We start from the raw sequence: 56,723 nt of genomic DNA, 5'->3' as shown, positions 1-56,723 counted from the left end.
CTTATATTTCTTTCTCCCATCCCATGTAGTAATATGACAACTCTGTCGAAGAAGCTACTCATGGGAAGAAAAAGATATGCAATGTTTGTATCGTTTTCTTTAAAGTTTGAGGCGAGAATACTATTGGATATGATCCTTATAATTTTGTAGTTATTAAATGTTTTGTAATTTTCCTCTTTAAATTCAACTTTTGCTTGAGGGATATCGTAAATCACAAAATATTATACCAGAGATTTGATAAAAAGATCACTTCTTATATAATATCTTCTGGAGAGGTGGCTGAGTGGTTGAAAGCGCCTGACTCGAAATCAGGTAGAAGGGCAACCTTCTCGTGGGTTCAAATCCCACCCTCTCCGCCAGGGAAATATGGAAAAGCATGATGTAATAATAATTGGTGGTGGTCCTGCTGGTGCAACACTTGCCCATTTTCTGGGTAATTATAATATTGAAACGCTTGTTATTGAGAGAGGCGAACATTTTAGGGACAAAACCTGTGCAGGAGGACTTCCAAAGGGAATTTTTGACATTTTGCCAGAAGGTGTTAAAAGTAATTTCCCATATACCTCTTATAACTTATTCAATGTCTTTTATAAAAGAAAACTTGTTGCATCAGCAAAATTTGATGAGCCTTTTGCGTACGGAGTTATGCGTAGCCAGTTTGATGAAAGCCTGCGTAGAGGTATTAATATCCATTACAACGAAAGATTTATTTCGTTTGAGGAAAGCAAGAATAACATTATTGTAAAAACTGACAAAAATATTTATGAAACTAAACTCCTTGTAGGTGCAGATGGTATTGGAAGTATTGTTTCAGTTCTTTCAGGTCTTAACAAAAAATCAAAAATAGTAATTGCAGAAGAAAAAGAGATTCCGAAAATCGATTATGGGGAAAGTTTAAACGTGTTTTTAGGAGATTTTTCCCTTGGTTATGGATGGAGATTTGATAAAAATAATGTTACATCTGTTGGTGCAGGATCCTTAAAGAAGTATTATAAAAGAGGCTTGTCAAATCTTGTAGATAAAACAGTCGTGCCGATAAAAGTATATCCCATTTCTCTGTGGGATAAGGATTTAAATATCTTCAAAGGAAGAGTTGTCCTTGTTGGCGAGGCTGGTTCCATTGTTGATCCATTCAACGCAGCGGGTATTTATCATTCCATTTATTCTTCAAAACTACTTGCAGAGTCAATTAAGGAAAATTTCGATAAAGGAAGCTTTTCTTTCGCAAATTATGTTGAAAAATTAAATGCAACTATCTTTGAGGAATTTAAATATGCGTTAATCCTTTCAAGCGTATTCTATCCAATGCTTTCGCTATTAAAAAGTATTATTTTTAAACCGCATATTCTCGAATTTGTTGTAAATTCTCAAAATGAAACAGGATATTTATCTTATAAATCTGTGTTTGAAAGATTCTCAAAATCGAAGCATATTGAGGTAAAAATTGCAATGTTAATTTTGAAATTACTTAAAATAATTTAGGAGGTATCATGAAAAGGAATTTAAAATTGGCAGTGTTTATTTTTTTTGCATTAGTTTCCGTGTTCTACAGACTTATTCCATTTAAGCTTCCAAATGTTGAGTTTTTATCAAGTTTGATTGCTTTTACTTTACTTAGTTACGATAAAAAGGTTGCATTATCAATAATTCCACTTCTTGTGGTTATTTCTGATGTATTGTTAAATGTTGTATTACATATTCCATTTGATTTTAGATGGGAAGTAATCGTAATTTTTGGCTGGTTGTTAGTTATACTAACTCAATACATGCTTCGAGGTAAGAAAGTCCTCAATGTTGTTATAATGGAGATTGTTGGTACGCTTGTCTTTTATTTCATTACGAACAGCCTTGTTTTCTTTGTTTTTAATTTTTATCCTAAAACTATTGCGGGTTATATTAGCTGTATGCTTGCAGGTTTACCATTTCTTAGAAATCAAGCATTATTTAACTTTGCATTTTCTTTTATAGTATTTGTAACTGTTAATGAATTAGGCTTTGGAAAAGAGGTTTCAAAAGAATTTTTAAGTAATGAAAACGCTTAAAGAGTATTTCAAAAAAGAATTTTTAAGATACATTGCAATTGTTTCTCTTTTAATAATTGTTGATTTTGCACAGGTTTATCTTCCACAATTTACAAGATTTGCTATTGACAGTATCTCTCAAAAGAATATAAATAATCTTATTAAGTTTTCCATCTATATTATTATTCTTGCTTTTGGAATAGTTAGTCTCAGGTTTGTTTACCAAAGCTTACTTCGTAAGGCTGTCTTGAGTTTTGATTACGAGCTCAAAAACAAAATTTTCGAAAATTTTGTTTTTTTTAAACGCAAAGTTCTTGAAAAATTCGAAATAGGAGACTTGATGTCGAGAGTAACAAACGATACTCAGGCTGTTAGAATGTTTTTAATTATGGGATTCCTTGCAATTATTGATGTATTTGTTTTGGGAATAACTACATTTGTGTTTATGGCTCGAATGAATCTTAAACTTACAATTGCTGTAAGCCTTCCTCTTCTATTTCTCTTTCCACTTGCTTTGAATTTTGGGACAAAGATTCACAAAATTTATAAAAGGATCAATATGATATTTGCAGATATGAGCGTACGCGTAAGAGAACTTGTTAATGGAATTAGAGTTATCAAGGCATTTGTTAAAGAGCAATATTTTACGCGAATTTTTCATAACGTCAATCAGGAGTACTTGAAGGAAAACATGCGACTTGTAAAACTCGACGGCTTCTTTGATCCAATCGTAAACTTCATGATAAATACAGCAAATCTTATACTCATCTTTTATGGTGGGATTCTATATATTAAGGGCATTGTAGGGATGGGTACTATAGCTGCTTTCTTTCAATATATAGAAACTTTAACATGGCCGATGATGGCAGTAGGATTTTCTATCGCTCTTTACCAAAGGGCAACTGCATCTCTTTCAAGAATTGAAGAGGTGCTAAATCAGCCAAAAGAGAAATTAGGGAAATTAATTAGCAACATAGATAGAATACATATAAAAGATTTGAGCTTCTCCTTTGATGGAAATATTGAAGTTCTCAAAGGCATTAGCCTCAACATAAATAAAGGTGAGGTAATAGGCATTACTGGTGCACCCGGATCTGGTAAGACGACCTTGATAAATTTACTTCTTAAAATAGTTGACGCAAAAAGAGGTTCAATTTATTACGATGGCGTAGACATTAACGATATTTCATTTGAGAGCATAAAGAAAATATTTGCTTATGTTCCTCAGGAAGGATTCTTGTTTTCTGATACTATACACAATAACATAAAAGTTGGCAATCCTGATGCAACAAGAGATGAAATTGAAAATGTTGCAAAAGTTGCATGTATTTATGATGATATAATGACTTTTAAAGATGGTTTCGACACTATAGTTGGAGAACAAGGAATAACTTTATCTGGTGGAGAAAGACAGAGGATTGCAATAGCACGTGCATTGTTGACTAAACGTCCGTATCTTATCCTTGATGATGCCCTTGCAAGCGTTGACTTCAAGACTGAAAATAACATTATCAGAAATCTTGAAGAATATTTCATAAAAAATGGACTTACAGTCATTATGACTTCTGAGAGGCTGAGCTCCCTTCTTATCGCAGATCGCATTTTTGTGCTTGTTGATGGAAGAATTATTGAAGAAGGTACATTCAACGAACTAATCGCAAAAGAAGGGTATTTCTATCATCTTTACAGAAAACAACTTCTTGAGGCTAATTTATGAGAAGAGAATCTATAAAAAGATTTATTCCATATTTTTTAAAATACAAAGTTCTACTTCTTATTACCTTTATTGGAATGGTTGTTTCTTCGATTACCTCTGCTATTATTCCATATCTTATTAAGAATGTTATAGACACCCTTATTGCTACAAAGGATTTCGGAAACATTAAAAACTTTCTTGCTTTTGTTCTTATTGCTGTTATTGCGAATATAATCTTTAAGTTAACACAAATATATGTGGGAAATTATGCAGGACAAAGAATAATGCAAGATATAAGACATGATTTGTTTTATACGGTAGCAAGATTCAAAATTGCTTCTTTTTCAAAGGAACCTTCCGGGAAAATAATAACTCGCATTACAAATGATGTTGAAAATATGAATGATCTTCTAAATGCAGGGCTTGTCTCATTGTTTGCTGATCTTTTATTTATTACACTTGCCGTTGGTTTTCTTATATTTATAAACCCAGGGCTCGGTCTTATTGTCCTTTCACCCTTGCCGATTGCTGTAATCTTTGCCCTTTATTTGGGTAATATTGTTGAAAGAATATATGAAAAGGTGCGTGATGCCTTAACAAAGATGAATATCCATATGCAGGAAGTATTAACTGGGATCCATGTAGTGCAGATTTTTAATATGGAAAAAGGTGTAATTGAGAAGTTCAAAGGATATGCAAAAGATTTTAGAGATAACTTTTATAAATCTCAAGTTACAAATGTTATATTAAGACAATCAGTTAATATTTCTTCTTATATTTCGATTTTCTTGCTTGTGCTTGTTGGAGGGATCTTTACAATAAAAGGACATGGGACAATAGGCACAATAATTTCGTTTTCCAGTTATCTTTCATATCTCTACGGGCCATTAGGTGATCTTTCTGATAAGTTTTCGATTTTGCAAAATGCAATCTCCTCGATGGTAAAAATTGATGAGTTTATAAAAGGAAATGAAATTGAAGAAAATTTTGAAAGTGGCGAAAGATTTGAGGTAAAAGGAAAGGTAACTCTAGATAATATTTTCTTTTCTTATGATAATTCTAACGATGTTCTTAAAGGTGTGAATATTGAGGTAGAAAAAGGGGAAAGTGTTGCAATAGTTGGTTTTACAGGGGCAGGCAAAACAACCATAGCTAATTTAATTTTTGGTTTTTATGATCCAACTTATGGTACTGTTGCGATTGATGATCACGATCTTAAATTTGCTTGTAAAAGTAATTTTAGAAGATATCTTGGTATGGTGTTACAGAATGTGTTTATCTTCAGAGGAACTGTGCTTGATAATATAACACTTGGTGATAACTATTCAGTAGAAGATGTTGAGAAGGTCTGCAATATGCTTGGAATTTATGATTACATTCAACGATTACCAAACGGCTTATATACAGAATTATCTACTGAAGGAAAGAATATTTCGATGGGTGAGCGCCAACTCATTTCTTTTGCAAGAGCTCTTATTCATAATCCAAGAATCTTAATTTTAGATGAGGCAACATCTTCTATTGATTCACATACAGAAGAACTCATTGAAAAGGGTACAAAGATTCTTATGGAGGGCAGGACTTCTATAATTATTGCGCATAGACTTTCGACTATAAGGCACGTTAATAGAATTTATGTACTAAACAAAGGACGAATTGTTGAAGAAGGAACCCATGAGCAGCTACTTGAGAAAAAGGGTCTTTACTATGAATTCTATAAATCGCAATACAAATAAAAAATGGGAAGGTGATGGGGGCACCTTCCCTGGCATGAATAAGAAAGGAGGTAGGTATCAGGTATTCGGTGGCGAATATCTGTACTTACTTGGATGATAGTATACATTTTTTGAATTGTTTGTCAAGAGGTAAGAGTGTATGTTAAGAAAATTTTAAAATTGAAGGAGGAAAAATGGAGAATAAGAAAAGTGTATTGATTTTTGTGCTTTTTGGTTTCATTACTATGCTCATTGGCTTTAACTGGTTTATGTGGGCTCCGCTTTTAAAGCCTGTAATTGAACAAACTATGGATGTTAAACCAGTTTTTTCTGAGCTTTTGCTTTCGGCTGTTCCTTTTTCGCTTGTAATTTTTTCTTATTTTGCAGGGAGTTTTGGAGATTCAAGTCCTAAAAGATCAACCACGGTTGCGTCAATTCTTTTAGGTGTTTTTACAGTTTTAAGGTCAATCTTCTCGTACAATTTTACTTTAATGCTTGTTGCGCATTTTGGTTTTGCCTTAAGCGCAACCTTTGCTTTTACTTCCTGGTCTCCTTTATCTTATAGGCTTTTCTCAAAAGATAAAGCTTCGAAAACTACTGCTTATTTTACAGCTTTTCTTACTTTAGGGCAAATTTTAGCCTTTTTCATCTCCTATCCTCTTGTTGAAAAGATTGGCTTCTATAAATTCCTTTTTGTTACTTCAATTGTGTCCTTTTTAATTGCTACTTTATATATCGTTGTTATCAGAAATTGGGATGATAGACTTATGAATGGCAAATTAAACAAAAAGTTACCTTTAAGCGAGGGCTTTAAGCTTGTATTTTCAAATAAATCGCTTATTGTTCTATCTTTTATTTCTCTCTTTGATATTGGAGTGTTTAAGTGGCTTGCTGGGTGGTATCCTAAACTTAATGTTGCTTTTAAGGCCCTTGACCCAACAAAAGCATCATTCATAAATGCATTTATCCTTATTGGTTGTTTAATTGGTGCTATGACAATTCCCGATTTTAGTCATAGGGTAAAAAGAGTTAAAATATTTTTCATTGTGCTTCCTACTGTTGTGATTTCAATGCTTATTTTAAGTGTTTATATAAATGGTTTTTCAACTCTATTACTTATTTCAACAATTCTTGGTATAGCGCTCTTTCCTATATATCCTTTGGGACTTCATTTGCCAAGCGCTTTTAGTAAAGTTGGAGCGGAAAATGCTGGTATTGGGAGTGGAATCATTCTTATTTTTGCAAATATAGGTGGAACTATTTTTCCATTGATTGGCTCCTTAGCTCACAGTTATTTAAGTTCTGTTATATCTTTTGGTGTGATTCCAATGTCTATAATAATTTTATTAGGTTTTATCTTTGAAGATCCTGATACATATCAATTGGCAAGAGATTAGGATTTTTTATGGGCCTGGATTACCTCAGGCCCATTCCTCTTTCGCTAAAAGCATCAACAGTATAAACTTCAACTTCTAAATTTTTATCTTTAAAGCAATCGCCGTTTAATCCAGCTTTTAAGCAAAGATGGGTAAAAAAGTCTTTGTGATTTGGCAGCTCTTCCCAAACTTGTGGCAAAAATGTAGCCTGATAAAATCCTTTTCTTATAATAACACCATGTTTAAAAGGAATTACTTTAGCAAATAGCTCTTCTGTATCTTTGAAATATATTTTTTCCGGAACTGTTAGTATTGATATTTCGATATCGACATAGGGAAGTTCTGTCTCGTCAAGTGGGTAAAAGCGAGGATCTTTAAAAGCAGCATTTATTGAATTTTCGATGACATCCAATATGAGTGGCCTTATAGGGTATATCGTTCCAATGCAACCTCTAAGTGATCCATTTTCTGTTAAGGTAACAAAAGTACCTCTATCTTTCCAAAATTCTTCATTTGGATATTCCTCTCTTGTAATCTTTAGTTTTTTATGCTCCTTCAAATAGGTTTCGATTGTTTTTCTTGATAGTTTTAGAAGGAGGATTTTATCGTTTGTATTCATGAGATTCCTCCATAAAATACTGCTGATAAATAACCTACTACTTGTGATTTTGGACCTGCTGTATCCCCACTTGTTGCATATTTAAGTATTTTGCTTTTCAGATTGTTTATCTTTGCGAAGTGAATAACAGTTGCAATACCTGTCTTTCCGCATGCCTCACAATTCGCTAAATATTTGTTGTTAAGTTCTTGAACTGCCTTAATGCAGTGTGAATCCTTTTTTATTGCGATTTCATAGGGATAATAATGGCTTAAATCGGTACTAACAACAAGTATTGTATTTTCATCAAAAATGGTCATTATACCTTTTAAAAGCGACTCTACTGAAATTTCGCTATAGAGAATAGGAATAATTTCAAAGCGCGGCAAGGTATATTGCAAGAAAGGAAGTTGAACTTCGATGCTGTGTTCTTCAAGATGTGCGTCAAGTATAAAATGGAATTCTTCAAGTTGAAGTAATTTTTGTGCATCTTTTGAAACATTCACAAAACCCAAAGGAGTTTTGTATGCATCAAAAAGACCTACAGAAGCCCCATGGAAATAAGCATAGTGTGAAGGAGCAATTATTATAACTTTGATATTCTTAAGATAATCCAAATTCATTAGTTGTTTGTAGCTATAGCCTGCGATTGGTCCTGAATAGATATACCCTGCATGTGGTGCGATTAGTGCCTTTATATTATCAAGATCTTCGAGTGGAGAGCTTTCTACGAACCTTCTAATCATGCTTTTTAACTCTTCTCTATCTTCCGGGTAAAAGGCTCCCGCTACTGCTTGCTCCCTTATTTTCATGTGGTCCTCCTTAGTTAATTATACCACAGATTTATTCACTTTAGCAAAGATTTTTTAAGAAAAATTAAAAAAATTTGTATAAACTTGAGTATGTATGTATAATAATTTAGAAATTAAATAAATTTAGGGAGGTCCTTATGGATGAAGAAGAAAAAAGGAAAGAAGAGATAAATGAGGCAAATGAAACACCCGAAAAAAGTGAAGAAAAGGAAGAGTCCAAAGCCACAGAAGAAACAAAAGAGAATTTGCCACTTCATACACCTATTCCTCCCACTGGAGAAAAACCCCAAAAAGAAACAAGATATATTCTTTTTCTTGTCTATAACGAGCGAGCGCCAATTGATAGAGATGATGTTTTCGATCTTATTGATCAACTTAATAAAATTACAACTCCTCCAGAAGAAACTCGAATTGACATGGTGATTTTGTCAAATGGTGGATATCCTCACCCTGCGTATCAAATGATGAATATAGTTCGCTCTAAATGCAAGAAGTTAAAAGCTGTTGTCCCTCTTTTTGCTAAATCTGCTGCAACACTTATGACTCTTGCTTCTGATGAAATTATCATGGGACCTCAATCTGAAATTGGTCCTCTCGATATGCAAATGGAACATCCCTTGATTGAAAATCTTCATATATCAGCGCTTGAGGGATACTATCCATTTATGCAACTTTATGGAAAATTCGTAACAGACTTCTTTCCGCTTGCATTAAAAATGGCTCAAGATATTGCACAGACCGTCCCTATTAAACGTGAAGATGCTGTAGATATTGCTATGAATACAGCAATGAGTTATCTTGTTCCGATTGTGCAACAAATCAATCCTACCGTTGTAAATATGTGTTATAGGGCGCTTACAACTGGGGAACAGTATGCTTACAATTTTTTATTTAGATACATGTTTAAAGATAAGCCCGAAAGAGAACGTGTAATTCTCGCTTCTCAAACGGCGCATGCACTTGTATGGAATTTCCAAAACCATGGTCAGGTAATCTCAAGAGATGATGCAAAACTTTTAAACCTCTATATTGGATTTGGAGAAAGCTATGATTTGTTTGAAATGATGTATGTTATCACTAAAGAAATGCTAAGAATACTTGGTCAAAGTGGAATTGAAAGAGCTATAAGAGTTGTATCTATGGAACAAATCAAACGATTGCTGAATGTTGATAGCTATCTTGGCTACATAACATTCATTGTTTATAAGGCATATTCTCTTGTTGAACCGTTGAGACAAACCTTACAAAATGTCACTGACGTCCAAAAGATCTCACTTGCAATAAGACAGTTCCTAAGTCAATCTCTTGCAAGTCTTCCGCCAATGCCTGAACAGGAAAAAAACGATATTGCACAAGTTTCTCTCGAATTACTTGAGGATATATTCCTTAAAAACTTTAAAGATGAGAATGCAATTTACTCAGTTGCCTTTAATAGAATAAGAAAAGAGAAGGCATTTTCAAAGCCTGTTTCAGAGGTTATAGCTGGAAGGATTGTTGAAGCCGTTAGAGAACTTACTCAGACTATAGAAATTGAAATAGATACAACTCCACCTGAAGTTGTAAGTAAATACATTTTGCAAATTCTTGCATTTTTGCTTGTTTACAACATAAAGTTCTGAGGTATAAAATGTGGAACATCGAAAAGCATACTAAAGGAGAAAACAGAGCTTACATAGATGGAAGAAGCGGTGAATGGGCAAATCTTCCGATTTATGCAACAGAAATACTTATACCTCCATTAATGTATTTCGTTAAATGGCACATTCTAATTACTACAGTTTATATTTTGAATGTACTTTGGGGTTTTGTAAGTCTAAGATTTATTAATTTGAAAATTTCATATATCTTGTGGCAAATAAACAAGTTCCGCTGGATCATATTTATCTTCTTTGGATATTATTACATTTCAAAGAGTATGTATATAGAAGGCATTCTTAGTTTATTTTGGCCTTTCATATCCCTGATACTTGCTTTCCTAAATTTTAACAATAGGCAAGAAGAAATTAAAGCAAAAATTGAAGAAATCTTGTATAATAAGGAGCAAAAATGAAATTTTTAAGAGAAATTTAAGAAAGGGGTGTTTTATGGAAAAGGTTAGAGTAATTATCATGGGTGCAGCAGGTAGAGACTTCCACAACTTCAATGTATTTTTTAGAAACAGACCTGAGTATGAAGTAGTTGCATTTACCGCAACACAGATTCCTAATATCGAAGGGAGAGTTTACCCAAAGGAACTTGCAGGTGAACTTTATCCAAATGGTATTCCTATTTATCCTGAATCAGATCTTCCTAAGCTAATTAAGGAGTTAAATGTTCATAGAGTAGTATTTGCTTATAGCGATGTGCCACACGAATATGTTATGCATAAGGCTTCAATTGTACTAGCGAACGGAGCAGACTTCTGGCTAATGGGACCTGATGCAACAATGGTGAAGTCAACTAAGCCAGTTGTTTCTGTTTGTGCGGTTCGTACTGGTTCAGGAAAGAGCCAAACAACAAGAAAAGTAGTTAGAATCCTCCGTGAGATGGGCAAAAAGGTTGTCTCGATTAGGCATCCGATGCCCTATGGAAATCTTGTAGAACAGGCAGTTCAACGTTTTGCAACATATGAGGATCTTGATAGATATAAATGTACTATTGAAGAGCGTGAAGAATATGAGCCTCATATCGATTTAGGTGCAGTAATATATTCAGGTGTTGACTACGAAAAGATATTAAGAGAAGCAGAAAAAGAAGCAGATATAATTGTTTGGGATGGTGGAAATAATGATTTCCCATTCTATAAATCAGATCTTAGAATTGTTGTTGCAGATCCATTACGTGCGGGACACGAGCTCACATACCATCCAGGTGAAACTAACTTTAGAAGTGCAGATGTTATTGTAATTAACAAAGAAGATACTGCAGATTTTGAATCGATTGAGCTTGTAAGAAACCATGCAAGGGAGGTAAATCCTAATGCAGTTATCATTGATGCAGCATCACCTATATTTGTTGATAATGGCGAAATTGTGAGAGGGAAGAAGGTTGTTGTGGTTGAAGATGGCCCAACATTAACACATGGTGAAATGAGCTATGGGGCAGGTTATATTGCTGCAAGAAAGCTTGGTGCAAGCGAAATAATCTCGCCAGTTCCTTATGCTGTGGGTTCAATAAAGTCGACTTATGAGAAATACAGCCAAACAAAAGATGTATTACCTGCTATGGGTTATAGTGATGTTCAGATTAGAGAACTTGAGCAGACTATTAACTCAATTCCTGCTGATGTAGTTGTAATTGGCACTCCAATTGATCTGAGAAGGGTAATTAAAATAAACAAACCAGCAGTAAGGGTTAGATATGAATTGCAAGAGATTGGGAAGCCTGACTTAAAAGATATTTTGACTGAAAAGTTTGGAGGTTAATATGTCAAAGAATCTTAAAGGAAGATCTTTGCTTTGTTTAAAGGATTTTACAAAAGAAGAGCTTGAGGAGTTTATATTTCAAGGAGAAAAATTAAAGGTTGATTACTACGCAGGGAAAAAAGAAAAACTCCTTGACGGAAAAACAGTCGCAGTGTTATTTGAAAAACCTTCAACACGTACAAGAATTTCCTTTGCGGTTGCAATTCACGAACTAGGAGCTTTTCCATTGATTCTTGAAACCTCAAATTTACAACTTGTAAGAGGCGAAACAGTCCCTGATACAGCAAGAGTTATGGGAAGGATGGTACAAGGGATAGTGGCTAGAGTTTTTGCTCAGAAAACTCTTGAAGAATTGGCAGAATATTCTAAAGTTCCAGTTATAAATGCACTCTCAGATTTTTCTCATCCATGTCAAGCTCTTGGAGATTTTCTTACAATAAAGGAGAAAAAAGGCAAATTAGAGGGAATAAAACTTGCTTATCTAGGTGATGGGAACAATGTTGCAAATTCGCTTTTGATAGGTGGAAGCATTCTTGGTGTTAATGTTTCAGTTGCAAGCCCAAAGGGTTTTGAACCAGCTAAAGAGGTTGTTGATATTGCACTTAACTTTTCAAAGAAGTCCGGAGCTAAAGTCGAGATAACAAATGACCCAACTTTTGCCGTGAAAGATGCAGATGTTGTATATACAGATGTATGGGCCTCTATGGGACAAGAAGCTGAACATGAAAAGAGGGTTCAAATTATGAAGCCATATCAGATAAATGAAAGTATTCTAACTCATGCAAAAGATGATGTTATTGTAATGCATTGTTTACCTGCTCATCGTGGTGAAGAGATAACTGACGAAGTTATTGATGGTCCTCATTCTGTTGTCTTTGACCAAGCAGAAAATAGGCTCCATATTCAAAAGGCGATCCTTTCGCTTTTGATCTAATTAGTCTTTTGAAATTTTTGAAGCCCCCAATAGGGGGCTTTTTTAGATAGTAAATAAATTGCTTTTTATATTAGCTTTATTCCAAGGGCTTCGTAAACAGACTGGAGGAATGCATCTTCTGGAAGTGCTCCTTCAAATTCTGCCTTACCACCATTTATAACTATCTTTGGAACTGCATAGACATTGAATTCGTTTGACCAATCTGGAAATTCATTTGCTTCAACCATTGCACCAATAATGTTGGGATTTTCGAGTGCAAACTGATGAGCTGTTCTTACTGCTCTTGGGCAATATGGACAAGTTGGAGTCACGAATACTAGAATTTCAACGGAGCTCGAAATTTTTCTTACCTTTTCTTTAATATCAACAGGGAGTTCTGTTTCACCTTTTGAGACATCAATTATATCCTCTAAGAGAGAAGAGAATTCGTGTCCCGAAGGTATTCCATAGTAAACTATATTCTTGTTTGTCTTTGGACCCTCAATAAATAGTGCTGATATTGCCTTTACTCCATATTCCTTTTCTTTTTCTTCATTATCTTTGTAGATATTTAACTTTATTTTAGGAGAAAGTTCGGCAACTTCTTTTGCGATTTCTTCCGTATAAGGAAGGTATTGTTCGTTAAATTTAGTTACTTTTGGTCCATTAGTTTCAAGAAACAATGTTAGTGTTACCTCGTCCTTCAAGTTCTTTTCGAATAAGTCTTTAATGTACTCTACATCTTTTTCTTTTAATAATCTTTCCATTTTCTCACCTCTTGATTATAGATTTTTAATATATTTATCAACTTCGGCTGCTGCTATTGCAGCATCACCGCAAGCAGTTATAACTTGCCTCAGTGGTGTATTTCTTACATCTCCTACAGCATAAAGACCAGTTAGACTTGTTTCCATTTTCATATTTGTGATTACGAATCCTCTATCGTCAAGGTTTACAAGCCCTTTAACTAAGTCTGAATTTGGTTTTTCACCTATTGCTACAAACACTCCATCAACTTTAAGAGTTTTATGTTCTTTAGTAATAACATGTTCAATCTCGAGACCCTCTACCTTTTTGTCTCCAAGAACATGAGCCGGAATGTATTCTAGTTCAAAAGATATCTTTGGATTTGAAAATGCTGCTTCCTGCAATATTTTGGTTGCTCTAAGCTCCTTTCTTCTATGAACTACAATTACTTTATCAGCAAATTTCGATAGAGTTAGTGCATCGTGTATTGCGGTGTCTCCACCTCCGATAACTGCAACAGTTTTATTTTTGAAAAATGCTGCATCACATGTTGCACAGTAAGAGATTCCTCTTCCTCTGAATTTTTCCTCTTCTGGAACAGGAAGTTTTACAGGCTCTGCACCTGTTGCAAGTATTACTGTCCAAGATCTGATTTTTCCGTATTCAGTTTCAAGGTAAAAAAGGTCATCTACTTTTTCTATTTTTCTTACGTCAGTAAGAACAATATTTGTGCCAAATCTTTCTGCTTGCTTCTTAAATAAATTTACAAGGTCAGCACCCGATATACCTTCCGGAAAACCTGGATAATTTTCTACCCATTCGCTTACTGCAATTTGTCCACCTATTGCAACTTTTTCAAACAAAACAAATTTTAATCTGAAACGGGCAGCATAAATTGCAGCAGTAAGACCTGCAGGGCCACCACCTACTATTGCGAGGTCATAAATTTCCTCTATATCAAGTTTTTCTTTTTTGACCTCATGAATAGAGAAAAATTCATCCATAAATAAAGCCTCCTAAAAAATATTACTTCCGAAGTATTATATTAATTTAAATAAATTTGTCAAGATTTTGACTTTCTTCTAGAGGTAATCTTTGGGCTTACTTCTTCCCAAATTCTTTCAAGGTCATAAAATCTTCTCTTTTCCTCAGTCATAATGTGCACAATTACGCTTCCGTAATCCATTGCAATCCAACTTGAGTCAGTGCCTTTATCTACTGAGATGGGCATTATTTTTTTCTTTTTAAGTTTTTCTTCCAATTCGTACGAAATTGCGTCGCAATGTTCTGAGACATTCCCAGTACAAATTACGAAATAATCAGTAATAATAGTGAGTTTTTTGACATCGAGGACCTTGATATCTTCGCCTTTCTTTTCTTCAATTACCTTTACAATAAAATTTGCAAGAGTTTTACCTTTCATATTCATATTATACCAGAATAATAACATTTAAATGAAATTTTGGTATAATTAATTGTATCGGAGGTAAAAATGGACAATTTGGAAAACATTATTAAATCTTTAGGTGAAGAAATTAGCGAATCAATTTTCGTTGGCATTACAGGTAAAGATGGACTTCCTGTTTCAATGTATGCAAAGGAAAGTGTTGAGTCAGCACTTGCAAGTGCAGAAATCTCATCAATATTCAGTATTGTTGAAAGATCGTTAAAGAATCTATCTTTGGGAAAAGCAAAAGAATTTTTTGTTCTTTCTGAAGGGTATGGTGTTTTTGGGGCACCTCTTATTTACGATTGCTATTTATTTGTTATTGCAAGAGAACCAATAAATCTTGGGAAAATAAGAATCGAATTCAAAAAATATTTACCAAAAATTGAGGAGATGATGAAATAATGGAAAAAATTCTCTCTAAGTTAAAAAATCTTTCCGGAGTTTTAGGCGTTTATCTTCTCGATGGTGAAGGAAATCTTCTCTATGTTAACTCGAGTCTTGACAATCCCCCGATTGAACTATCTTATACACTTGCATCTTTAAAAGGATATCTCAATGATTTGCTTGATTCTACAAAAATGGGCAAGTTCGCTGATTGTTTTATAAATGGAAGTGTTGGAAGAATAATTTTCAACAGTCTCAAAAATGGGGATTTATTAGTTATATTTGCAAGTAATGTTAGTAATTTGGGAATGATTAAGTTTGAAATGTCGAATGCTATTCAACAAATTGAAAATATAAGATAAAGGAGTATTTTATGGAAAAGTTTTATATTACCACTGCAATCTATTATGTTAATTCTAAGCCACATATTGGATCTGTTTCTGAGGCAATAGCTGCCGATGTAATTGCAAGATATAAAAGGTTGTCTAACTTTGATGTTTTCTTTTCCACTGGAACTGATGAACACTCCCAAAAAATTGAGGCAAAGGCAAAAGAATTAGGGATTGATCCTCAAAAGTTTGTTGATGAAGCTGCAAGTCTTTGGAAGACTATATTTGATAGATTTAACATATCCTACTCAAGGTTTATTCGCACAAGTGATCCTGATCATACAGAAGTTGTAAAAGATTTCTTCGTAAAGATGTATGAGAAAGGTGACATCTATCTAAGTACTTATGAAGGTTGGTATTGCGTAAGAGATGAGACTTTTTTGAAGGATTCGGAGTTAGTGGAAGGAAAATGCCCTCACTGTGGAGGAGAAGTACAAAGATTGTCCGAAGATAATTATTTCTTTAGGTTAAGTAAGTATAGGGATGATTTGCTTAAATTTTATTTAGAGAATCCTCAATTTGTAGAGCCTGAATCTAGGTATAATGAACTTTTGAATATTTTGAAAGGTGGATTGCAAGATATTTCAGTTACAAGAAAATCTTTTAAGTTTGGTATACATGTACCATTTGATGAAGAGCATACTATTTATGTTTGGTATGATGCGCTTATTAATTATGTTTCCGCTATAGGATACCTAACAAATAAAGAGATGTTTAGTAAGTATTGGCCTGCAGATTTACATCTAATAGGAAAAGATATTACACGATTCCATGGTATTGTGTGGCCTGCGATGTTAATGAGTATGGGTTTGCCTTTACCCAAAAAGATTTTTGCACACGGTTTTTGGAATCTTGAAGGTATGAAAATGTCAAAATCTCTCGGAAATGTCGTTGATCCTGTTGAATTTGCGGAGAATTTTTCGAAACTTTCAAATATTACGTTTGCAAAAAGCGTCGATGTTTTAAGATACTATCTTTCAAGAGAAGCAATCTTTGGTTTAGATGGTGATTTTAGAATGGAATCTTTCTTCAGAAGATACAATTCTGATCTTGCTAACGACTACGGAAATCTAATTAACAGAACTTTGAATATGCTTTCAAAATACAGAAATCTTGAAGTGCCACCATATAGTGTTGATGATGAATTTGTAGCATTTGCTAAAAGTAAATTTAACCAATACAAAGAACATATGGAAAAATATGCCTTGTCATTTGCTTTGGATAGGGTCTTTGAAATTATCTCTTATCTAAATAACTATATCCAAGTAAAGGAACCGTGGAAACTTTCAAAAGAAACTGACAAGCTTAATGTAGTTTTAGATACTCTCCTTGAGGGGATTGCTTATGTATCTGTGCTTTTGCAGCCATTTATGCCGAATATAACTGCCTTTATTCTCGATGAGTTTGGGGTAGAAAATAGGAATATTAGTGAATATGATGGTCAAATTTTAAAGAAAAATGTTTTGAATTTATTTGAACCGATTTTTCCACGGCTTGAAAAAGAAAAAATCGACCTTGATAAAAAGACCGAAGAAAATGAGGACAATGTAATTGAAATTTCTAAAGTAAAATATGATGATTTCGCAAAACTTGATCTTAGGGTTGCAAAGATATTAAGTGCAAAGCGTGTAAAAAATTCTGATAAATTGATTGAATTAAAGGTTTCTTTAGGAAAGGAAGAAAGGACAATTGTTGCAGGTATTGGTAAGTTTTATTCAGAAGAAGGACTTATAGGGAAAAAAATCGTAATTGTTGCAAATCTTGAAGAGAGAAGACTTATGGGAATTACGTCTCAAGGAATGCTTCTTGCGGCCTCTACTTCTAACAAAGAAAACCTTTCACTCCTCACTGTGGATAAGGACATAGAAGAAGGAGCAAAAATAAGTTGATGATAATTGACTCACATGCACATGTATTTAAGGAATATTATAATGAAGCCGAAATAAAAGAAATCTTTGAGAAAAAAGATATCATAGTAAATATTGTTGGATACGATCTTCTCAGTTCAATCGAAAGTGTTGAATTAGCAAAAAATTTCGATAATGCCTTTTCAACTTGTGGTTTTCATCCTTACGATATAGATAAATTAAACAAAGATACACTTAACAATTTAAAAAAAATACTTTTAGAGCCTAAAACCATTGCTCTTGGAGAAATTGGACTTGATTATTTTAGAGATTTAACCCCTAAAGAAAGTCAGGTTGAAGGTTTTCGAAAACAGATTAGGCTTGCAAAGGAGATGAATATACCTATCGTTATCCATTCGAGGGATGCTTTTTTCGACACAATCTCTATTTTATATGATGAGGGGTATTTTAAAGGTGTCTTTCATTCTTTTGATTATGGTGTTTTAGAGGTAAAAAAGGTTTTAGATATGGGGTTTTATGTCTCATTTTCTGGTATGATTACATTTAACAAAAGAGACGAATTAAGAGAAGCTGCAAAAATTGTACCTCTTGATAGGCTTCTTCTTGAAACTGATTCTCCGTATCTAACTCCAGTTCCTTTGAGAGGAAAAAAGAATATGCCTCATAATGTTGAAATTATTTATGACTATTTTGCAAATTTAAGAGGTATCGGAAAGGATACTCTCTATAAGATTGTTTGTAATAATTTCTTTGAAATATTTAAAAAGACAAGTTTAACAATGGGGAAGGAGGTAGCATGTTTAAAATCTTAAGAAAAGAAATTTTAGGACCTGAAATGGTTCTTATGGAACTTGATGCTCCGAACGTTTCAAAAACTGCAGAACCAGGGCAGTTTGTTGTTGTTAGAGTTTACGAAAAAGGTGAGCGAATTCCTTTAACAATTGCTGATTTTGATAGGGTTCAAGGAACTATTACAATTGTTTTTCAGAAAATTGGAAAAACAACCCATCTTTTAGGAACAAAAAAAGAAGGAGATTCTCTTGCTGATGTTTTTGGACCGCTTGGCAATCCAACAGAAATTGAAAGTTTTGGAAAAGTGGTTGTAGTAGGTGGTGGAATTGGAATTGCTCCAATTTATCCAATTTCAAGAAAACTCAAAAGTAAGGGAAATGAAGTTATAAGTATTATTGGATACAGATCCAAAGATTATGTATTTTGGGAAGAAAGAATGCGCTCTGTATCTGATAAACTTCTCATTTCTACAAATGATGGAAGTTATGGTGAGAAGGGATTTGTTACAGATGTTCTGAAGAGAGTGCTTGAAGAGGAGAATGATATAAAGCGAGTATTCACTATCGGTCCTGCGATAATGATGAAAGCAGTTTCTGACATGACCCGACCATATAACATAAAAACAATTGCAAGTTTAAACTCGTTAATGGTTTGTGGAATGGGTATGTGTGGTGCATGTAGGGTAACTGTCGATGGAGAAACAAAATTTACATGCTCTGATGGTCCAGATTTTGATGCACATTCGGTTGATTTTGATGAATTGATGAAAAGGCTTAACATCTACAAAGAAGAAGAAAAATTATCATTCGAAAAGTGGAAGGAGGAAGTAAAATGAATCTTAATAAAAAACTTACTCCAATGAAAGAACAAGAACCTCATGAGAGAAAGAATAATTTCCTTGAGGTTCCTCTTGGATATACCAAAGAAGAAGCTATTTTGGAAGCTTCGCGATGTTTACAGTGTCCTACTCATCCCTGTATAGACGGATGCCCTGTCCATATTAATATTCCTTCTTTTATAAAGGCAATTAAGGAGGGGAAATTTGATCTTGCAATTGACATAATTCATGATTCAAATCTTTTGCCTGCAGTAACAGGGAGAGTATGTCCTCAAGAAGAACAATGTCAGGCTGTTTGCGTAATGGGGAAAGTTGGCGATCCTGTTGGTATTGGGCGTCTTGAGAGATTTGTTGCTGATTGGGATTTGGAAAAAAGAAGAAAAGGTGAAATTACTATTCCCAAAAAAGAAAAGGAAAAAGGAATTAAAGTTGCAATAGTTGGTTCTGGTCCTGCAGGTTTGTCTTGTGCGGCTGATCTTGCAAGAATGGGCTACGATGTAACAATTTTTGAAGCCTTTCATGTTGCAGGCGGAGTTTTGGTTTATGGTATTCCGGAATTCAGATTACCAAAATCAATTGTTGAAGAAGAGATATCAATGTTATCAAAAATGGGAGTAAAATTTGTATTTGATTTTCTTGTAGGACGTACAAGGACAATCCAAGGTCTTTTTGATGACGGATACAAAGCGGTTTTTCTGGGAACAGGTGCAGGACTTCCACAATTTATGCATATCCCAGGAGAAAACTTAGGCGGGATTTATTCTGCAAATGAATTTCTTACAAGGGTTAATCTTATGAAGGCATATAAATTTCCAGAATTTGATACTCCAATAAAGAAGGCAAGAAGGGTTGCTGTTATTGGCGGCGGTAATGTTGCAATGGATGCTGCAAGGACGGCCCTAAGACTTGGTGCAGAACATGTATATTTAATATACCGAAGATCAAGAGAAGAAATGCCTGCAAGAGCCGAAGAGATAGTTCATGCTGAAGAAGAAGGTATAGAATTCATTTTATTATCAAATCCAGTTAGGTATATTGGTGATGAAAAGGGTTTTGTGAAGCAAGTTGAATGTATAAAGATGCAACTTGGCGACCCTGATAGCTCTGGGAGGCGAAGACCAATTCCAATAGAAGGTTCCGAATTTACAATTGATATAGATGAAGCAATTGTTGCAATTGGCACAACTCCTAATCCTATTATTGCAAAAACAACAGAAGGATTAAAAATTGGAAAACATGGTGAGATTCTTGTTGATGAAAATTTACAAACATCTGTTAGGGGTGTTTTTGCAGGTGGTGATATCGTTACAGGTGCTGCAACGGTTATTACTGCAATGGGTGCAGGCCGTCTTGCAGCAAAATCAATTGATAGATTCATAAAGGGAGAGATTTAAAATGTTTGAGGCCCTCCTCTGGGAACCTCTTGAGGGAAATAAAGTACGTTGTAATTTGTGTAATTTTAGATGTGTTATTCCTGAAGGTAGATCGGGAATTTGCAAGGTAAGAATAAATAAAAATGGAAAACTCTACACACTTCTCAATTCATATGTGTCTTCTTGGGCGCTTGATCCTATTGAGAAAAAACCAGTTTTTCATTATTATCCAGGAAGCCTTGTGCTTTCTTTTGGTACATGGGGTTGTAATTTCCGTTGCCGTGGCTGTCAAAATTATGAAATTTCTCGTATAAAAGACCCAAATTTTGATTTTTCTTTAATCTCGGAGGAAATTCCACCAGAGGAGGCAGTTCGCTTAGCAGTTAGGTATAATGCTAAAGGGATAGCATGGACATATAATGAACCCACAATATGGTTCGAGTATACTTATAAGTCTGCCCAGCTTGCAAAGAAAAACGGATTATATACAGTGTATGTTACAAATGGTTCAATTACAAAAGAAGGACTCGATCTGATTGGGCCTTATCTTGATGTGTTTAGAGTTGATATAAAGGCATTTTCACAAGAAACTTACAATAAAATTACCCCAATCTTTGATTTCCATAAAATTCTTGAAAGCGTAATCTATGCAAAAGAACGTTGGAATATGCACATTGAAATTGTTACAAACATAATTCCTACAATCAATGATAATATTGATGAACTTAGAAACCTTGTGGTGTTTATTCGGGATAATTTGGGCAAGAAAACTCCCTTACATATAACACGTTTCTTTCCTTACCTTGATCTTGCGTATCTTTACCCAACACCTATTGAAACCCTTGAAAAAATTAGAGAGATGGCAATAAGTGAAGGATTAGACTTTGTTTATATTGGTAATGTTCCAGGTCATCCATATGAGGATACATATTGTCCAAAATGTAAGAGAAGAGTCATAAGAAGGTCTGGATTTGAAATTATTGAGAATCATACTCATGGCGGAAAGTGTGATTTTTGTGGGGAGGATTTAGGTATCATTGAATAGAAAATTAATTTCAATAATTTTTTTAGCTTTAGCATTGTTATTTTTTGTCTTTTACTTTGCAAAGCTCTCTTATTCTGTTGAAATTTACAGTATGAATACTGTTATTGATATAAAAGTTTGGGGGATTAATAGATACAAAGTAGTTAGCGAAATAGAAAATGAAATAAATCGTCTCAATCTCTTGTTTGATGATTTTAACCCTAACTCAGAAGTTTCGAAAATAAATAATAACGCAGGTATTAAACCTGTTGATGTCTCACCTGAAACACTTGATGTTATCAAAAAAGCAAAGGAAATGTACTTTAAGACGGATGGGAGTTTTAATATAATGATAGCACCAGTTATTAAAATATGGGGATTTAAGTCAGGGGATTTCCGAATCCCCAGTGATAACGAAATATCATCTGCACTTAAATTAACTGATATAAACGATCTTGAGATTTCTGCTAGTAAAATTTTTTTAAAAAGGAGTGGCGAAGCAATCGATTTAGGCGGTATTGCAAAAGGTTACTCTCTTGATAAGATTAAGGAAATTTTAACTAAAAATAGAGTAGAAAAAGCAATAATAAATATGGGTGGAAATGTTTTGGTATATAGTAAAAATCCAGATGAGATTTTTAAAATAGGTATAAAGCATCCAAGAAGTAATGGGGTTATTGCGGTAGTTCAGGTTAAAAGTGGCTCTTTTGTGGCAACTTCAGGCGATTATGAGCGCTTCTTTGAATACGATGGAGCAAGATACTGCCATATTTTCGATCCCAAAATTGGCAGACCTGCAAGTAAAGTTATTTCAACAACCTCTATTACAGATGTTGGATATATTGGTGATATTCTTTCAACCGCAATGTTTGTTGAAGGAAGGGATGGTGCTTTTAAATTAGCAAAAGAATTTAATGCAGAAGCTGTTGTTATTGATAAAAACTTGAATATCTTTTATACGGATAACTTGAAGGGGCTGATTACTCTTGAAAATTGGTGACAAAATAATTTTATTAATAGTAGTTGTTTCTCTTGTTTTAGGAATTGGCATAAGATTAACTCATAATGGAAATTCTTCCAAGTATGTTGTTATTATAGTTGATGGCAAACTTTACCAAAAGATTCCTCTTTTTAAAGACTTGAAAAAGAGCACAATGATGATTAAAAGTAATGAAGGGTATCTTTTTTTAGAAATCGTTCAAGATAAGGTTAGAGTAATCGACTCAACATGTCCTGATAAATTATGTATAAAACAAGGATGGATTAGTCATATTGGTGAATCAATTGTTTGTCTTCCAAATAGAATAAGTATTTCGATTACAGGGGGTAATTTTAGTGTTGATTCAGTTTCCTACTAAATCAAAAATTCGGACAATTGTATATCTTTCACTTCTTATTTCAATAGGAGTGGTACTCAATCTTATTGAACCAGTTCAGATTTTCCCTTTGTTACCAGGTGCAAAACTTGGACTTGCAAATGTTTCAACAGTTCTTGCAATATTACTTTTTAATGGTACATACGGTATTCTTGTTGCAATTATTAGAACAATTGTAAGTCAAGTGTTTAGAGGAGCATTCAATTGGATATCTTTTGGAACAAGTTTTTTTGGTGGGGTAAGCGCTTCTATTGTGATGTCAGTTGCCCATTATTTATTTAGGAAAAAAATGAGCATAGAAGGAATCTCTGCGCTTGGAGGAATTATAAATAATGTTTCGCAGGTAATTTTTGTCTATCTTGTTACCAAAAATTCTTTTTTTATCTATTATCTTTTCTTCCTTATTCCTATTGGTGGAGTGGTAGGTTTTGTTGTTGGAATTTTATCTCATACTGTATATAATAGGTTGAAACTGCAATGAGGAAGTTTTCTTATGGAAGGTTCTTTATTTTTTTGATTTTGGGCCTTATTATTGGGACGGCTCTTGGTATATTTATTGGAAAAGTATTTCCTGTATTTGACTACGGATTGAATTTTGGAATTAAAGCAATGGATCTGGATCTTTTGTTTATAAAATTAACCTTTGGAGTGAATGTTCAACTTAATGTTGGATCGATTATTGGGGTTATTATTTTTATTTTGTTTTTCACTTTAACATGAAATTTATTCTTGCAAGTACTTCTAAAAGGCGCATTGAATATCTAAAAAACTTTGGTTTTGATTTTGATATTAAAACAGTCGAAATTGCTGAAAAAGTTTTTGAAGGAGATCCAGTGAAAACTGTTATATACAATGCATACATGAAGGCATATGAAATAAGTAAAAACAATAATCTTATCGTAATTGGTATGGATACTATAGTTGAGTTAAACGGAAAAATATTCGGAAAGCCAAAAGACAAACTGGAGAATTTTAAAATGATTAAGGAACTTCTTGGGAAAAATCATCGCGTAATTACAGGAATTGTTGCTTTAAAAGGGGAATTTAGTATAATTGATTACGTAATTTCTGTAGTCCATTTTAGAAAAGAAGTTGATATGGAAGTTATTGAAAAATACGTTGACAGTTCTGAGGGCCTTGATAAGGCGGGTGGATATGCAATACAGGGACTTGGTTCAATTTTCATTGATGAGGTCTTAGGACCCGTTGACAATGTAATAGGGATACCAGTTTTGAAGGTTTATGAAATCTTAAATATGATGGAAGAGGTGTAACATGGGACTATTTTCTAAGGAACTTGCTATCGATTTAGGGACTGCAAATACTGTGGTATACGTGAGAGGGAGAGGCGTAGTTTTAAGAGAGCCAACAATTATTGCTCTCGATCATAATAAGAGAGTTGTTGCTGTAGGCAACGAAGCAAAAGCAATGGCGGGAAGAACTCCATTTGAAATTGATGTTATAAGGCCCATTAAGGATGGAGTTATAAATGATTTTGAAACAACAGAAGCTTTACTTGACTATTTTATTTCGAGAGCAGGAGGCAAAAGAGGGATTTTTAGGCCCGTAGTTCTAATTGGTGTTCCAAGTGGAGTAACTCCTGTTGAGAAAAAGGCTGTTATTGATGCTGCGGTACATGTGGGAGCAAGACAAGCTTATGTTATTCCGGAGCCGCTTGCAGCAGCAATTGGAGCAGGTCTTCCTATTGAGGAGGCAAGAGGATCAATGATTGTTGATATCGGTGGTGGAACAACAGAAGTTGCTGTAATTTCATTGAAAGGAATTGTTGTTGGAAAATCCACAAGAATTGCTGGTGATGAGATGAATGAAGCGATAATAAATTACGTAAGGAGACAGTATAGCATCCTCATAGGAGATGTAACTGCTGAACAAATAAAGATGCGAATTGGAAGTGCATTTCCTCTCGATAGAGATGAGAAAATGGAGATACGTGGAAGAGATCTTATAGATGGTCTTCCTAAATCGATTACAATAACTTCAGAAGAAATAAGAAAATCTCTTCAACCAATTCTTGAAGAAATCCTTAATGTGATAAGGAGCACTCTTGAAATTACACCTCCAGAGCTTGCGGCAGACATTATGGACAGGGGAATAATGCTTTCTGGAGGAGGAGCATTACTTAAAAATATCGACAAGTTTTTAACTCATAGAACTGGTATCTTATTTACAGTTGCAGAAGATCCCCTTTCATCAGTTGCGCTTGGTGCAGGAAAAGTGATAGAGAATTTCGACTATTATAAAGATGCAGTTTCCTCGTGAAAGACTTGTATTGTATTTAGTTTTAGCAATTATACTTTTAGTTTTTGTTGCAGGTCTTGCTGGCTATGGTATTACCTTTAAAAGTGTTTACGAAGTATTGATATTAAGACCTGTTAATGTAATAGTAAGTTTTCTTAACAGAATCTATATTTCGTTTAAAAATTATTTTATTTCGATCAGAGATGGTAAGGCTTTAATTGAAGAGAATCAAAAACTAAATTACTATATTGCAACACTTGAGAGTAGATTAAAGATTCTTTTAGGATATTACTACGAAAATGCTGAATTAAAGAATCTTCTTGGCATTAAATATAAGATTAAGTACAATTCAATTGGTTGTAATGTTATCTTTTATAGTAAAGCAGGGAATTTCTTAATAATTGATAGAGGAAAAGATGCTAATTTTATGGTTGATATGCCGGTTATTTACTCTATTGATGGCACTACAGCCCTGCTTGTAGGTAAAATCACAGAGGTATCAAGTAATGTATCAAAGGTAACCCTTGAAACAAGTCCAGATTTTAGAGTTGGAGTTAAAAATGCTTCTCGTGGTGGAATTGATGTTGCTGTTGGCAACGGAATTGGCTTAACAGTTGTTCGTCCTTCACAAATCATTTCTGATTCGATCTCTGATATATTTGTGACAGTTGAAGAGAGTGGATTGTTTCCTAAAGATATTGTTGTCGGAAAAGTCTCTTCAATAAACAAGTTAAGCACGATTGAGAACGAAATTGAGCTTAAGCCATTGGTTGATTTTTATACTATTAGAAATGTTTTGGTAATTACATCATATGAAAAAGAATGAATTTTTAAATTTCCTCATTTTTCTTGTACTTTTATTGTTTGATATTGCAACAAATGAGAATACAAATTTTTTAGTCTCGCTTACATTTTTAATCGTAATTTTTTTAAAAGATGGATCGCTTCTTAATATTTTTTATTTGTTGGTCATTGATTGTTTTTTTGGGAAATTTATCGGATTTTTCACGTTTCCTACTCTCGTTGGTGTTCTCTTTTTTAATTTCATCTCCTCTAAAATTAAAGTCCCAATAATTATTCAAGCTTTTGGAGTTTATGTTTTTTTATTCATCTTTTTGTTTGGACTAACGCAAAATCTTTTTTATTCAATAGAGTTCTTTGCGGAAAGTTTATTGCTTTCCGTAGTGTTAGTTTTTATAACTTCTAAGGTATCCTATGAACAGGAAAGAAACCGAGTTTAGTCAAATAATTTATGCACTAATTTTTGTTCTTGTATTTACTCTTATGGGGCGTGCGTATTACCTTCAAGTAGTTAAAGGAGATTACTACAACGAACTTTCGCAGTACAGAAGTGTAAGAATTATTGAAACTCAGCCTATGCGGGGGCGTATTCTTGATAAGAATGGTATTGTTCTTGCAGAGGATATCCCTTCTTATAGTGTTGCGGTAATTATGGAGGATGTGAAAAATCCAAAACATGAGTTTAGCATTCTTTCATCTATAATTGGTATGAGAACTTCTGACATAGAGGACAAAATTAAGAAAGCAAATCTTCCGGCGTATGAATATGTAATTTTAAAGAAAGATATTTCGATAAAGGAAAGAATCCAAATTGAGGAATCACAAGATAAATTACCAGGAATTAATGTTATCACATCTTACAAACGATACTATCCTTTTAAAGAAGTAGGCGCTGCTTTCATTGGGTATGTAGGACCTGTTACCCTTGATGACATAAAGACCGATAGTTATTATGATATAAACGATGTGATAGGGAAACAAGGTCTTGAATTACAATATGAGAAATATTTAAGAGGAATAAAAGGAAAAAAAGAGGTTCTTGTTGATGCTTTTGGGCGTGTAAAGTCTATCTTATATGAGGAAAAGCCTGTTCCCGGTAATGATATCTACCTAAACATTGATATCAATGTACAGAAAGATCTTGAGAATCTTGTGGGAGATAGAAATGGTGTTGCTATAGCTATGGATCCACGTACCGGTGGTATCATTGCAATGGTATCACATCCTACTTTTGATCCAAATCTTTTTGTAAACGGGATAGGCGAAAAAGATTACAATTTGCTTTTAGAGAAGAATGCATTTATAAATCGTGCAATTCAGTCAAGATTTCCTCCGGGGTCCACTTTCAAAAGCTTAACCCTTATTTCTGCACTTGAAAAAGGAGTTATTACGAAGGGCACTATTATTGATTGTGGGCCTTATGTAACAATTGGCGGCAGGAATTTTAAGGATTGGATTTATCCCTCGGCATTTGGAAGACAAACGCCTTCAGTTGCACTTGCTAATTCAAGCGATGTATTCTTTTATAAGTTGGGTCTTATGACTGGAGTAGATACTATAAAATATTATAGCGATCTTTTAAAGGTTGGTGATTTAACTGGAATTGATGTTCCTTTTGAAATAAGCGGAATTATTCCTTCACCCCAGTGGAAAAAAGAAACGGTAGGAGAACAGTGGTATTTAGGTGATACAGCAAATATGTCAATAGGTCAGGGATTTGTTTCACTTACTCCTATTGAAGTTGCATCTTTATATCAAATCATTGCTAATAATGGCATAGGATTAACTCCACATTTTTTGAATAAAATTGTCTCATCAAAAGGAGAGGTTATTCTTGAATATAAACCACAAGTTAGAGTTAACTATAAGTTCAAAGATGACACTCTAACCGTTGTAAAGGATGGACTTGAAGGACTTTCAAATAAACCTGATATGAGAATAATGAGGGTAAATGGTGTAACAGTTTGTTCTAAAACAGGGACTGCAGAGGTAGGTGATAAAGAAGGAAGCGTACATCACTGGCTTGTTTCATTTGCGCCAAAAGATAATAGTTCGGTTTTAGGTCTTTTATTTTTTGAGTATTCTAAATTCCCCTCATCACATGCACTTGCACCTCTTATGAGAGACTTGCTTAAAAATTTTTTTTGAGTAAAAATATGTAAGGAGGAAACCATGAAAGATTTTGTGAGTCTTAAGGGAATAAACGGAGATGTAGTATTAAAAATTGATCCCACTGCACCATTTGAAGAAGTGCTTAATAGTATTAAAAGTCTCATAGAAAGCGAAAGGAATTTTTTTAGTAAAGGTTTTCTAACCATAGATACTCAAGGAAAAGAGTTAAGTGAAGATGAGATAAGCAAATTACAGGATCTTTTAAATGGAATAAATGTCTCTTTCAGAATAAATGAAGAAAAAAAGCTATTTGTAGAAAATAAAGAAACTCCAAAACAGTCAGTTTTTGTTATAAATCATACAGTACGATCTGGTCAAGTATTTCGATATAATGGTAGTATAGTAATTTTAGGAAACGTAAATCCAGATGGAGTTGTTGAATCTGAATCTGATGTTTATGTTTTTGGTGTTATTAAAGGTAAGGTTACTGCTCGGAGACGAGTCGTTGCTCTTGGCTTTCAACAACAATATTTAAATATAAACGGTCTTGAAATTGATTTTAAAACTCCAGAAAAAAGTAGAAAACCCTGGGTTTTTGAGATTGGAGAAGATAACAAAATTAATTTTTCTCAACTTGATGCAAGAGAAGCAAAACCAGTAAGGAGAAGGAAAGATGGGTAGATCTATAGTTGTTACTGCAGGGAAAGGTGGTGTTGGGAAGACAACAGTAACTGCAAATTTAGGAGCATCTCTAGCTAAACTTGGGAAAAGTGTAGTTGTTATTGATATGGATATAGGGCTTAGAAACCTTGATGTAGTAATGGGGCTCGAAAATCGTGTTGTTTACAATATTATGGATATAATTGAAGAACGTTGTAAAATTAACCAAGCGCTTGTTCGAGATAAACATCTTGAGAATCTTTTTTTGCTTCCTGCTTCTCAAATTCATAGTAAAGAAGATATTAATGTTGATAAAATAGTTGACATTGTTTCAACTCTTGAAGGTAGTTTTGATTACATTCTGTTAGATTCTCCTGCTGGTATTGAAAAGGGCTTTGAATCTTCACTTGCTCCCGCAAAGGAAGCTTTAATAGTTGCAACTCCTGATGTCTCTTCTGTGAGAGATGCAGATAGAGTTGTTGGAATTATTGAAAGTAAGGGGATATTTTCAATAAGTCTTATAGTAAATAGATACGATCCTGTTCTTGTCTCCAAGAAAAAAATGCTTGATTTTGATAGCATTATTGATTTTTTAGGCATTGATGCAATTGGTGTTGTTCCTGAAGATAAAAATATTATTGAAACGACAAACAGAGGAGAAATACTTGTGAATTACTTGCCAGGTTCTCCTGCAGCAAAAGAATTTGGGTTTATTGCGCGGAGAATTGAAGGTGAATCAATTCCAATAAAAATTGAGGAGCAGAAAGGATTTTTTGGTAATATATTTAGGAGAGGCTCATGAGCTTATTTAAAGGTGAAAAAAGCGCAAGTGAGATTGCACAAGATAGATTAAAATTTATTCTTATTCAAGACCGCTTATCGCTTTCTTCAAAGGAATTCGAAATGTTAAAAGAAGATATAATAAAAGTGCTTTCAAAATATTTTGATATTGAGGAAAATGAAATCAAAATAAATTTGGAACGAACAAGAGAAAAGAACATATTTGAAGCAATAGTTCCACTAATCAAAGTAAAGAAAGAAAAGTGAAAAGGGTTCCATATTCCTTAGTTTTGTCTGTAATAATTTTAAAATTCTTTTCAGTGTCTGCTCTCTATGTGATTAATTTTATAAAATTTGTGCCAAAAGAAGTAGCATATTTTCTTGTAGCCTTTTTTCTTTTCATAATTGTTTCGTCGATTAATTTTAGAATATTCAAATTTTATTCAATTTTGTTGTATGTGTTAGTGCTATTTTCTCTTATTGGTGCCCTTATTATCGGTGTTGCAATAAATAGTTCGAGAAGATGGATAAGTATAGGTGGGCTTTTTACGGTTCAGCCTTCAGAATTTGCTAAAATTTCTCTTATAATAATTTTTGCCTGGATTTATGAGCATAAAACTTGGAATAATTTTGAGAAGTTTCTTTATTCAACTTTGCTTTTTCTTCCTTATGCAATTATTGTTTTTCTACAGCCTGATATGGGAACCTCTCTTGTATTTGTCTTTATATATTTTTTCTTAATTGCGGTATTTCTTCACTATAAGTATGCTTTAACCTTAGTTATAATTGCTCTATCTTTGATTCCGCTTCTTCCTAAGATTCTTAAACCATATCAAATTGAAAGGATTTTAGTATTCTTTAATCCTTATCGGGACCCATTGGGAAGTGGATATAATGTTCTTCAATCAATAATAGCATTTGGTTCTGGAAAACTTATTGGTAAAGGAATTTTAGGAAGCACAATGACTAAATTAAATTTTGTCCCTGTTCAGTATGCTGATTTTATTTTTTCTGCAATTGGAGAAATTTGGGGGTTTGTTGGAATTGTTGTGGTTCTCCTTAGTTTCGCTTATATTTTATACTTTATTGCAAAAGCAGCATTTTCCACAAAAAATATTTTTGGTAGAGCGATTGCATTTGGAGTATTTGCAATGTTTTTCTTCCAAATTCTTATTAATGCTGGTATGAATATAGGTATTATGCCTGTTACTGGCGTGCCATTACCTTTTTTGAGTTTTGGTGGAAGTTCGGAACTCGTCAATTTTATCGCATTGGGGCTTGTGGTAAGCGTGTATAATTATAAGGACGAGATAAATCTATGATTAAAGATTATGAACTCATAAAATTTAAAAAACCCTACTACTACTTTGGAAACGAATTCAATAGTATTCACAAAGAAGGCATTGGGTTGCTAAAAGTTGCGCTTGTATATCCCGATACATATGAGGTTGGTATGTCCTCTTTTGGTTTTAAAATTCTTTATCATCTTGGAAATGAATTAGATGGCGTTTCTGTTGAAAGGGCTTTTGCTCCTTTGCCTGATCTTGAAGATTATTTGCGAAAAAAATCAATACCGCTATTTTCTCTTGAATCAAGGACGCCATTAAATGAGTTTGATCTCATTGGGTTTTCAGTTCAAACAGGACTTGATTATACCAATATTCTTAATATCCTTGATCTATCAATGATTCCCTTACACTCGGATGAAAGAACCCGTCCTATTATTTTTATGGGTGGCACATCTTCATATAATCCCGAGCCTCTCTCAAAATTTATGGATTTCTTTGTCTTAGGAGAAGGAGAGGACTCTTTTATAAAAATTCTTGAGATAGCAAAAAGTGTAAAGAACAAGGAAAATTTTCTAAAAGAAGTCTCTAACATAAAAGGTGTGTATGTTCCTAAATTTTTTGAATTTGAAAAGAGAGGAAAATTCTTCGTTGAAAAAAACGGTAAAAAAGTTACAAAAGATGCAATATCAGATTTTGAGCATTCGTATTTTCCAACAAAACCAATAGTTCCACTTGGAAGCATAATAATGGATAAGGCTTATGTTGAAATTTTCAGGGGCTGTACTCGTGGTTGTAGATTCTGCGAAGCTGGGATTGTTTATAGACCTGTAAGAGAACGAAGCATGGAAACAATTGAAAAATATTCTTATGAAGTTCTCAAAAATACGGGGTATGAAGAAATTACTTTTCTATCTTTGAGTACAAATGACTATTCAGATATGGATGGTTTAATTTCCCTAATGAGGAAACTTACAAAGGATTTCAATGTTTCTATATCGTTACCATCACTTAGAATTGATAAATTTACAAAGGAACTTGGGGAAGCAATTCTTGAACAGAAGGTTCATAGTCTAACATTTGCAATTGAGGCTGCATCTCCAAGGCTTAGAAGAGTTATCAATAAAACGATTTCAAATGAAGAAATCTTTAATGTCGTTAAAACTGCTGTTTCACTCGGATTCCATACGCTTAAATTTTACTATATTATAGGTCTTCCAACTGAGACAATGGATGATGTTTTTGAAATTGTAACACTAACAAAGGAGATGCTAAAAGTTGGTGAGGCAAACAAGACTTTCAAGAAGCCTTTTGAAATTCACCTCAGTATAAATCCATTTATGCCGCAACCAAATACTCCATTTCAATGGGCCAAATTTGAGGACATAGAAACACTTGAGGAAAAAAAGAAAATTCTTTTGAAAGAGTTAAAAATAAGAAATGTTAAGGCAGATTTTTCCGACTTTAGGATGAGTGCTCTTGAAGTTGTACTCGACAGAGGTGACAAACAACTTTCAAATGTAATTGAGAGAGCATTTAAGAGTGGTGCAAAGATGGATGCTTGGAGTGAATATTTCAACTTTGAAATATGGAAAAAGGCTTTTGAAGAAGAAGGTATTGATATGAGTATTTATCTAAAAGAAATTGGAACAGATGAAAAATTACCTTGGGATCATATTGACTCTGGAGTCTCGAAACAATTCTTATTAAGAGAATATAAAAATGCAATGAATGGTGTGATGACCGAGGATTGTAGATCAGGCAAATGCGTAGGATGCGGCATAAACATATCATTATTTTGTCCGATTTTTGAGAAAAAAGGTTTAGCCTCTTGACAAAAAGAAAAAATTTATTATGCTATATATCGAGAACGGGTTCCCCGTTAGCTCAACCGGCAGAGCGGGTGGCTGTTAACCACTAGGTTGTAGGTTCGAGTCCTACACGGGGAGCCATTTTTTATTTTTGGTCCAAAAAACTTAAAGGTTTTCCTTATTTATCCATAAAAAGTTGTGTTTTTTGAGTACTTTTTAGCTTAGCAATTGGAAATTTACTTTATTTATTAAAATTTTTTCATTCCTTTTCAAAATTTGTAGTTTCATTCGGGAATTATATAATTAAGAAATATCAGTGAGGTTTTTGTGGCAATTGATGGATTAAAAGAAAATAACGAAGAAAAGATTTGGACCAATTTGCAGAATTGAGTTTGGTAGAAAAGATGCATAAAGTAGGTTATGCACTTTTAGAAATGGAAGAAAGCATTGATGTTTTGATGCATAATGCTAGTGTATATCTCAAAAAGAAAACTGTAACAGCTGACGGACTAAAAACAACTTTTACAGTTAACTACCTTGCTCCATTTGTGATCACATATATCTTAAAGGATAAGTTTAAGAGAAAGGATAAGGGAAGAATAATTTTTGTAAGTTCTGAAGGTTATTAATTTGCTGTGTGGGGATTAAATGTAAATGATCTAAATTTCAAAAAAGAGAAATACTCAGGGTTAGAGGCATATGGATCTTCAAAACTTGCGCAAATACTTTCAATGACGATGTTTAATGAATACTTTAAGGGAAGTTCTGTAACCATTAATGCAATGTATCCAGGTATGGTAAGAAAAGCCACAGGAAGATATAATGGACCTTTATATCTCTGGTTTAAACATAACATAATTGATAGATTACCTGATTATTCTGAAATTTCTGCTAAGGCACTTTACTATCTTGGAGTTTCAAAGAATTTAGTTGGTGTTAGTGGAAAATTCTTTAACTTGACTACAGAAGAAGAAATGACGTAACCTGGAAAGGATTTATCCGAAGCAGAAAAACTTTGGGAAATAACTTTAAAAATGGGGATGTTACTATAGATTATGTGGGATGTAATAGTTGTTGAGGGGGGAATTTTAGGTCTTACTGTTACCGCATACTGAGCTCTATCAGGCTTGAAAGTACTTTTACTTAAAAAAAATGAAAAGTGTGGGGGGTTTGTTAATTCATTTGAAAAAGATGGTTTTATTTTTTATGGAGGAGTGTGCGCTCTTGAAAACGCAGGCATTATTATACTAAAGCTTTGCGATCTTGGAATTACTCTTGAATTTTTAAAAATTCCTGTGTCAGTAGGAATTGAAGATAAATTTATTTTTGTCGACTCTAAAGAAAGTCTTGAACAATACAAGGAGCTTCTTGAATATCTTATAAGTCGACATTTCTTTAAGGGGACTCCTTCTTTTTTTGCCTTAAGTTATTTTTACCTTTATTCTGATTATATTTACCCTAAGGGTGGCATTGGTATTTTGCAAAGTTAATTGAGGAAAAAGCAATTCAACTTGGCGCAGCAATCCAAAAAAATACAACTATAATTGTTGGTTGGTCTTTCGAAAAACTTTTGTCCATTTATTCAAGCATGTTATTTGTAAAAAACTCTATGAAAAATCTATTCCTAATATTTTTAAGGCAGGTCAGTGGTCTTATAGCACTTCGTGAGTTCCTGAGTATATTGACTTGTAGACTTGCAGTTAAAGGGGTTTTAAAAAATTTAAAAATATTTTAAAATAAAAGTAGGAGCGCAAGAATGGAAAATAAAAACTTAAGAAAAAGTGGCGTTTTAGCTCACATTACAAGTTTACCAAGCAAATTTGGAATAGGAGATTTTGGATACTCTTCAAAAAATTTTATAGATTTGCTTAAAAACTCAGGTCAAAAATTACTCCAAATTTTACCAATTGGTCCAACTGAGCCTTACTTTGATAATTCTCCGTATCACTCAGTTTCTGCCTTTGCAATAAATCCTTTGCTTATAAGTCTCGAGAAACTTAAAGAAGAAGGTTTAATTTCACAGGATCTTTCGCAATACGAAATAGAAGAGACTAACATAGTTCAGTTTGAGAAAGTGATAGAGAATAAATTCAAGGCATTCAATTCTGCTTATAAAAATTTTAAGGAAAACGAAGATTTTCAAAAATTTTGTTCCGAAAATTCTTTTTGGTTAGAAGATTATGCAATCTTTATAGCACTGAAGAAAAGATTTGAAAATAGAGCTTGGCAAGAGTGGCCTAATGAATTTAAGAATAGAAATCTTGGTGCCCTTAACCTCGCAAAGGATATACTAAAAGATGAGATTAAATTTGTTAAATTTTTGCAGTTTATTGCATACAAGCAAATTTTGGAAATGAAGGATTACGCAAATGAAAATGGAGTTGAGATAATTGGTGATTTACCCATATATGTTGATCTTGATAGTCCCGACGTATGGGCAAATAAGGAATTATTTAATTTGGACGATAATGGCTATCCTGTAAAAGTTGCTGGTGTTCCTCCTGATTACTTTAATGAAAATGGACAACTCTGGGGAAATCCTGTTTACAACTGGGATAAGCATTTGAAAACTAATTTTGAATGGTGGATAAAAAGAATTGCGCATCTTTTACAATTCGTTGATATTATTAGAATTGACCATTTTAGAGGATTTGTTGCATATTATGCGGTTGATGCAGGCAGAGAAAATGCAAAAATTGGCGAGTGGATAAAAGTACCTGTTTATGAATTTTTTGATACAGTCAAAAATAATTTTCCAACCATGCCATTTATCGCAGAGGACCTTGGTTTGATTACAGAGGATGTCGTTGAGGTAATCGAGCGATATAATATTCCGAATATGAGAGTTCTTGAATTTGCATTTGATGGATCACCTGAAAATGGATACCTTCCGCACAACTATAAAAACCCAACAGTTGTCTATACAGGTACACATGACCATAATACCATAGTCGGCTGGTTTAAATATGAGCTTACAAATAATGGTAAGTCATATCTCGAAAAATATTTAGGGAAAAAGACATCTCTTGAAACAATTAATTTTGATTTAATAAGGCTTGCCCATTCTTCTATTGCACAGTTTTCTATTCTTCCTGTTCAAGATATTCTCGCTCTTGACGAACGCTTTAGAATGAATACACCTGGAACTTCTTCGGGAAATTGGCGATTCAAATTAAAATTTAGTGATATAGATGAGGGGAAATTCTTTAAACTAAAAGAGATCACTGAAATTTACGGAAGATGAATTAAATTATTTTGCAAAATCCCAGAAGAAAATTTCTCTTAACTTATTAACGACTTCAGGATTCGATAAAATAATTCCAACTTCTCTATTGTTGTCAAGAGAATTTGAAGAAAGGTTCTCCGATCCAACAAATGCATATTTTCTATCTACAATAATAACCTTTGCATGGATAAACGGGCTTGTTATGTATTTAATGTCTACTCCGTATCTTTTTAGCTCTGAAATTACTACTTCATTTCCTTGAACATTCATTGGATCCGCAATAATGATTTTAACATCTGCTCCATATGCTCTTCGCTTTTTTAAGATATCAATAATTGAAGGATCCTGAATTTCTTCTGCATAGATCAAAATTTCTCCTGTTCCACTTCTAAGAAGAGTTTCGATTTTCTCTCTTGAATTTTCTGGGCTTACAACAAGTGCGGTATCTTTACTGGGATTATATGGTGATCTTTTCCAATCTGCTTCAAAGATTTTAGTAAGTTCTTGCACTATGTTTTGGTCATTAACTATTACGCCAAACTCCCTATTTTTATTAAAAGCTGATTTTGTGAGGTTTAAAGTCATTATGTAGCCTGTTCTGTTATCTATAACCATAAACTTTGAGTGCGTAAAGTTATACGCTTTATTGTCCCATTTTGTTTCAATGCCATAATAAGAAAGCTTATCTTTTGTCTGTTTGTTTGCGCTGTATCCACCATATGGATTTTCTTCAAGAATTACTCGAACTTTTACTCCTCTTTTTTTTGCGTTTACAAGTTCTTGAAGCACATCTGTATCGGAAAATGTATAAACTTCTATATTGATAGAGCTTTTAGCGTTTTTTATTCCGTCAATTACAGGTGCTTTGCCCATGTCAGGAGTATAGAATAAATTTACTGTGCCATTATAAGATTGTACAACAGGCGTAGATGTAAAATGTCGTGGTATTAATCGGTAATAAATAAAAAGCAGAACAATGAATAATGCAGAAATAATTACATTGTAGATATAAGCCTTTTTTCCAAGTACTTTTTCTTTTATTGATCTATTAACTTTATCTTTTTCCATATTTGAATTATACCTAAAAACTTCTTATTTGTATTTGAAAAAATGTTAATTTTTAATAGAATTAAATGATATGGCAATATACAAGATAAAGATAAGAGTTGTTGAAGTGAGAGGGACTTGTTCTGCTAATCTAAAAGCTGGAGATGAATTTGAAATAAACGAAAATGGGCAACCAGTTCCTATTAATTTTTGTGGATGGGCGTTTGTTTCGCTTTGGCCTTTTATAACACCACTTCGCTATGGTGGAAGATTACCCTGGGAGAAAGAAGAAAATAAAGCTTATGTTTCTTGCCCAGATCCATTTAATACTGTTGTTTTCGAAATTATAAGAGAAAAAGAAGATAAAATAAATGAGGAAAATCCTCCTGCCTTTTAAAAAATGAAAGAGAAAAGAACTTTTTCTCAGTTAGTTTTGCAGCTATTAATAATAGTGCTCCTTATAGGGGTTGTATATGCCTTTTATAAGAAACAAATTAACATTGCAAGTTATGTTGAAGATTTAAAGGTCTCTTATCTTCCATACTATATTTTTAGATCTCTTATTAGAATGTTTTCTGCTTATTTCTTTTCTCTTTTATTCTCTTTTACGTACGGATATCTTGCGGCAACAAGCGTAAAAAGAGAGGCAATAATGATACCAATACTTGATATTCTTCAATCCGTGCCGATTTTAGGATTTTTCCCGGTAGCAATTGCGTTTTTTATCTCTCTTTTTCCGAATTCAATTCTTGGCGTTGAACTTGCCTCTATATTTCTAATTTTTACATCTCAATCCTGGAATATTGCATTTGGAGTTTATGAAAGCATAAAAGGAATACCAAATGATGTTAAAGAGGCTTATGAGTTTTTTGATCCAGAAGGCCTTCTTAAACTTAGAAGGCTTTACATACCTGCTTCCATTCCAAAAATCATTTATAATAGTATTGTAAGTTGGTCTAATGGATGGTATTTCCTTGTTGCTTCGGAAATCTTTGCTGTAGGAGAAAAATCATTTAGGCTTCCAGGAATTGGAAGTTTTATTCTTGTTTCTGCAACAGAAAATAAAATTGGTTTGGTTCTGCTAGGAATTCTTGCACTTGGCGTTACTATATTTTTCCTCGATATGTTCATGTGGCGTCCACTTTCGCAATGGTCAAGAAAATTTAGATATTCAATAAGTCCTGGTGAAGAGGAAGAGAAGGAAGTTCTTGATATTGTCATTATTTTTTGGGAATTTGTTGGGAATATCATTAACAAGATTAAACGGCCCTTTGAAAAGATAAACTTCGAGAGCATAAATCTAAAGCAAATTTTTAAAGCTAAATTATTTGTTACTATCGAAAGAGTATTGAAATATGTCCTCCTTGTAGTTTCCATACTTGTTTCAATTTACATTATGTTTTATACTTTTAAAGGGATTTATAGCATTGCTTTGTCATTTAAACTCAGTTATATTCTGATTGTTTTAAAATCTCTAATATTTTCAACTTTGAGAGTTCTTTCATCTTATATTATTGCGGTTTCTTGGACGGTGCCATTTGCAATTTTTCTTTACAATAGAAAAAAGATTGCTAATTTTATTCTACCTTTTTTCCAAATTCTTTCTTCGATACCTGCAATTTCGTTCTTTCCATTGTTACTTTATTTTCTTTTACCATTTAAATTTGGACTTGAGTTATCTTCAATAATATTAATCCTTACAGGAATGCAATGGTATATATTCTTTCTTGTTCTTGGTGGGTTAAAAGCAATACCAAATGATCTTCAAGAAGTTGTAGATTCTTACGGTGTAAAAGGAAATTTGAGACTTAGAAGGCTATTGATTCCGGCTATGCTTCCTTCATTTCTTACTGGCACGATTACCGCGATGGGCGGTGCATGGAACGCCTTGGTTGTTGCAGAATACATAGATATAAAAGGACAACCTTTTTCGGTTCAAGGTATCGGTGCACTTTTGAATACATCTTTGGCTCAGAATGAGAAAGCTCTTTTTACACTTGCTCTTGTTTCCCTTGTTTTTATGGTTTACTCAATTAATCATTTTGTGTATAGACCTCTTTATGATAAAATCCTTGATAGATACAGGATGGAGGCATAATGGACTTTTTGAGTGTTAAAAGTGTATACCAAACATTTCCTCTAAAGAATAAAGAAGTAGTAATACTTGAGGATATAAATTTTGATATTCAAGAAAACGAATTTGTTAGCCTTGTTGGACCGTCAGGTTGTGGAAAAAGTACACTTCTGAGAATTATTGCTGGGCTTCTGAAACCTACTTCAGGAAGTGTATTCTTTAGAGGGCAAGAGATAAAAGGAATTAATCCATATACAAGTATGGTTTTCCAGACGTTTGGGTTGCTTCCCTGGCTTGATGTAACTGAAAATATTACCCTTGGACTTGAAGCAAGAGGTGTCCCTTTGAAAGAGAGGCTAAAGAAAGCTTTTAAATACATTGATATGGTAGGACTTGAAGGTTTTGAAGAGGCTTATCCAAGGGAATTGTCTGGCGGGATGAAACAGAGAGTTGGTATTGCTAGAGCCTTGATTATGGAGCCAGAATTACTTTTAATGGACGAACCGTTTTCTGCACTTGATGCGCTAACAGCAGAAAACTTGAGATCAGAGATAATAGATCTTTGGGAATCAAAGAAGCTCTCTTTGAAGTCTATACTTCTTGTTACTCATAATATTGAGGAAGCAGTTTATCTTTCGGATAGAATTATTATTCTTTCAACTCATCCTGGAAAAATAATTGCAGATGAAAAAGTGGACTTACCAAGACCAAGAGATAGAGAAAGTAAGGAATTTTACAAGATTTATGATAAAATATATTCAATGATACTTGGATCAAGTATAAGTAAGGAGGTGAATCCCGGAAAGGGGACATAATGGACGATATATCGCCTTTGCCGTATGTAGAAGTTGGCAAACTTATTGGTTTGCTTGTTTACCTTGAAGATTCAGATGGAAAAGTTGACATTTATATGATCCCGGAAGATATTGAAATCGAAGCGGATGAACTAATTTCACTTTTACGTCTTGCCCAGATGCTTGGCTTTGTTGAAGTTAGTGAGGGTGATGTGTTCTTAACTGATTTGGGTCACGAACTGGTTGATGGTGACGAAAATAAAAGAAAACTAATTTTTAAGGAATCATTAAAGAAATTGCCAATTTTTAAGAAGGTAATAAATATTCTTATTAAGGCAACTGAGAACTCAATCGATAGGGATGACCTTCTTGAACTCCTTCAGGAAGAGATGTCTGAGCAAGAAGCAGAAGAAACGCTCAAAAGCATCATTGAACTTGGCAGGTATGCTGAATTAATTGGATATAATCCAGAAGACAAGGAAGTCTACCTTGATAAACTGGAGGAGATATGATAGAGGAAACTTTTGTAATGATAAAACCTGACGGTGTAAAAAGAGGATTAATAGGTGAAATAATTTCAAGATTCGAACGAAAATTAATGATTATTACCGAACTTAGAATGCTTACTCTATCAAGGGAATTAGCAGAAGAGCTTTATATAGAACACAAAGGAAGAGATTACTTTGAAAAACTAATTAACTACTCAACTTCTGGACCTGTTGTTGTAATGAAAATTGTAGGGGAAAATGCAATTTTGAATTGTAGAATCCTTGTTGGGGATACTCATCCTGAAAAAAGATTGCCAGGTAGTATTCGAGGCGATTTTTCACCATATCTTACTGAGAACGTTGTTCATGCATCATCAAGCAAAGAAGATGCTGAACGCGAGCTTAAAATTTTCTTTGGGTGATATATGGATGAAAGTCTTTTAAGAAATCTTACCGAAAGTTTTGCTCCTACAGGCAATGAAAAAATTATTTTTCCAATAATTGAAAGTGCTTTAAAAGGTTATGTAGATGAAATTAAAATTCATGAGAGGAGCAATTCTCTCATGGCTTTGAAAAAAGGTAATGGAAATTTTGCCTTGATGCTTGAAGCACATGTTGACGAAGTGTTTATGGTTGTAAGTAGCATTGAGAAAAATGGGTTTTTAAAAGTGACTTCAAGGTCGATTGACCCAAAGATTTTGCCAGGATCGCAAGTGATAGTGCATGGTAAGAAAAAAATAAAAGGAGTAATTGGTATAAAACCTTACCACCTCGTGAAGGAAGGAGAAGAAAATCTTACATATGATTTTAATAGGCTATTTGTTGATACTGGTCTTTCAGAGAATGAGTTAAAGGATTTGGTTTCTGTTGGTGATTATGTAAGCTTCGCTCCTTCGTTTGATAAAATTGGCAATTATTTAGTAAATAAGTCTTTTGATAATAGGCTTGGTGTATATGTTCTTATTGAAACAGCAAGGGTTTTGAAAAATATTAAGCATGATGTGAATGTTTATTTTCTCTTTTCTTCTCAAGAAGAATATACTGGACTTGGTGCGATAACCGCTACTTTTTCAGTTTTTCCTAATGCTTCTGTTGTACTTGATGTTACATTTGGAACACAGTATAAGGTGACACCTTTCGATGGTTTTGAATTAGGTAAAGGCCCTACAATATTTTATGGAATTTCCGTCAATAGAGAACTTACAAATAAAATTGCTTCAGTTGCCGATAAATATGGAATTCCATACCAGAAGGAGGTAGGAGTGCTATCATCAACTGATGCTGACAAAGTTGGTCTTGTAAGATCTGGAATACCTACATCTCTTTTAAGCATTCCAATAAGATACATGCACACACCTGTCGAAATGTTTGATCCATTTGATGTTGATAAAACTGTGCAACTATTGAAGCTTTTTATTGGAGAATTTGAGCCAACAGAGGATAGAAATGGCGAATATTGAACTTATTGAAAAGTTGAGTAATGCAATTGGCGTTTCCGGGTTTGAGGATGAAGTTATTGAAATTTTGAAAGAGGAAGTAAAGGGTTACATAGACAGTTTCGAAGTTGACCCTCTAAAAAACTTTATAGTGACTAAGAAGTTTGAATCTTCAAAACCTATAGTTATGCTTAATGCTCATATGGATGAGGTAGGGCTTCTTGTAAAAGGTTTTACCTCTGAAGGATTTATTAAATTTACTAAAATTGGCGGCATTGATGACAGAGTTCTCTTGGGAAAAAGAGTTGTAATTGGAAAAAATAAAGTCAAAGGTGTAATAGCAACAGTTCCTATACATCTTCAAGAACAAAGTGAGCAGAAATCAGTTGAAAGAGCAAAAGATATGGTCATAGATATCGGGGTAAAAACAAAGGAAGAAGCAGAAAAACTTGTAAGTTTAGGCGATTACATTGGTTTTGACGTTAAATTTGAGAGACTTTCTAATGATACTTTTATCGGAAAAGCACTTGATGACAGATTAGGATGTTCGCTTGTTTCTGAAATTTTAAAAGAGAAGTTTAATTTTCCAATTGTTGCATTATTCTCGTCACAGGAAGAAATTGGTTTGCGCGGTGCAACTGTTGGAGCCTTCAAGTATACACCCCAGATATCAATTACCCTTGAAGGCACAATCTCAGCGGATTTCCCAGATGTAGCAGAACATGAAAAGTGTACTTCAATTGGCAATGGTCCGGTTATCACGATAAAAGACAATTCCGTTATTACCGATCATGAATTGAGAAATAAACTTGTTAAGATAGCAGAAAAATTTAAAATTCCATATCAATTCAAACAGGTATTTGTAGGTGGTACTGACTCATCAAGAATTCAGCTAACAAAAGGTGGAGTTAGAGTGCTTGTTGTGGCTGTCCCAGTAAGATATATCCACTCACCTGTTTCTCTTTTTAATATAAATGACTATGAGAATACAAAAAGGCTCATTATTGAATTTTTGAGGTCTCTATAAGGGGGGAATAATGGAATATTTAATAGAAAAATTAGTTAAAACCTTTGGTCCTTCATCAAAAGAAGATAAAGTTAAACATCTCATAAAAGAAGAACTTAAAAAATGCGATTGTGAAATTTTTGAAGATAAGTTTGGAAATCTTGTTGCGCACATTCCACAAAATGGACCAAAATTGATGATTGCTTCTCACCTTGATACGATTGGTTTCATAGTGACAGATATTGATAAAAATGGTCTTTTAAGATTTACTTCAATTGGTGGATTGAGACCTTCCTTCTTGCTGGGTAGTCGTGTACTTTTTGAGAACGGAATCTCAGGAACGATTTATTATGATGATAAAGAAAACCTGTGGGAACCCAAAGAATTTAAGGTTGAAAAATTCTTTATAGACATTGGAGCAAAAAGCAAGAAGGATGCTTTAAATTTTGTAAATATCGGAATGGAAGGAGTTTTTTATCCAGTTTTTTCTAAAAATTACGATAGAGTAATTTCTCCTTCACTTGACGATCGATCGGGTTGTGCTGTGATTGTTGAACTTTTAAATAACATTAAGAAAAAGAGCCTTAAATATGATTTGTATGCAGTTTTTACTGTTCAGGAAGAGATTGGAGTTAAGGGAGCAAGAACTTCAACCTATGAAATAACACCAGAATTTGGAATTGCAGTAGATGTAACGACAGCAGGTGATTTTGTAGATCCTCACATTAATGCACTGGAGTTAGGAAAGGGTCCAGCTATTAAAGTTATGGATGGCGGAATGATTACAAACATTGATTTGCGAAATGAATTAATTAATGTTGCAACTAAAAACAAGATTCCGTTTCAGCTTGAAGTGATAACTTCCGGGACAACAGATGCATTTGCGATTCAAATAACCAAAGAAGGTGTAAAGACTGCTGCAGTTTCAATTCCCACACGATATATCCATACTCAAGGTGAAGTAATCGATCTTAGCGACATTAAAAATACAGTGGCTTTATTAAAGAACTTTATTGAGAAATAAAAGGAGGTGTTCAACTTATGCAAGGAGTTTTTGGTAGGTATCTTGAAGTTGACCTTACGAGTGGAAAAATTGAGGTAAAAAATCTTTCCGAAGAAGTTTTTTTAAAGTATCTTGGTGGTCTTGGACTTGCAACAAGGTTAATTTTTGATTACACAGAGCCACACATTGATCCATTATCAGAAAAGAATGTTCTTGTTATTGCTCCAGGATTGCTTGTTGGAACAGGACTCCCTACTGCGTCAAAAACAACACTAACATTTAAATCTCCTTTAACAAATGGATTTGGTAGAAGTGTTGCAGGAGCCTATCTTGGCGTTGCACTTAAAAAGGCTGGGTATGATGCGTTAGTTATAAAGGGAAAGAGCTCTAAACCTGTGTATCTTCTTATTGAAGATGAGAAGTGTGAATTAAAGGATGCGTCACATCTTTGGGGAAAAGATGCAATTGAAACACAAGAAATTTTAAAGATTGAACACGGAAACGTAAATACTTGTGCTATAGGTTATTCTGGAGAGATGCTTTCGAAGATTTCAGGTATAGATTTTGAAGAGCGCCAGGCAGCCCGTGCTGGTGGCGGTGCTGTGATGGGAAGTAAAATGCTTAAAGCGATTGCAGTTAAGGGTACAAAAGAAATTCCTGTTGTAAATTCTGAAAAACTCAAAGAAGCGATCAAAAGATGGAATGGTAAAATTATTGGAAGTGAAGTTGCAAAACTTGATATGGCATATGGCTCAGGTGAATTTTATGAATGGGTTAATAAAGAGATAGGTGTTTTCCCTGTCAAAAATTGGCAACAAAGCTATTTTGAGGATAGTTTTAAGGCGCATCCAGATGGAAAATCACATCTTGATCCTTATTACTGGTCTCCAATTTACACCGAAAAATTACATCCATGTCCAAACTGCAATAAGCCGTGCGGAAGGCATATAGTGATTAAAGATGGCAAGTATGCAGGACTTCGAGTGGAAGGAGTCGAATATGAAATTCTTTACTCGCTAGGTGGAGTGCTTGGGATTGAAGACATCGAAGTTACCGCAAAACTCAATTCAATTTGCGATAGAGCAGGTCTTGATGGAATTTCTGCCGGAGTAACTTTGGCTTGGGCAATGGAGGCATATGAGAAAGGCTTACTTACTAAGGAAGATACAGATGGTCTTGATCTTAGGTTTGGAAATGGCGATGCTGCAGTCCAGGCAATGGAAAAACTTGCAAAGCGTGAGGGCCGTCTAGGAGAACTTCTTTTCAATGGTGTAAAAGAAGCATCACAAAAGCTTGGAAAGGGTTCTGAGAAGTTTGCCATTGAAGTAAAAGGTCTTGAGCCTCCTGCTTATGATGTAAGAGGTCTCAAGGGAATGGCGCTTGCAATTGCAGTTTCCGTAAGAGGTGCATGCCATTTAACAGGTGGAATCTATGCACCAGAGTTAACTGGAAAGTTTTGGAAGCTTTCTAATGTTGATAGGCTCTCAACAAACTGGAAGGGTTATGAAGTTAAGACTGGCGAAGACTTTATGACTGTTTATGATACAATTGGTATGTGCAAATTCTCAAGAAGTCTTTTCTGGTTAGAAGATGATATACTTGAAGGAATTGAAGCGGTAACTGGAATTAAAATGGGCGTTGATTGGCTCATGACAATAGGTGAAAGAATCTATAATTTGCAAAAGTTGTTTAACGTAAGAGAAGGTTTCGGGAGAAAGGATGATTATTTGCCCTATAGAGTTACTCACGAACCAATTTCAAATGGTGTAAGTAAAGGACATCTTGTAACTGAGGAAGAACTTCAAAAGATGTTAGATGAATATTATATGACAAGAGGTTGGTCGAAAGAAGGAATTCCAACCAAGATGCACTTAAAGAGGCTAGGTCTTGACAAAGAGGCAGAAGAGTACGGAGCACCGATTTAATTATGATTAAGATACTGGTTGTTTCTGATATACACTATCCTGATAGAGTTTCAGTAATTCCCGATTTAAGTAAATTTGCAATAGATGTAAACGCAATTTTTGCATTGGGCGATTTTACATCTTTTGATGTACTTAACTATTTAAACTCACTTAAAAAAATTGTATATGCAGTGTACGGAAATATGGATGAGCCGTTGCTAAAGGAACATCTTAGAGACAAAATTTCTATTGAAATAGAAGGGTTAAAGGTTTGTCTTACTCATGGAAATGGCGGTCCTAAGGGAATAGAGGAAAGAATAAGAGCAACTTTTGAGGCAAGGTGTAATGCATTTGTTTTTGGACATACGCATCAGCCAATGAACAAGTATATAGATGAGACACTTTACTTTAATCCAGGGTCTCTTGCTATCCAAAATCCAAGTTTGGGATACTTATTCGTTGAGGATGGAAATATTTGGGGAGATATTGTTTATTTGTAAAAAGTCTATAGAATAAAACAAGGAGGCGAAAATGGTAGAAGGAAAACCAGCACAAATCGTTGAGGTTTTAAAGCAGTTAAAACAGGACAATCCTGATGTTGAAGCACTTGCAGTTGTGAGTTTAGATGGTCTTCCAATTGCAAGTTTATTGCCACCAGATGCCGAAGAAGATAGAGTCGCTGCAATGTCTGCTGCAATTCTTGCATTAGGCGAAAGAGCACTTGATGAACTTAAAAAAGGGACTTTGGAACAGGCTTATGTAAAAGGTGAATTTGGTTATGTTATTACTACTGGAATTAAAAATCTTGCTGCATTAATGGTTGTAACAAATAAGGAAGCAAAACTTGGAATGGTGATGCTTACAATCAAAAAGGGTGTTGAAGAACTCTCAAAATTACTTTAATTGTTAATTACTATCTACATAAACCGGGTGCAAGCCCGGTTTATTTTTATTTAAAAATATCATGTGGATATAGAAAGTCGTGCCCAAAAGTCCTTTGAGATATTTTACAAACTGGTGGTAAAGTTCTCTTGAATTGAGTTGAGAACATTCTATTTAAAATATTTTCAACATCGTTTTTCTTAAATCCCATTTCAATTATTTCTTTTTTTGTTTTTCTTTCTTCAAGATAAAGGTACAATATTTGATCAATCAAATCATATGAAGTGCCTATTTCCTCTTCATCTGTTTGTCCTGGCCACAGGTCTGCAGAGGGTTTTTTGTTAAGTATATTTTCTGGAATTCCAATATACTTAGATAGCCCAAAGACTTGAGTCTTGTATAAATCACCAATAGGATAAATCCCTGCAGCCATGTCTCCATACCAAGTTGTGTATCCAAGCATTATTTCACTTTTATTGCTTGTGCCAAGAACTATTGCATCAAATTCTCTTGCCTTATCAAAGATTATGCTCATTCTGAGGCGTGCAAGAAAATTTCCAATCCTGAATTTATCCTGTACTTTTTCTTTTTCAAAGTAGCAATCTGCAATGTCTGATATTTCGATTATTTCATGTTTTATTCCCAGTTCTTTTACAACTTTAAGGCCGTCATCAAGTGAATTTTTTGAACTGAGCTTATATGGTAGGAGTACACCGAAAACATTTTCGCTCCCGAGCGCCTCCACCGCAAGGTAAGCAACAAGTGCTGAATCAATGCCACCAGATATTCCAAGCAATGCATGTTTGAAATTATTACTTATTACTTCTTCTTCAATAAATTTAATTATAAACTTTTTTGTAAGTTCGTAATTAAGAGAGAGATCAATCATTTCTGCCTCCAATTAGTCTTCGAAGATTCTCTTCAAAAGTTAACTTGTCTTCCTCTTTTATAAGCGGGAATGAAGTTCTCTTTTTATAAATATCGTCTGTATCGATTTCGCCTGTCAGAAGTTCCTCTTCAAAAAGTCTGAGAGCTATAACCTTTTTCCCAGTTGGTGATTGAATGAAGCTCCCACCGTAAAATCCAAGGCCGTCATCAAAACCGACTCTATTTACATAAACAACAAAAAACCCAAAGAAATTAGTATAGAGAGACGAGGCATTTTCAACGGTTTCTTGAATTTGAGGTTTCTCACCTTTTAACCCTCTAAGTGGCATATTACTTATGGCAAAAACAAAATCAACGTTGTCAAGATAAGCAAGGCTTAGAAGTGTTGGATGGAAAAAGTCTCTACATATTACTACACTTAATTTTCCGTAATCTGTTTTTATTGATTTATAAGATGTTCCTTTTCCAAAAAATCTTAACTCCTCAAACATTCCGTGAGTTGGCGGAAACATTTTTCTATAAACTAATTTTATTTCTCCTTTTGACAAATACATCGCAGAGTTGTAAATGATCTTATCTTCACCTTTTTCAACAAATCCTAAGATAATATCTATGTTTTTGCTTATTTCTTTTAACGGTTTGAAAAAATCAGAGTTTGCAGGAAGAGAAACATCATATGTAAGGTCTCTTAAGACATAACCTGAAATACTTAACTCAGGAAATACAACAACCTTTGCGTCCTCTAAAATCGCTTTTTCAGTAAATTCAAGGTGTTTTGATAAGTTTTTTTCAAGATTTCCAAGCGTTGGATTAATCTGAGCAAGAGAAATTTTAAATTTCATTCTTTCAATCTCCTTTCAAGTGCATAAAGTAACGGAAGTCCCAGCAAATATGTTGATATTGCTTCGCCTACGCCTATTGTGAGGACTCCAAATAGATATGGCTTCCATGCAAAGTGCTCAAAAGAATATTTAAAAGCATCAATTAGTCCAAGCTTTGTATTGAGTGTTGCAAGAGTAACTACATAAAAACTAACGCCTAATGCATTGAAAATAATCGGTGGAAGTGGAGCTAGATACTTTTTTAGCTTTTTCTTGCCAATAAGGTAGGTAAAAAGAGCAGAGATTAAGGTTAAAAGTGTTCCAAAAACCCAATCTATTGGTCCAAATGGTGAAAATAGATTTGAAAGAAAACATCCAAGCGTTACACCAAATATTGCCTCGGGAAAACTGTATGGAAGAACAACAAGAGCCTCAGAAATCCTGATTTGTATTGCGCCAAAGGAGATTGGAGCCAAAACCACTGTCAGAGCAACATAAAGCCCAGCAATAATTGATGATCTTATGAGAGAAATTAAAGTTGTTTTTTGGAATTTCACTTCTCTCCTTTTTGTTCCTCCTCTTTTTTTGAAGATTGTTGTTCGGCCGCTGTTTTTTGAATTTGTGCTTTAAGCTGTTGAATCTCTATATTGTATGCAATAAACGAAATAAACCATATAAGAATGCCGCCTAAAATGAACGAAACTATGACTAATGTGCCAGAAGTTACATTATTTATCATATATCCGAAGAGATTTACTGATGTAAAATAGCTGATGTTTAGAAGCAAAAACCATGTAGATATTCCTGAAAGCACAAGCAAAACAATAAGTAAAGCGCCAATCTTTTTCATAATAAACCTCCAAAATTTTTATCTCACTTCAGATTTTACAATACTTTTAGGAAATTTCAAAGTTTCTTCCTAAGCCTTGGATCAATTGCATCTCGTAAACCATCGCCAAATAAATTAAAGCCAAGTACAGATATAAGAATTGCAATTCCTGGAAAAGTTGCAAGCCACCAGTAACCACCCGTTATATAATGATTTGAATTTGCAAGCATTGCGCCCCACTCTGGTGTAGGTGGTTGAGCACCCAATCCTAAGAAACCGAGGGCAGCTGCATCAAGAATAGCACTTCCTATACTCAGTGTCGTATAAACAATGATTACAGAGAGAACATTTGGCAAAACGTGGACTCTCAGTGTTCTTAAATTTGGCGATCCGATTGCTTTTGCAGCCTCAATATATTCACTGTTTTTTACAACAATTGTTTCTGATCTAACAACTCTTGCAATTTGAGGAGCATATGTTATGCCTATTGCAATCATTGCTTTAGAAAGACCTCTTCCTAAAACTGACACAATTACTATTGCAAGAAGTATTGATGGCAGTGCAAACATTATATCCGTGAGTCTCATAAGTAGGTTATCAACCCATCCGCCATAAAAGCCTGAGAAAATACCAGCAATACCTCCAAGAAAAACCCCAATTATAACTGCAATAACACCAACCGTAAGTGACACTCGAGCACCATATATAATCCTACTCAGAATGTCTCTTCCAAACTCATCAGTCCCTAAGATATTATTTGTATTTCCTGCCCAGATTCCGGGTTTAAGGTTATTGTAAAGATCTTGTTCTATCGGGTTATGGGGGGATATGACAGGTGCTAAGATTGCAGTTATAACAAGGATAGAAATGATTACTAAGCCGACAATTGCAGATTTATTTTTCTTTAAACTTTTTAAACTATCACTTAAAAATGTTTCATGCACTTCAATTTCTTCTTCTAAAATTTTTTCTTCCATAATTTCACCTTAGTAATGAATTCTTGGATCTATGTAGGCATAAAGCACGTCTATAATAAGATTAACTACGGCCACAACGAATGCAACAAAGATTACTGCACCTTGTATTGCAGGATAGTCTCTTGCGTTTACTGCTTGTACGATATATGTGCCTAACCCTGGCCAGTAGAAAATTGTTTCTGTAAGTACTGCTCCTCCCATTAACATTGCAAACTCAGTGCCTGCTGATGTAAGAATTGGAATAAGCGCGTTCCTTAATGCGTGTTTCATAATTACTGTCTTTTCAGGGAGTCCTTTTGCCCGTGCTGTTCTTATATAATCCTGACTTATAACATTTAGCATGCTTGATCGTGTTATTCTTGCAATAAAAGCCATTGGAATTGTTCCAAGAGCAATTGAAGGTAGTATCAAATGTTTAAGAGCGTCAAAAAAGGCACCGAAGTTTAATGTTAAAAGGCTATCAATAAGATATAGGTGAGTTATTGGCCTTATTGAATAAAAAACGGAAAGTCTTCCTCCTGTTGGAAGCAAATTAAGTTTTATACTAAATAGTAAAACAAGCATTATTGCAAGCCAAAATATAGGCATTGAAACACCAAAAAGTGCTAAAAACATTGTTAAATAATCGAAAATTGTATATCTTTTAATGGCAGAAATTATACCTGCTGTTATGCCAAAAGCGCTTGCAAAAATCATTGCAAATATTGAAAGTTCTAAGGTATTTGGGAATCTTTGCATAATTTCTGTTAGAACACTTTCATGAGTTAGAATTGATCTTCCAAAATCTCCCATAAGAGCATATCTAAGCCAAATAAGATATTGTTCCCAAATTGGTTTATCAAGTCCCCACTTTCTTCTCATTTCTTCAAGGATTTCTTTTGATGCATGTTCCCCTGCCATTGTTCGCGCAGGGTCACCTGGTATGAAGCGGACAAGCAAGAAAATAATAATTGAAACTGCAAAAAGCATTATTAAAATATTTACTAATCTTTTGATTATATAACTTCTCACTTTTCACACCCCTATTTTTTATTAAGGGGGCTTTCGCCCCCCTGATGTTTATTAAATTATTTAGTTAAGCTTACTGTTTCAAAGTGGTAATCACCCGTTGGGTATAGCACAAAACCTTGCACATTTTTATTAAATACCAATATTTGTTTCGCATGTGCAAGAGGAACCCATGGTGCATCATTATGAATGATTACTTGGGCTTCTTTATAAAGTTCTGCTCTTTTTGCTTGATCTGTTTCTCTCTGTGCTTGGATATTTAGCTCATGGACTTTCGGATTTCTGTAGAATGCAATATTTCCAGCACTTCCAACGGTTGCTGAGTCAGAATCAAGTAAAACGTACAAAAAGTCGTCTGGATCAGCATAATCAGCTGTCCAACCAAGGAGTGCCATTGGATGTTCGCCGTTTTCTGTTTTCTGCAAGTATGTTCCCCAATCATAGGTCACAATCTCAGCATCAATTCCCACTGCCTTTAGATCAGCTTGAATTGCTGTGGCTATTTTTTGTGGATCAAACATGTATGGTCTTGAAACAGGCATTGCCCACAGTTGTGTTTTGAAACCATTTGGATAGCCAGCTTCTTTTAAAAGTTCCTTTGCTTTCGAAGGATTGTATTCATAATCCTGAATTGCATCGTTATAACCCCAAAGAGTTGGCGGAATAGGATTCTTAGCAACAACAGCGGTCCCTTTATAGAGTTGATCTACAATAGCTTTTTTATTAATTGCATAGTTTATTGCTTGTCTAACTCTGACATCTCCAAAAGGTTTTTGGAAACCAGGTGTATCTTGACCCATATTCATCGCAAGATAACCAACGTTTAATCCTGGTTCGCTTAAAATTTGAAGGTTATTATCCTGTGAGATTTTTTGTAGATCATCTGGATTCGGAAATTCTATTCCCTGGACTTCACCTTTTTGTAAAGATAGGAGTCTTTGGGATGCATCTGGAATAACCTTAAAAATAAGTTTGTCAATTTTTGCTTTTTCTCCCCAATAATCGGTATTTTTCTCAAGAGTAATATGGTCGCCTTTTATCCATTCAACAAATTTAAATGGACCAGTTCCTACTGGATGCGCAAACCACTGGTCTCCCCATTTTTCACAGTTTGTTGGGCTTACAATATAAGCAGTAAACATTGCCATAGTACTTAGGAAAGGAGCAAATGGATGATCGAGGGTAATTTTTACAGTATAGTCATCAACTTTCTCGGTCTTTTTAATTTCACTAAAACACCATTGCCAGTATTCCCATTTTCCGTACTTGTGGAATGGATGATTTTTATCTCTTTGTCGCTCAAATGAAAAAACTACCGCATCTGCATTAAATGGTGTTCCATCATGGAATTTTACTCCTTGTCTCAAGTGAAATGTCCATACAAGTCCATCTTGTGAAACATCCCAGCTTGTGGCTAACCATGGTTCAACTTCTGTTGTCCCTGGTTTGTAACGGACAAGACCCTCAAAGATGTTGTTCATAACAGTTACAGACTCACCGTCTGTTACATCTGCTGGATCAAGTTCAACGGCATCTCCTGCTTTTGCGAATACAAGGGTTTTGGGTTGTGCTGCTTGTTTACATCCTGCAAATAAACTTACTACCATGAGTGTGGTAATAAGCACAACCAATAATTTCTTCATGCTTTCGCCTCCTTTGTTTTAATTTTTTCTTTTCCTTTAACTTTGAGCTTATTATATGAAAAAAGTATTTTAAGTCAATATTTTAATTTAAATTTCTTTGATTTTAATAGAATATTTGTTCCTATAGGATAACCGATTGAACGTGATATAGGAGAGCATTTTATCTTTAAAAGAAAAAATATTGGAAGCTCTTCATGAGATAATGTCTCGTAATTTGCTTGTCCTTTCGCAATTATAAGGTTTGAACTATTAAGGATGTTAATAAATTCGTCGCTTAAGGAGTATAATACTGTTCCTGCCATATTGGAACCTGTCTCAAGAACAACAGGTATTCCAGAATTTAGCGCATCTTCTTTTGTTGCGTCATTTATTATTGGTTTACTTTTTACAGCGTATTTAACTTCTTTCCCAAGATCAGTAAGAAATTCAATTAATATTCTATCAAAAACTGTTTCTCCTGCGTTGTCTCCAATAAACAGTATCCCTCTTTCATTCTCTATTGCTTTCTTAAATTCTCCATAATCGCTTAACTCAAAGTTATCCATTAGAAATTTTTCTAAATCTATTTCTACATTATCAAATGTACTTCCGAGATCAATTGCATTTCCCATTATTGCAACTTTTACACTTTCTAAAAGTTTATCCGATCCTTTTTCAACAATTTCCTTTAATTTAGGATATAAATTGAGAGCTGTATTTATGTGGTTTTCTTTTATCTTTTTATAAGGATCATCGTTGTTTGTTGCTTTATAAACCAGTTTATAAAGAGGCTGTGCAAGTTCTGGGGGTGTAAGATTGAGATTTGCATTGCCGAGATATTTTGCGCTTTCTTTAAGTATAAGTTCTATTTTATCATTATTATCTGTTGCAACTTTCGAAATACGGAGTATCTGATTGTATATACATGTGAGACATTCAATTTCTGATTTCATGCTTAATTTTATAATAAATTTTCATCTTTTACAAGAAAAGTCTTGAGATTGGAGAGTTTTAAACTAAAATATAATTGGAGGTGAATAATGAAAAGAATTAAAAATATAGTTGCTCTTATAACACCATTTAAAGAGAATGGTGCGATAGATTATTTAGGATTTGGTAAATTTTTGAGTTATCTTGTAGATAAATCTCCAGATGGACTTTTTGCGAACGCAACTACAGGAGAATTTACAAATCTCAGTCTAAAAGAGAAGAAAGAGGTGGCTATCTTTGTTAAAGAGAATTCAAAATCTGTCCCTGTTTATGTAAATGTTCATTCTACAGTATTTGAGGAAACTCTTGAAATGTGTAGATTTGCAAAAGAGATGAATTTTTATGCAATAGTTTCCCCGCCCCCTTTCTTTCTTGTGCCTTCAGAAAAAGGTTTATACAATTATTTTATTAAAATTGCAGAAACTTCAACTTTACCTACCTTTATATACAACATACCAGTCCTTACTGGTTATTCCCTATCGGTAGAGTTGATTAAAGAACTCGCTAAACATCCGTTAATAAAAGGAATTAAAGTAACATATGATAATATGGGCTACTTTGTAAGGCTTATTAATGAAGTTAAAAGTGTAAAACAAGAATTTGAAATATTTACGGGAACCGAACAACTTTATATACCTCTAATTTTGACAGGTGGAGATGGTGGAGTAATGGCTCTTGCAAATATTGCGCTTGATATTTTTAATGAGGTTAAAGCAGCTTTCAATAATGGAGACTTAGAAAAAGTAGTTTCATTGCAAAAGAAGATTTCAAGACTTACAAATATTTATAGTCTTACGACTTCTTTTGGCTACGCAATAAAGGTTGCACTTGGTTTTATGAATATTCCAATTGAAAGATATGTAAGAAAGCCTCTTATGGAAGATGCTTTCGATGAAGAAGAATTTAAAAGAATACTTGAAGAGGTAGGTCTGATATGAATGAATCCGAAAAATTAATAATTGAGGCATTAAAAAAGGTAAAAGATCCAGAAACTGGGGTTGATATAATATCTGAGAATCTTGTATATGGATATACTCCTAAAAATAAATACATCAAGGTATTTGTTTCTTTTGAAGTATCAACTCCTACATGCAATTTCTGTAAGGCAATTTCTTGGATGATAATCGATAAAATTTCACAAGATATAGTAACTGCACTAAAAGAAATAGGTTTTGAGACTGTTGAGGTTGTAGAGGAGCTAAACCCTAAACTTATTTATAAAACTGGTTAAGGCTGTAGTACCTCTTCTGTGTTTCCATTTGCTGAAATTATAACTTCGTAACCTGGATAAAATTGTTGTAAAGTTTGAGTGATTTCTGCTCTTATTGCTCCTACTCTACAAGATCCACCTACGTCAAGCAGTTCCTTTCCAAAATCTATTTGCACTTTATTGTTTGCAATTTTTTCTATTTTATTTATCGTTAAATTTTTCGGTGTTGACATAACATAACCTTCAATTTCTTCTTTTTTGGTAGGTCCCAATAGGAACACTTTCATCGTATCCATTGGTGGATTCTGTGAATTTGATGCAACCCGCCTTTCAACTGGGAATACCTTAGTGCAATCAAGCATTTCAGGGTTTTTCTTAGTGTTACCATAAAAGACTAAAACCGTTTTGTATGGCAAATCATAATTGACGATTTTTTCGTCTTTATTTGTTATTGTTCCATCTTTTGGTGAGACAATGTATGCAATGACTTTGATTTTATCTGTCTGTGGAAATACATTTAATCTTATGTCTTCTTTAAAATTTCCAAATTGTCCCATATCTTTTGCATCTGTTGTTGAAGATCCTTCATACAGTAGGAAGTCATTTTCATCTAAAACTTTTAAAGCAATTGTGTTTTCAAATGCGCGTCCTTTACCTTCTACATGAATTGAGCCATCGCTATTAACGCTTACTTTTGTAAGTGAAACTTCTTTCTCTTTGAAAATACTACATCCCGATAAAAACATAAGTAATATCAACACTAAAAGTAAAACTTTTTTCATAATCTCATCCTCCTTATTTATTAGATACTATAATCTCTATGAAAGTTCCATAATTTTCTTTTCAATTTCCGAATAATCATATGCGATTTCATAGATTTTCATGATTTCGTCTTTATAAAGTGGCCTCTTTGCCCTAATAAAATCTGGATTTCCGTCGTCTCTTAATGCTGAGCTAACAAATGCTTCGAAGGATTCCTTCTTTATTCCAAGATCCTTTAGTCCATTCAATGCATCAATTCTTTTGAGCCATTCAACTATTCTTAATATAGTTTCTCTTGGATTATTTGTTCTAAAAATCATTTCTCCAAAGAGTGCAAGTCTATCCTTGTGAAGATCATACGTATAGATTAAGTATGCAGGCATTATTGCTGATAACCCTCTTCCATGTGATACTCCATAAATTCCAGAAATTGGATGTTCAAGTCTATGCATTGGATGGGGACCTCTTCTTCCTGCATTTGGAATACCTGAAAGTGCAAGGGCTGCAATCCAAGAAAGTGCTTCTCTTGCGTCAATATTTTGAGGATCATTAAATACTACTTCTCCTTGATTTATACATTCTTTCAAGAGTCCTTCAGAGATTCTATCCGAAACAGGTGCGTATGCATTAGAAGAAAGATAGCTTTCAAATATATGTGTAAACATGTCAATTACTCCATCAATTGTTGCATGTTTCGGAATTGATAAAGTTAAAAGTGGGTCAATTATTGAAATTGCAGGGAATAATTCAGGGTTAAAAAGTCCTCTTTTATCTCTTGTTTCTGAATTAGTTATAACTGCTGCATTATCAAGTTCTGAACCAGTTGCTGCAAAGGTAACGACAGTAAGAAGCGGAAGAGTATTACCTTTTATGGTTTCTTTTGGGGGTCTCTCAAAGTAATCCCAACTCGGTTTTCCTGTTTTTGCTATAACTTTAATAATTTTTGCAGCATCAATAACGCTTCCACCACCAATTGCTATGATGAAGTCAACGTTCTCTTTTCTTGCAATTTCACCACCTTTATCTACTGTTTTTGATTCTGGATTTGGTTCTATTTCAGAATATACAACATACTTAATACCTACTTCATCCAATTGTTTTAGTGCTTTATCAAGTAATCCTGATTCTTTTGCAAAACGTCTTCCTGTTACTACAAGTGCAACCTTACCAAGTTCTTTTGCATGCTTTCCAAGAGAACTAAACTCTCCTTTTCCAAAAACTACCTTCGTTGGTATATGTAACACAAAATTGTCCATAGTATTTTCCTCCTT

63 protein-coding genes and 2 tRNA genes (1 of these 65 running past the window's edge) are annotated in these 56,723 nt (G+C 34.0%); 48 read left to right on the top strand and 17 right to left on the bottom strand.

Translation table 11 applies throughout. The features are described 5' to 3' along the window. Nucleotides 1-215, bottom strand: the 5' end (the start) of a protein-coding gene (locus ACP5SP_RS01160) for a hypothetical protein (protein ID WP_428075885.1). Its footprint begins 733 nt before the window's first position; only the first 215 of its 948 coding nucleotides appear in the window; it begins with the start codon at nt 213-215; its stop codon lies off the left edge, out of view. Nucleotides 216-269: 54 nt separating this feature from the next. On the opposite strand from ACP5SP_RS01160, the gene ACP5SP_RS01155 reads away from it, so the two are divergent. The 6 genes from ACP5SP_RS01155 to ACP5SP_RS01130 all read left to right on the top strand — a co-directional run bounded on the left by ACP5SP_RS01155 (nt 270) and on the right by ACP5SP_RS01130 (nt 6,829). Further along, nucleotides 270-359, top strand: a tRNA-Ser gene (locus ACP5SP_RS01155). A gap of 7 nt (nt 360-366) precedes the next feature. Then, nucleotides 367-1,482 (top strand): FAD-dependent monooxygenase, encoded by a 1,116-nt coding sequence (locus ACP5SP_RS01150; protein ID WP_428075883.1) that lies wholly within the window; start codon nt 367-369, stop codon nt 1,480-1,482. Nucleotides 1,483-1,490: 8 nt separating this feature from the next. Beyond that, nucleotides 1,491-2,042, top strand: coding sequence for a DUF6580 family putative transport protein (locus ACP5SP_RS01145; protein ID WP_428066448.1), 552 nt, complete (start codon nt 1,491-1,493; stop codon nt 2,040-2,042). Continuing rightward, entirely contained in the window at nt 2,029-3,738 is a 1,710-nt protein-coding gene (locus tag ACP5SP_RS01140) for an ABC transporter ATP-binding protein (RefSeq protein ID WP_424586352.1), read from the top strand. The genes ACP5SP_RS01145 and ACP5SP_RS01140 overlap by 14 nt, the downstream gene beginning before the upstream one ends. Further along, a complete protein-coding gene (locus ACP5SP_RS01135; RefSeq protein ID WP_428066451.1) occupies nt 3,735-5,453 on the top strand; it encodes an ABC transporter ATP-binding protein in 1,719 nt (572 codons plus the stop codon). The genes ACP5SP_RS01140 and ACP5SP_RS01135 overlap by 4 nt, the downstream gene beginning before the upstream one ends. A gap of 173 nt (nt 5,454-5,626) precedes the next feature. Beyond that, nucleotides 5,627-6,829: an MFS transporter gene (locus ACP5SP_RS01130; protein ID WP_424606544.1), complete on the top strand. Its 1,203-nt coding sequence runs from the start codon at nt 5,627-5,629 to the stop codon at nt 6,827-6,829. Between the two features lie 19 nt (nt 6,830-6,848). Here ACP5SP_RS01130 and amrA read toward each other — a convergent pair whose 3' ends face one another. Continuing rightward, nucleotides 6,849-7,427, bottom strand: a complete 579-nt coding sequence (gene amrA / locus ACP5SP_RS01125) for an AmmeMemoRadiSam system protein A (protein ID WP_416084767.1) — start codon at nt 7,425-7,427, stop codon at nt 6,849-6,851. Further along, complete coding sequence (amrB, locus tag ACP5SP_RS01120; protein WP_416084766.1) at nt 7,424-8,218, bottom strand: AmmeMemoRadiSam system protein B; 795 nt, start codon at nt 8,216-8,218, stop codon at nt 7,424-7,426. Before amrB ends, amrA begins: the two co-directional genes overlap by 4 nt. Nucleotides 8,219-8,355: 137 nt before the next feature. Here amrB and ACP5SP_RS01115 point away from each other — a divergent pair, with 137 nt between their 5' ends. From ACP5SP_RS01115 to argF, 4 genes are read left to right on the top strand one after another with little or no spacing between them, the layout of a single operon-like run. After that, a complete protein-coding gene (locus ACP5SP_RS01115; protein ID WP_424586349.1) occupies nt 8,356-9,837 on the top strand; it encodes an SDH family Clp fold serine proteinase in 1,482 nt (493 codons plus the stop codon). A gap of 8 nt (nt 9,838-9,845) precedes the next feature. Further along, on the top strand, nt 9,846-10,268 hold the full coding sequence (locus ACP5SP_RS01110; RefSeq protein ID WP_424586348.1) for a hypothetical protein: 423 nt from the start codon (nt 9,846-9,848) through the stop codon (nt 10,266-10,268). Nucleotides 10,269-10,302: 34 nt separating this feature from the next. Then, nucleotides 10,303-11,622 carry a cyclic 2,3-diphosphoglycerate synthase gene (locus ACP5SP_RS01105; protein ID WP_428075880.1) on the top strand — a complete coding sequence of 440 codons (1,320 nt, stop codon included), beginning with the start codon at nt 10,303-10,305 and terminating at the stop codon, nt 11,620-11,622. A gap of 1 nt (nt 11,623) precedes the next feature. Continuing rightward, nucleotides 11,624-12,556: an ornithine carbamoyltransferase gene (gene argF / locus ACP5SP_RS01100; protein WP_424586346.1), complete on the top strand. Its 933-nt coding sequence runs from the start codon at nt 11,624-11,626 to the stop codon at nt 12,554-12,556. Between the two features lie 65 nt (nt 12,557-12,621). Here the strand turns inward: argF and pdo are convergent, their stop codons facing one another. The 3 genes from pdo to rsfS are packed head-to-tail and all read right to left on the bottom strand — an operon-like array spanning nt 12,622 to nt 14,705. Beyond that, nucleotides 12,622-13,302, bottom strand: a complete 681-nt coding sequence (gene pdo, locus ACP5SP_RS01095; protein WP_416084761.1) for a protein disulfide oxidoreductase — start codon at nt 13,300-13,302, stop codon at nt 12,622-12,624. A gap of 15 nt (nt 13,303-13,317) precedes the next feature. Then, on the bottom strand, nt 13,318-14,286 hold the full coding sequence (gene trxB / locus ACP5SP_RS01090) for a thioredoxin-disulfide reductase (protein ID WP_416084760.1): 969 nt from the start codon (nt 14,284-14,286) through the stop codon (nt 13,318-13,320). A gap of 59 nt (nt 14,287-14,345) precedes the next feature. Continuing rightward, nucleotides 14,346-14,705 carry a ribosome silencing factor gene (rsfS, locus tag ACP5SP_RS01085; protein ID WP_416084759.1) on the bottom strand — a complete coding sequence of 120 codons (360 nt, stop codon included), beginning with the start codon at nt 14,703-14,705 and terminating at the stop codon, nt 14,346-14,348. Between the two features lie 69 nt (nt 14,706-14,774). On the opposite strand from rsfS, the gene ACP5SP_RS01080 reads away from it, so the two are divergent. The 25 genes from ACP5SP_RS01080 (at nt 14,775) to malQ (ending at nt 35,729) form a co-directional block, all read left to right on the top strand. Continuing rightward, complete coding sequence (locus tag ACP5SP_RS01080; RefSeq protein WP_416084758.1) at nt 14,775-15,134, top strand: roadblock/LC7 domain-containing protein; 360 nt, start codon at nt 14,775-14,777, stop codon at nt 15,132-15,134. After that, nucleotides 15,134-15,478 carry a roadblock/LC7 domain-containing protein gene (locus ACP5SP_RS01075; protein ID WP_416084757.1) on the top strand — a complete coding sequence of 115 codons (345 nt, stop codon included), beginning with the start codon at nt 15,134-15,136 and terminating at the stop codon, nt 15,476-15,478. Before ACP5SP_RS01080 ends, ACP5SP_RS01075 begins: the two co-directional genes overlap by 1 nt. An 11-nt stretch (nt 15,479-15,489) precedes the next feature. Further along, the gene (metG, locus tag ACP5SP_RS01070) at nt 15,490-17,394 is read left to right on the top strand and encodes a methionine--tRNA ligase (RefSeq protein ID WP_424586345.1); all 1,905 of its coding nucleotides are present in this window, start codon (nt 15,490-15,492) and stop codon (nt 17,392-17,394) included. Further along, a complete protein-coding gene (locus ACP5SP_RS01065) occupies nt 17,394-18,185 on the top strand; it encodes a TatD family hydrolase (RefSeq protein ID WP_424586344.1) in 792 nt (263 codons plus the stop codon). The genes metG and ACP5SP_RS01065 overlap by 1 nt, the downstream gene beginning before the upstream one ends. Next, nucleotides 18,170-19,000, top strand: coding sequence for a sulfide/dihydroorotate dehydrogenase-like FAD/NAD-binding protein (locus tag ACP5SP_RS01060; RefSeq protein WP_428075878.1), 831 nt, complete (start codon nt 18,170-18,172; stop codon nt 18,998-19,000). Before ACP5SP_RS01065 ends, ACP5SP_RS01060 begins: the two co-directional genes overlap by 16 nt. After that, the gene (gltA, locus tag ACP5SP_RS01055) at nt 18,997-20,397 is read left to right on the top strand and encodes an NADPH-dependent glutamate synthase (protein WP_416084753.1); all 1,401 of its coding nucleotides are present in this window, start codon (nt 18,997-18,999) and stop codon (nt 20,395-20,397) included. The genes ACP5SP_RS01060 and gltA overlap by 4 nt, the downstream gene beginning before the upstream one ends. Nucleotide 20,398: 1 nt before the next feature. Continuing rightward, complete coding sequence (gene amrS / locus ACP5SP_RS01050; RefSeq protein WP_428075876.1) at nt 20,399-21,421, top strand: AmmeMemoRadiSam system radical SAM enzyme; 1,023 nt, start codon at nt 20,399-20,401, stop codon at nt 21,419-21,421. Next, a complete protein-coding gene (locus ACP5SP_RS01045) occupies nt 21,414-22,400 on the top strand; it encodes an FAD:protein FMN transferase (RefSeq protein WP_428075874.1) in 987 nt (328 codons plus the stop codon). Before amrS ends, ACP5SP_RS01045 begins: the two co-directional genes overlap by 8 nt. Next, a complete protein-coding gene (locus tag ACP5SP_RS01040) occupies nt 22,387-22,758 on the top strand; it encodes a NusG domain II-containing protein (protein ID WP_424586340.1) in 372 nt (123 codons plus the stop codon). The genes ACP5SP_RS01045 and ACP5SP_RS01040 overlap by 14 nt, the downstream gene beginning before the upstream one ends. Beyond that, entirely contained in the window at nt 22,736-23,257 is a 522-nt protein-coding gene (locus ACP5SP_RS01035; protein WP_428066466.1) for a Gx transporter family protein, read from the top strand. Before ACP5SP_RS01040 ends, ACP5SP_RS01035 begins: the two co-directional genes overlap by 23 nt. After that, the gene (locus ACP5SP_RS01030; RefSeq protein WP_428066468.1) at nt 23,254-23,496 is read left to right on the top strand and encodes a DUF4321 domain-containing protein; all 243 of its coding nucleotides are present in this window, start codon (nt 23,254-23,256) and stop codon (nt 23,494-23,496) included. Before ACP5SP_RS01035 ends, ACP5SP_RS01030 begins: the two co-directional genes overlap by 4 nt. Continuing rightward, the gene (locus tag ACP5SP_RS01025; protein WP_416084747.1) at nt 23,493-24,050 is read left to right on the top strand and encodes a Maf family protein; all 558 of its coding nucleotides are present in this window, start codon (nt 23,493-23,495) and stop codon (nt 24,048-24,050) included. Before ACP5SP_RS01030 ends, ACP5SP_RS01025 begins: the two co-directional genes overlap by 4 nt. 1 nt (nt 24,051) lies before the next feature. Then, nucleotides 24,052-25,056, top strand: a complete 1,005-nt coding sequence (locus ACP5SP_RS01020; protein ID WP_424586338.1) for a rod shape-determining protein — start codon at nt 24,052-24,054, stop codon at nt 25,054-25,056. A gap of 10 nt (nt 25,057-25,066) precedes the next feature. Continuing rightward, nucleotides 25,067-25,861, top strand: coding sequence for a rod shape-determining protein MreC (gene mreC / locus ACP5SP_RS01015; protein WP_428075872.1), 795 nt, complete (start codon nt 25,067-25,069; stop codon nt 25,859-25,861). A 389-nt stretch (nt 25,862-26,250) separates the two neighbouring features. After that, on the top strand, nt 26,251-27,984 hold the full coding sequence (mrdA, locus tag ACP5SP_RS01010; RefSeq protein ID WP_416084744.1) for a penicillin-binding protein 2: 1,734 nt from the start codon (nt 26,251-26,253) through the stop codon (nt 27,982-27,984). Between the two features lie 24 nt (nt 27,985-28,008). Then, nucleotides 28,009-28,629, top strand: a complete 621-nt coding sequence (locus tag ACP5SP_RS01005; protein ID WP_424586336.1) for a septum site-determining protein MinC — start codon at nt 28,009-28,011, stop codon at nt 28,627-28,629. Further along, entirely contained in the window at nt 28,622-29,410 is a 789-nt protein-coding gene (gene minD / locus ACP5SP_RS01000; RefSeq protein WP_428066475.1) for a septum site-determining protein MinD, read from the top strand. Before ACP5SP_RS01005 ends, minD begins: the two co-directional genes overlap by 8 nt. Beyond that, complete coding sequence (gene minE / locus ACP5SP_RS00995) at nt 29,407-29,655, top strand: cell division topological specificity factor MinE (protein WP_424586334.1); 249 nt, start codon at nt 29,407-29,409, stop codon at nt 29,653-29,655. The genes minD and minE overlap by 4 nt, the downstream gene beginning before the upstream one ends. Beyond that, complete coding sequence (locus tag ACP5SP_RS00990; RefSeq protein ID WP_428075870.1) at nt 29,652-30,710, top strand: FtsW/RodA/SpoVE family cell cycle protein; 1,059 nt, start codon at nt 29,652-29,654, stop codon at nt 30,708-30,710. The genes minE and ACP5SP_RS00990 overlap by 4 nt, the downstream gene beginning before the upstream one ends. Beyond that, nucleotides 30,707-32,509: a TIGR03960 family B12-binding radical SAM protein gene (locus tag ACP5SP_RS00985; protein WP_424586332.1), complete on the top strand. Its 1,803-nt coding sequence runs from the start codon at nt 30,707-30,709 to the stop codon at nt 32,507-32,509. Before ACP5SP_RS00990 ends, ACP5SP_RS00985 begins: the two co-directional genes overlap by 4 nt. 41 nt (nt 32,510-32,550) lie before the next feature. Next, nucleotides 32,551-32,626, top strand: a tRNA-Asn gene (locus ACP5SP_RS00980). A gap of 227 nt (nt 32,627-32,853) precedes the next feature. Then, entirely contained in the window at nt 32,854-33,114 is a 261-nt protein-coding gene (locus ACP5SP_RS00975; RefSeq protein ID WP_428075868.1) for an SDR family NAD(P)-dependent oxidoreductase, read from the top strand. Nucleotides 33,115-33,120: 6 nt separating this feature from the next. Continuing rightward, nucleotides 33,121-33,468, top strand: a complete 348-nt coding sequence (locus tag ACP5SP_RS00970; RefSeq protein ID WP_428066482.1) for a hypothetical protein — start codon at nt 33,121-33,123, stop codon at nt 33,466-33,468. A gap of 231 nt (nt 33,469-33,699) precedes the next feature. Then, a complete protein-coding gene (locus tag ACP5SP_RS00965; RefSeq protein WP_424596618.1) occupies nt 33,700-33,975 on the top strand; it encodes a hypothetical protein in 276 nt (91 codons plus the stop codon). Nucleotides 33,976-34,241: 266 nt separating this feature from the next. Then, nucleotides 34,242-35,729 (top strand): 4-alpha-glucanotransferase, encoded by a 1,488-nt coding sequence (gene malQ / locus ACP5SP_RS00960; RefSeq protein WP_416084735.1) that lies wholly within the window; start codon nt 34,242-34,244, stop codon nt 35,727-35,729. Nucleotides 35,730-35,735: 6 nt separating this feature from the next. Here the strand turns inward: malQ and ACP5SP_RS00955 are convergent, their stop codons facing one another. Next, nucleotides 35,736-36,779: a phospholipase D-like domain-containing protein gene (locus ACP5SP_RS00955; RefSeq protein WP_428075866.1), complete on the bottom strand. Its 1,044-nt coding sequence runs from the start codon at nt 36,777-36,779 to the stop codon at nt 35,736-35,738. Nucleotides 36,780-36,849: 70 nt separating this feature from the next. On the opposite strand from ACP5SP_RS00955, the gene ACP5SP_RS00950 reads away from it, so the two are divergent. The 11 genes from ACP5SP_RS00950 to ACP5SP_RS00900 are packed head-to-tail and all read left to right on the top strand — an operon-like array spanning nt 36,850 to nt 46,366. Beyond that, on the top strand, nt 36,850-37,155 hold the full coding sequence (locus ACP5SP_RS00950) for a TIGR04076 family protein (RefSeq protein WP_416084733.1): 306 nt from the start codon (nt 36,850-36,852) through the stop codon (nt 37,153-37,155). 3 nt (nt 37,156-37,158) lie between these two features. After that, nucleotides 37,159-38,856: an ABC transporter permease subunit gene (locus tag ACP5SP_RS00945; protein ID WP_424586689.1), complete on the top strand. Its 1,698-nt coding sequence runs from the start codon at nt 37,159-37,161 to the stop codon at nt 38,854-38,856. Further along, nucleotides 38,856-39,647, top strand: a complete 792-nt coding sequence (locus ACP5SP_RS00940; protein ID WP_424586688.1) for an ABC transporter ATP-binding protein — start codon at nt 38,856-38,858, stop codon at nt 39,645-39,647. The genes ACP5SP_RS00945 and ACP5SP_RS00940 overlap by 1 nt, the downstream gene beginning before the upstream one ends. Beyond that, entirely contained in the window at nt 39,647-40,138 is a 492-nt protein-coding gene (locus ACP5SP_RS00935; RefSeq protein WP_416084730.1) for an AAA-associated domain-containing protein, read from the top strand. Before ACP5SP_RS00940 ends, ACP5SP_RS00935 begins: the two co-directional genes overlap by 1 nt. Continuing rightward, nucleotides 40,135-40,536: a nucleoside-diphosphate kinase gene (gene ndk / locus ACP5SP_RS00930; RefSeq protein ID WP_416084729.1), complete on the top strand. Its 402-nt coding sequence runs from the start codon at nt 40,135-40,137 to the stop codon at nt 40,534-40,536. Before ACP5SP_RS00935 ends, ndk begins: the two co-directional genes overlap by 4 nt. Nucleotides 40,537-40,539: 3 nt before the next feature. Next, a complete protein-coding gene (locus tag ACP5SP_RS00925; protein ID WP_428075865.1) occupies nt 40,540-41,574 on the top strand; it encodes a M28 family peptidase in 1,035 nt (344 codons plus the stop codon). After that, on the top strand, nt 41,561-42,577 hold the full coding sequence (locus ACP5SP_RS00920; protein ID WP_416084727.1) for a M42 family metallopeptidase: 1,017 nt from the start codon (nt 41,561-41,563) through the stop codon (nt 42,575-42,577). The genes ACP5SP_RS00925 and ACP5SP_RS00920 overlap by 14 nt, the downstream gene beginning before the upstream one ends. Before the next feature lie 10 nt (nt 42,578-42,587). Beyond that, the gene (locus ACP5SP_RS00915) at nt 42,588-43,580 is read left to right on the top strand and encodes a M42 family metallopeptidase (RefSeq protein WP_424586686.1); all 993 of its coding nucleotides are present in this window, start codon (nt 42,588-42,590) and stop codon (nt 43,578-43,580) included. 17 nt (nt 43,581-43,597) lie between these two features. Then, on the top strand, nt 43,598-45,484 hold the full coding sequence (locus tag ACP5SP_RS00910) for an aldehyde ferredoxin oxidoreductase family protein (RefSeq protein WP_424586685.1): 1,887 nt from the start codon (nt 43,598-43,600) through the stop codon (nt 45,482-45,484). 2 nt (nt 45,485-45,486) lie between these two features. Next, a complete protein-coding gene (locus tag ACP5SP_RS00905; RefSeq protein WP_428075864.1) occupies nt 45,487-45,963 on the top strand; it encodes a metallophosphoesterase family protein in 477 nt (158 codons plus the stop codon). A gap of 31 nt (nt 45,964-45,994) precedes the next feature. Next, nucleotides 45,995-46,366: a roadblock/LC7 domain-containing protein gene (locus ACP5SP_RS00900; protein ID WP_416084723.1), complete on the top strand. Its 372-nt coding sequence runs from the start codon at nt 45,995-45,997 to the stop codon at nt 46,364-46,366. Between the two features lie 46 nt (nt 46,367-46,412). On the opposite strand, the gene ACP5SP_RS00895 is transcribed toward ACP5SP_RS00900, so the two are convergent. The 8 genes from ACP5SP_RS00895 to ACP5SP_RS00860 form a co-directional block, all read right to left on the bottom strand. Further along, a complete protein-coding gene (locus ACP5SP_RS00895) occupies nt 46,413-47,234 on the bottom strand; it encodes an NAD+ synthase (protein ID WP_416084722.1) in 822 nt (273 codons plus the stop codon). Then, complete coding sequence (locus ACP5SP_RS00890; RefSeq protein WP_424586683.1) at nt 47,227-48,075, bottom strand: nitrilase-related carbon-nitrogen hydrolase; 849 nt, start codon at nt 48,073-48,075, stop codon at nt 47,227-47,229. Before ACP5SP_RS00890 ends, ACP5SP_RS00895 begins: the two co-directional genes overlap by 8 nt. Further along, nucleotides 48,072-48,611, bottom strand: a complete 540-nt coding sequence (locus ACP5SP_RS00885; RefSeq protein WP_428066491.1) for a QueT transporter family protein — start codon at nt 48,609-48,611, stop codon at nt 48,072-48,074. The genes ACP5SP_RS00890 and ACP5SP_RS00885 overlap by 4 nt, the downstream gene beginning before the upstream one ends. Beyond that, a complete protein-coding gene (locus ACP5SP_RS00880; protein WP_424586681.1) occupies nt 48,608-48,904 on the bottom strand; it encodes a lipopolysaccharide assembly protein LapA domain-containing protein in 297 nt (98 codons plus the stop codon). Before ACP5SP_RS00880 ends, ACP5SP_RS00885 begins: the two co-directional genes overlap by 4 nt. Nucleotides 48,905-48,960: 56 nt before the next feature. Next, nucleotides 48,961-49,860 carry an ABC transporter permease gene (locus ACP5SP_RS00875; protein WP_416084718.1) on the bottom strand — a complete coding sequence of 300 codons (900 nt, stop codon included), beginning with the start codon at nt 49,858-49,860 and terminating at the stop codon, nt 48,961-48,963. A gap of 9 nt (nt 49,861-49,869) precedes the next feature. After that, a complete protein-coding gene (locus ACP5SP_RS00870; RefSeq protein ID WP_416084717.1) occupies nt 49,870-50,871 on the bottom strand; it encodes an ABC transporter permease in 1,002 nt (333 codons plus the stop codon). Between the two features lie 56 nt (nt 50,872-50,927). Then, the gene (locus tag ACP5SP_RS00865; RefSeq protein WP_428075862.1) at nt 50,928-52,511 is read right to left on the bottom strand and encodes an ABC transporter substrate-binding protein; all 1,584 of its coding nucleotides are present in this window, start codon (nt 52,509-52,511) and stop codon (nt 50,928-50,930) included. Between the two features lie 74 nt (nt 52,512-52,585). Then, entirely contained in the window at nt 52,586-53,443 is an 858-nt protein-coding gene (locus tag ACP5SP_RS00860; RefSeq protein ID WP_424586679.1) for a damage-control phosphatase ARMT1 family protein, read from the bottom strand. Nucleotides 53,444-53,530: 87 nt separating this feature from the next. Here ACP5SP_RS00860 and ACP5SP_RS00855 point away from each other — a divergent pair, with 87 nt between their 5' ends. Both ACP5SP_RS00855 and ACP5SP_RS00850 read left to right on the top strand, forming a co-directional pair. Further along, entirely contained in the window at nt 53,531-54,418 is an 888-nt protein-coding gene (locus ACP5SP_RS00855) for a dihydrodipicolinate synthase family protein (RefSeq protein ID WP_416084714.1), read from the top strand. Next, the gene (locus tag ACP5SP_RS00850; RefSeq protein ID WP_416084713.1) at nt 54,415-54,711 is read left to right on the top strand and encodes an iron-sulfur cluster assembly protein; all 297 of its coding nucleotides are present in this window, start codon (nt 54,415-54,417) and stop codon (nt 54,709-54,711) included. The genes ACP5SP_RS00855 and ACP5SP_RS00850 overlap by 4 nt, the downstream gene beginning before the upstream one ends. On the opposite strand, the gene ACP5SP_RS00845 is transcribed toward ACP5SP_RS00850, so the two are convergent. Both ACP5SP_RS00845 and ACP5SP_RS00840 read right to left on the bottom strand, forming a co-directional pair. Further along, a complete protein-coding gene (locus ACP5SP_RS00845) occupies nt 54,708-55,472 on the bottom strand; it encodes a Gmad2 immunoglobulin-like domain-containing protein (protein WP_428066498.1) in 765 nt (254 codons plus the stop codon). The two genes, ACP5SP_RS00850 and ACP5SP_RS00845, sit on opposite strands and share 4 nt — an antisense overlap. Nucleotides 55,473-55,508: 36 nt before the next feature. Then, nucleotides 55,509-56,708: an iron-containing alcohol dehydrogenase gene (locus ACP5SP_RS00840; RefSeq protein WP_424596633.1), complete on the bottom strand. Its 1,200-nt coding sequence runs from the start codon at nt 56,706-56,708 to the stop codon at nt 55,509-55,511. Between the last annotated feature and the right edge of the window lie 15 nt (nt 56,709-56,723).

Origin of the sequence: Caldisericum sp., from assembly GCF_049967455.1 — a bacterium.
Taxonomy (GTDB): domain Bacteria; phylum Caldisericota; class Caldisericia; order Caldisericales; family Caldisericaceae; genus Caldisericum; species Caldisericum exile_A.
This window is presented reverse-complemented; position numbering and strand designations above follow the sequence as displayed.

What these genes read in the sequence shown, in the direction of transcription:
- ACP5SP_RS01150 (WP_428075883.1), top strand. Translation starts at nt 367, where the DNA reads ATGGAAAAGCATGATGTAATAATAATTGGTGGTGGTCCTGCTGGTGCA.
- ACP5SP_RS01145 (WP_428066448.1), top strand. Translation starts at nt 1,491, where the DNA reads ATGAAAAGGAATTTAAAATTGGCAGTGTTTATTTTTTTTGCATTAGTT.
- ACP5SP_RS01140 (WP_424586352.1), top strand. Translation starts at nt 2,029, where the DNA reads ATGAAAACGCTTAAAGAGTATTTCAAAAAAGAATTTTTAAGATACATT.
- ACP5SP_RS01135 (WP_428066451.1), top strand. Translation starts at nt 3,735, where the DNA reads ATGAGAAGAGAATCTATAAAAAGATTTATTCCATATTTTTTAAAATAC.
- ACP5SP_RS01130 (WP_424606544.1), top strand. Translation starts at nt 5,627, where the DNA reads ATGGAGAATAAGAAAAGTGTATTGATTTTTGTGCTTTTTGGTTTCATT.
- amrA (WP_416084767.1), bottom strand. Translation starts at nt 7,427, where the DNA reads ATGAATACAAACGATAAAATCCTCCTTCTAAAACTATCAAGAAAAACA.
- amrB (WP_416084766.1), bottom strand. Translation starts at nt 8,218, where the DNA reads ATGAAAATAAGGGAGCAAGCAGTAGCGGGAGCCTTTTACCCGGAAGAT.
- ACP5SP_RS01115 (WP_424586349.1), top strand. Translation starts at nt 8,356, where the DNA reads ATGGATGAAGAAGAAAAAAGGAAAGAAGAGATAAATGAGGCAAATGAA.
- ACP5SP_RS01110 (WP_424586348.1), top strand. Translation starts at nt 9,846, where the DNA reads ATGTGGAACATCGAAAAGCATACTAAAGGAGAAAACAGAGCTTACATA.
- ACP5SP_RS01105 (WP_428075880.1), top strand. Translation starts at nt 10,303, where the DNA reads ATGGAAAAGGTTAGAGTAATTATCATGGGTGCAGCAGGTAGAGACTTC.
- argF (WP_424586346.1), top strand. Translation starts at nt 11,624, where the DNA reads ATGTCAAAGAATCTTAAAGGAAGATCTTTGCTTTGTTTAAAGGATTTT.
- pdo (WP_416084761.1), bottom strand. Translation starts at nt 13,302, where the DNA reads ATGGAAAGATTATTAAAAGAAAAAGATGTAGAGTACATTAAAGACTTA.
- trxB (WP_416084760.1), bottom strand. Translation starts at nt 14,286, where the DNA reads ATGGATGAATTTTTCTCTATTCATGAGGTCAAAAAAGAAAAACTTGAT.
- rsfS (WP_416084759.1), bottom strand. Translation starts at nt 14,705, where the DNA reads ATGAAAGGTAAAACTCTTGCAAATTTTATTGTAAAGGTAATTGAAGAA.
- ACP5SP_RS01080 (WP_416084758.1), top strand. Translation starts at nt 14,775, where the DNA reads ATGGACAATTTGGAAAACATTATTAAATCTTTAGGTGAAGAAATTAGC.
- ACP5SP_RS01075 (WP_416084757.1), top strand. Translation starts at nt 15,134, where the DNA reads ATGGAAAAAATTCTCTCTAAGTTAAAAAATCTTTCCGGAGTTTTAGGC.
- metG (WP_424586345.1), top strand. Translation starts at nt 15,490, where the DNA reads ATGGAAAAGTTTTATATTACCACTGCAATCTATTATGTTAATTCTAAG.
- ACP5SP_RS01065 (WP_424586344.1), top strand. Translation starts at nt 17,394, where the DNA reads ATGATAATTGACTCACATGCACATGTATTTAAGGAATATTATAATGAA.
- ACP5SP_RS01060 (WP_428075878.1), top strand. Translation starts at nt 18,170, where the DNA reads ATGTTTAAAATCTTAAGAAAAGAAATTTTAGGACCTGAAATGGTTCTT.
- gltA (WP_416084753.1), top strand. Translation starts at nt 18,997, where the DNA reads ATGAATCTTAATAAAAAACTTACTCCAATGAAAGAACAAGAACCTCAT.
- amrS (WP_428075876.1), top strand. Translation starts at nt 20,399, where the DNA reads ATGTTTGAGGCCCTCCTCTGGGAACCTCTTGAGGGAAATAAAGTACGT.
- ACP5SP_RS01030 (WP_428066468.1), top strand. Translation starts at nt 23,254, where the DNA reads ATGAGGAAGTTTTCTTATGGAAGGTTCTTTATTTTTTTGATTTTGGGC.
- ACP5SP_RS01025 (WP_416084747.1), top strand. Translation starts at nt 23,493, where the DNA reads ATGAAATTTATTCTTGCAAGTACTTCTAAAAGGCGCATTGAATATCTA.
- ACP5SP_RS01020 (WP_424586338.1), top strand. Translation starts at nt 24,052, where the DNA reads ATGGGACTATTTTCTAAGGAACTTGCTATCGATTTAGGGACTGCAAAT.
- mrdA (WP_416084744.1), top strand. Translation starts at nt 26,251, where the DNA reads ATGAACAGGAAAGAAACCGAGTTTAGTCAAATAATTTATGCACTAATT.
- ACP5SP_RS01005 (WP_424586336.1), top strand. Translation starts at nt 28,009, where the DNA reads ATGAAAGATTTTGTGAGTCTTAAGGGAATAAACGGAGATGTAGTATTA.
- minD (WP_428066475.1), top strand. Translation starts at nt 28,622, where the DNA reads ATGGGTAGATCTATAGTTGTTACTGCAGGGAAAGGTGGTGTTGGGAAG.
- minE (WP_424586334.1), top strand. Translation starts at nt 29,407, where the DNA reads ATGAGCTTATTTAAAGGTGAAAAAAGCGCAAGTGAGATTGCACAAGAT.
- ACP5SP_RS00985 (WP_424586332.1), top strand. Translation starts at nt 30,707, where the DNA reads ATGATTAAAGATTATGAACTCATAAAATTTAAAAAACCCTACTACTAC.
- malQ (WP_416084735.1), top strand. Translation starts at nt 34,242, where the DNA reads ATGGAAAATAAAAACTTAAGAAAAAGTGGCGTTTTAGCTCACATTACA.
- ACP5SP_RS00955 (WP_428075866.1), bottom strand. Translation starts at nt 36,779, where the DNA reads ATGGAAAAAGATAAAGTTAATAGATCAATAAAAGAAAAAGTACTTGGA.
- ACP5SP_RS00950 (WP_416084733.1), top strand. Translation starts at nt 36,850, where the DNA reads ATGGCAATATACAAGATAAAGATAAGAGTTGTTGAAGTGAGAGGGACT.
- ACP5SP_RS00945 (WP_424586689.1), top strand. Translation starts at nt 37,159, where the DNA reads ATGAAAGAGAAAAGAACTTTTTCTCAGTTAGTTTTGCAGCTATTAATA.
- ACP5SP_RS00940 (WP_424586688.1), top strand. Translation starts at nt 38,856, where the DNA reads ATGGACTTTTTGAGTGTTAAAAGTGTATACCAAACATTTCCTCTAAAG.
- ACP5SP_RS00935 (WP_416084730.1), top strand. Translation starts at nt 39,647, where the DNA reads ATGGACGATATATCGCCTTTGCCGTATGTAGAAGTTGGCAAACTTATT.
- ndk (WP_416084729.1), top strand. Translation starts at nt 40,135, where the DNA reads ATGATAGAGGAAACTTTTGTAATGATAAAACCTGACGGTGTAAAAAGA.
- ACP5SP_RS00925 (WP_428075865.1), top strand. Translation starts at nt 40,540, where the DNA reads ATGGATGAAAGTCTTTTAAGAAATCTTACCGAAAGTTTTGCTCCTACA.
- ACP5SP_RS00920 (WP_416084727.1), top strand. Translation starts at nt 41,561, where the DNA reads ATGGCGAATATTGAACTTATTGAAAAGTTGAGTAATGCAATTGGCGTT.
- ACP5SP_RS00915 (WP_424586686.1), top strand. Translation starts at nt 42,588, where the DNA reads ATGGAATATTTAATAGAAAAATTAGTTAAAACCTTTGGTCCTTCATCA.
- ACP5SP_RS00910 (WP_424586685.1), top strand. Translation starts at nt 43,598, where the DNA reads ATGCAAGGAGTTTTTGGTAGGTATCTTGAAGTTGACCTTACGAGTGGA.
- ACP5SP_RS00905 (WP_428075864.1), top strand. Translation starts at nt 45,487, where the DNA reads ATGATTAAGATACTGGTTGTTTCTGATATACACTATCCTGATAGAGTT.
- ACP5SP_RS00900 (WP_416084723.1), top strand. Translation starts at nt 45,995, where the DNA reads ATGGTAGAAGGAAAACCAGCACAAATCGTTGAGGTTTTAAAGCAGTTA.
- ACP5SP_RS00895 (WP_416084722.1), bottom strand. Translation starts at nt 47,234, where the DNA reads ATGATTGATCTCTCTCTTAATTACGAACTTACAAAAAAGTTTATAATT.
- ACP5SP_RS00890 (WP_424586683.1), bottom strand. Translation starts at nt 48,075, where the DNA reads ATGAAATTTAAAATTTCTCTTGCTCAGATTAATCCAACGCTTGGAAAT.
- ACP5SP_RS00880 (WP_424586681.1), bottom strand. Translation starts at nt 48,904, where the DNA reads ATGAAAAAGATTGGCGCTTTACTTATTGTTTTGCTTGTGCTTTCAGGA.
- ACP5SP_RS00875 (WP_416084718.1), bottom strand. Translation starts at nt 49,860, where the DNA reads ATGGAAGAAAAAATTTTAGAAGAAGAAATTGAAGTGCATGAAACATTT.
- ACP5SP_RS00865 (WP_428075862.1), bottom strand. Translation starts at nt 52,511, where the DNA reads ATGAAGAAATTATTGGTTGTGCTTATTACCACACTCATGGTAGTAAGT.
- ACP5SP_RS00860 (WP_424586679.1), bottom strand. Translation starts at nt 53,443, where the DNA reads ATGAAATCAGAAATTGAATGTCTCACATGTATATACAATCAGATACTC.
- ACP5SP_RS00855 (WP_416084714.1), top strand. Translation starts at nt 53,531, where the DNA reads ATGAAAAGAATTAAAAATATAGTTGCTCTTATAACACCATTTAAAGAG.
- ACP5SP_RS00850 (WP_416084713.1), top strand. Translation starts at nt 54,415, where the DNA reads ATGAATGAATCCGAAAAATTAATAATTGAGGCATTAAAAAAGGTAAAA.
- ACP5SP_RS00845 (WP_428066498.1), bottom strand. Translation starts at nt 55,472, where the DNA reads ATGAAAAAAGTTTTACTTTTAGTGTTGATATTACTTATGTTTTTATCG.
- ACP5SP_RS00840 (WP_424596633.1), bottom strand. Translation starts at nt 56,708, where the DNA reads ATGGACAATTTTGTGTTACATATACCAACGAAGGTAGTTTTTGGAAAA.